Origin of the sequence: Bacillus sp. EB106-08-02-XG196 (assembly GCF_013396335.1) — a bacterium.
In the GTDB taxonomy this organism is placed as follows: domain Bacteria; phylum Bacillota; class Bacilli; order Bacillales; family Cytobacillaceae; genus Neobacillus.
Genome location: NZ_JABWSY010000002.1, coordinates 345,587 through 391,515, shown reverse-complemented (window position 1 = coordinate 391,515; position 45,929 = coordinate 345,587). Strand labels below are relative to the sequence as shown.

The following is a 45,929-nucleotide window of genomic DNA, read 5'->3' as shown; positions in this document are numbered from 1 at the left end:
TGACCGAACAGGCAGTAAAAATAGGATTTGAGTCACTCCAGCCTACTTTGAGTGACCGAACAGGCAGTAAAAATAGGATTTGAGTCACTCCAGCCTACTTTGAGTGACCGAACAGGCAGTAAAAATAGGAGTTGGGTCACTCCGCCAACCTGGAGTGACTGAACAGCAAGCAAAAAAAGACTTTTTTATTAAGTTTCTTTGTATCTCATCCTAAAGTTGTAGATAAAGTTCAAGCTTTTTTCTGAGGGAGGAATTACCAAAATCCTTTAAGCTAAAGACATCAAGTTAAACACTTAAAGGAGCGATTCATAATGAAAAATAAAGTGGTTATGATTACAGGTGCATCAAAAGGGCTGGGTAGAGCATTATCATTAGCATTTGCAAAAGAAGGTGCACGACTTGCAATCTGTGCTCGATCATCTAAAAAATTAATTGAAGTGAAAAATGAAGCAGAGGAACTGGGTGCTGAGGTGCTCGCTGTTACAGCAGATATTTCACTATCAAGAGATGTGGAAAGATTTGTGGCGATGGCAGAGGAGGCATTTGGTCAAATTGACATTCTCATAAACAATGCTTCGATTCTCGGTCCAAGTCCAATGCCGCTCTTGCTTGACTATCCTGAAGAGGATTTTGCGGAAGTCTTGCGGGTCAATTCTATTTCGCCATTCCTGGTAACAAGAAGAGTTATTCCGGGAATGCTGCAGCGCAATCAAGGCTCCATCATCAATGTTACCTCTGAAGCAGGCAATGTTGGCTATGCTGGCTGGGGTGCATACGGGATATCTAAATTTGCTGTTGAAGGTCTTACTGAAACCTGGGCAGATGAACTTAGTGAAACGAACGTCCGGGTAAACATGGTCGACCCGGGGGAAATGGATACAGAAATGCACCAATTAGCGGTTCCTGACTGTGATTATCCATTAGCAAAGCCTGAGGATGTCGTTAACGTGTTCTTGTATTTATCTTCCGAAAAGTCAGTGGGAACCACAGGGCAGCGATTTGAGGCTCAAGAGTTTACAGGGGAGGGATTATAATGGCAGCAACGGCATTTGATTTCTATTTACCTTCTGAGTTAAATGCTTCTCATCCCCCTGAAAGACGTGGAATAAGAAGAGATCATGTGAAGATGATGGTTTTAGATAAGAAAACTGGAAAAGTCAGGCATGACCGATTTTTCAAACTTGCTGATTATCTAAAGCCAGGTGACCTAGTTGTTATGAACAACAGTAGAACAGTACCAGCAATCCTTAAGGCCGGATTGTTTAGAAATGCAAAACGAATCCAAGCAGATATTGAAATCCGGCTTGCCAGACGCATCAATGAAGAGACGTGGAATGTGTTAATCGTGACAGACAACGTTGGATTAGGTGATATCCTGCATTTTTCGCCAGAACTGACCGCAGTTGTTATTGAAATAAAAAAAGAATCACCATTAAAGACAATCCTTTTCTCGAAAAAAGGAACAGATCTTTTTAATAGTATTTATGCGCTCGGGGAACCAGTTCGCTACGAATATATCCATAACAAATGGGGGCTGGATTATTATCAAACAGTATTTGCAAGCCAGCCCGGGTCCGTTGAAATGCCGTCTGCCGGAAGAGCATTTAGCTGGGAGCTTTTGTTCAACCTTCAGCGGAAGGGAATAGAGCTTGATTTTATTCAGCTTCATACGGGGCTTAGCTATTTATTGGAAGACGATTATGAACCATCACCAACTGAAAATTTCGAAGAATATCATCTGTCTGAAGAAACGATTGAAAAAATCGACAACACAAAAGCTGCAGGTGGAAGGGTAATTGCCGTAGGAACAACGGTAGTGAGAGCACTAGAGTCTGCAGAAGTGACTGGCAAGTTAAATGGTGTGACCAATCTTTATATTAATCAAAATTTCCCGCTGAAAATGGTCGATGGAATTATAACAGGTTTCCATGAACCAAAAGCAAGTCACCTTGATATGCTTACAGCATTCGTATCCCAGGAGCTATTATGGAGTGCCTATGAAGAAGCGATTGATCAACAGTATCTATGGCATGAGTTTGGGGATATGAATTTAATATTATAATGGGGGTTGGCCATGCGTTTTCACCATTTCGCAATTGAAGTAAAAGACATGGAGACATCAATAGCTTTCTATCAAAAGTATCTCTGTCTTCAGGAAGAAGGTAGACTCCAATTCAATAAAGAGGATATTGTCTTTTTAGCAAATAATAATTTCAGGCTAGAACTGATTTCAGGAGAACAACAAAACGTCTCCCAGGGTATTCATATATGTTTTGAAGTCGACAGTGTTCAAGATCTAATGAAGACCTTTATAGATGATGGGATTTTTGTTTCAGAAGGTCCCTACAAGCTGAAAAATGGCTGGAAAACTGTTTTTTATGAAGGCCCTGACAAAGAGGTAATTGAATTTTTACAGATTAAGGAGAAAGCTGACTATTAATTTATCAGCTTTTTTCCCGGTTTCCTGCTTGCCACGAAGCTTGTGATACGACTATGATTTAATCAATAGATACAGAGATTTTGTGCGGAGGAGAGGGCATGTCTAGAAATGAAGAAATCGGCATTTTAAAGGAAATTGCTGAACTTTTGAACGAAGGTGTAGATTCCAAGACTGTTTTATCAGGGGTATTACGAAAACTTTTGCACCTAACCGGACTGCAAACAGGCTGGATTTTTCTAATAGATGAAAAAGGGCAGCATCAACTGGCTGCTAAAGAGGCTTTACCTGAACCATTGGCACAACAAGATCACCTAAGAATGTGTAAGGGTGATTGCTGGTGTGTCAGTCGATACAACAACGGTAAATTGAACAAGGCGGTTAATATTATCGAATGTCAGCGAATTGAGAATGTTATCCTCGAAAATGCTGGTGACACGGGCGGTCTGACCCATCATGCTACTGTACCGTTAAGGGCAGGGAATGAGCGATTTGGATTATTAAATGTCGGTTCACCTAATAAAACGCATTTTCAAAAAGATGAACTAGCACTTCTTGAGGCTGTTGCCTTTCAAATAGGAACCTCTCTTAAAAGAATAAAGTTAACGCAAAGAGAGCAGGAGACTGCACTCATTTCAGAGCGAAATCGACTCGCACGGGATTTGCATGATTCCGTTAATCAATTACTTTTCTCTTTAAGTTTGACAGCAAGAGCAGGCAGAGAAATGACTGAAAACGAAGAGGTTAAACAAACTTTTGCCTATATTCAAGATCTCTCTCAGGAAGCACTTGGGGAAATGAGAGCGCTCATTTGGCAGTTAAAACCGCAGGGACTCGAAAATGGAATTATTTGTGCCTTAAGAAGCTATGCTGAGATGCTCGGGTTAACCATTGATGCCAAGCTAACGGGAATCTCAAGCTTTCCTGAAAAAATAGAAGAAGCTCTGTGGAGAATTGGACAGGAAGCGCTTGGTAATTGTAAAAAGCATTCACAGGCAACACATGTTTCCTTAGTTTTAAATAGAAGCAGTGATTCTGTAACAATGAAAATTCAAGATCAAGGCTGTGGTTTCTATTATGATGAGAAACTCGAACTGCCATCTTTTGGATTGAAAAATATGAAAGCCCGAACAGAGTCTTTAAAAGGGACATTCCTTTTAAGCAGCGAACCGGGAAGCGGAACAGAGATTCAAATACAGATTCCAATTTAGGGGGAGTAACAATGGGGATTCGTATATTAATCGCAGATGACCATCATGTGGTAAGACGAGGGTTGGCATTTTTTCTAAAAACTCAACGAGATATTGAAATTATTGGTGAAGCGGGCAATGGTAAAGAAGCAGTTGAACTAGCCCGAAAATTAAATCCTGACCTAATACTCATGGATCTGGTTATGCCGGTGATGGATGGAATACAAGCAACAAAGATCATTAAAACTGAAATGCCGGAAATAAAGATTATGATGCTGACAAGTTTTTCTGACCAGGATCATGTCATCCCAGCGTTAGAAGCAGGTGCGTCTGGCTACCAGTTGAAAGATATCGAACCTGATGAGTTGATACTCTGTATTAAAAAAATCATCGATGGTGAAAATCAGCTTCATCCAAAAGCTACGTCTCATCTACTGGTCAATTTATCAAATAAAGACAAGAAAGATGATAACAAGTTAATTTCTGAGTTAACGAAAAGAGAATTGGATGTTCTCAAAGAAATTGCAAGAGGAAAAAGTAATAAGGAAATTGCTGCCTCGCTGTTTATAACGGAGAAAACCGTGAAAACTCACGTTTCAAATCTTTTATCCAAACTTGAATTGGCAGATCGAACTCAAGCGGCCCTTTTTGCGGTAAAGAATCAACTCGTAGAGTAATAAATTACAGAATATTTTTATTCTTTCCTTCATAGACTTCTTTTTCTATTCCTTTAAATTTATGTGATAGAATGGAGAATACATGAAACGCTGAGGGAGAGAAAGCGATTGTACGATTTTATTAAAGGAACCGTTGAGTTTGTTGGTCCTGAGTATATTGTGATTGAGAATAATGGGATAGGCTACCAAATATCAACGCCGAATCCGTTTATTTATTCTGGTAAAATGAATACTAATGTTACTGTCTATACATATCACTACGTTCGTGAGGATCTAATGGCGTTATATGGTTTCGAATCTAGAGAAGAAAAAAAGCTGTTTACGAAATTGTTGAATGTTTCTGGGATTGGCCCAAAAGGTGCGCTGGCCATCTTGGCTTCCGGTGAAGTACAGCAAGTCGTTTCAGCAATTGAAAATGAAGATGAGAGCTTCCTGATGAAGTTCCCAGGGGTCGGCAAAAAAACAGCAAGACAAATGATCCTTGATTTAAAAGGGAAATTACAGGATATTGTTCCAGATTATTTTCCGAATTTATTTAATGCTGATAAATTCGCAACACAACAATCAACTAATACTGCTTTTGAAGAGGCAGTCCTTGCCTTGAAGGCACTGGGCTATTCTGACAAAGAAGTGAAAAGGATCTCACCAGAGTTAAGAAAAGAACAGCTGTCAACCGACCAATATATTAAAAAAGCCCTGCAGCGGCTTTTAAAATAAGGTGATTATTCATGGATGAGAGAATTATTTCTAGTGAAGCAGACCAGAGCGAAATCTCCTTAGAGCAAAGCCTCAGGCCGCAAACGTTAAAGCAATACATTGGTCAAGATCAAGTGAAAAAAAGTCTTGAGATTTTCATTGAGGCTGCAAGACTCCGCAAGGAAACATTGGACCATGTTCTGCTATACGGGCCACCTGGATTAGGAAAGACGACACTTGCTGTCATTATTGCTAATGAAATGGGTGTTAATATCCGGACAACCTCAGGTCCTGCTATTGAAAGACCTGGCGATTTAGCCGCGATTCTTACTGCACTTGAACCAGGTGATGTATTGTTTATTGATGAAATACATCGCCTGCCAAGACAGATTGAAGAGGTGCTATATCCGGCTATGGAGGATTTTTGTCTGGATATTGTCATTGGAAAAGGACCAAGTGCACGTTCAGTTCGACTGGACCTTCCACCTTTTACGCTTGTCGGTGCTACAACGAGGGCAGGCTCTTTATCCGCACCGCTTCGCGATCGATTTGGAGTTTTGAGCAGACTCGAGTATTATAAGGAAGACCAATTAAAAAATATTGTCTTACGAACAGCAGATTTATTTGAAACGGCAATTGACGAACAGTCTGCTGCCGAGATAGCCAGAAGAGCAAGGGGAACCCCTAGGATAGCCAACCGTTTACTTCGCAGGGTAAGAGACTTTGCGCAGGTAAAAGGAAATGGTGAAATAGATATCGACTTAGCTAGGAAGTCTTTAGAGCTTTTGCAGGTAGACAAACTCGGCCTTGACCATATTGACCATAAGCTCCTTAAAGGGATTATTGAAAGATTCAGGGGCGGACCTGTGGGCCTTGATACGATCGCAGCATCTATAGGTGAAGAATCTGAAACGATTGAAGATGTTTATGAACCGTATTTACTGCAAATTGGCTTTTTACAAAGAACACCAAGAGGAAGAATGGTAACAGATTTAGTCTATCGCCATTTCGGCATGGAGCCGCCAAAACAGTAATTTTTGATAAGTAGGGATGTATTTTATGAAGGTAGATTTATTTGATTTTCATTTGCCTGAAGAGCTGATTGCACAAGTTCCGCTTCAAAACCGGACGGATAGCAGGTTAATGGTAGTGAATAAGCAAACAGGCGAATTAAAGCATGAAATTTTTAAAAATATTAGTGAATACTTGCGTGAAGGGGATTGCCTTGTCTTAAACGATACAAAGGTACTTCCTGCACGCCTTTTTGGTGTGAAAAAGGATACTGGGGCCAAAATTGAAGTATTACTGCTGAAGCAGCTTGAAGGTGATCACTGGGAAACACTTGTGAAGCCAGCAAAACGTATTAAAGAAGGTACAGAAATTGATTTTGGTGATGGATTACTTACCGCGGTTTGCACAGGAACCTCTGAGCATGGCGGGCGGGTATTGGAGTTTCATTACGAAGGTATCTTTTACGAGATTCTGAATCAATTAGGAGAAATGCCGTTACCGCCTTATATTAAAGAACAGCTTGATGACAGAGACCGGTATCAAACGGTGTTTGCCCGTGAGCCTGGTTCGGCCGCTGCTCCAACAGCAGGGCTCCATTTTACTGAAGAGCTGCTGAATGAAGTGAGAGAAAAAGGTGTTCATGTTGCTTTTATTACGCTTCATGTTGGACTTGGAACGTTCAGACCTGTCAGTGTTGATGATGTTTTAGAGCATGATATGCACTCAGAGTTTTATATGATTACCGAAGGAACAGCACGTTTGCTCAATGAAGTGCGTGAAAATGGCGGCAGAATTATTACAGTCGGTACCACATCAACCCGGACACTTGAGACCATCGCTTCCGACAACAATGGTACCTTTATTGAAAGCAGCGGATGGACAAATATTTTTATCTATCCTGGGTACCCATTTAAGGCTATTGACGGGATGATTACGAATTTCCACTTGCCAAAATCAACGTTGATCATGCTTGTTAGTGCGTTAGCGGGAAGAGAAAATATATTGCATGCCTATACTACTGCTGTAAATAAACGATATCGCTTTTTCAGTTTTGGCGACGCAATGCTCATCATCTAACGTTAAGGAAGGAGAAATATATTTGACTGCGATTCGATATGAATTTATCAAAACATGTAAGCAAACGGGTGCCCGTTTAGGAAGGGTACATACACCGCATGGTTCTTTTGACACGCCTGCATTTATGCCGGTAGGAACTCTTGCTACCGTAAAAACGATGTCTCCAGAGGATCTAAAGGAAATGGGTGCGGGTATTATTTTAAGTAATACCTATCACTTATGGCTTCGTCCTGGAAATGAAATTATTAAGGAAGCTGGCGGTCTTCATAAATTTATGAACTGGGACCGGGCTATTTTAACTGATTCTGGTGGCTTTCAGGTTTTCAGTTTGAGTGAATTTCGAAAAATTGAAGAAGAAGGCGTTCATTTCCGTAATCATATGAGCGGTGAAAAATTATTTTTATCACCTGAAAAGGCAATGGAAATTCAAAATGATCTTGGTTCCGATATTATGATGGCATTTGATGAATGTCCGCCATTCCCAGCTACATATGAATATATGCAAAAATCAGTCGAGAGAACTTCTCGTTGGGCAGAGCGCTGTTTGAATGCCCATCAACGGCCAAATGATCAAGGTCTTTTTGGAATTGTCCAAGGGGGAGAGTATGAGGAGCTTCGTAAACAAAGTGCGAAAGACCTTGTTTCTCTTGATTTTCCAGGATATGCAGTAGGCGGTTTGTCTGTTGGTGAGCCCAAGGATATTATGAATCGTGTACTTGAATTCACTACACCGCTTTTACCTGATGACAAACCTCGATACCTAATGGGAGTTGGTTCACCGGATTCCTTGATTGATGGGGCTATTCGTGGAATTGATATGTTTGATTGCGTTCTGCCAACTCGGATTGCCAGAAATGGTACATTGATGACGAGTACAGGTCGTTTAGTTGTAAAAAATGCCAAATTTGCAAAAGATTTCGGGCCGCTTGATCCAGATTGTGATTGCTACACATGCCGGAATTACAGCCGCGCCTACATTCGTCACTTAATAAAATGTGACGAAACATTCGGAATACGATTAACATCTTATCATAATCTATATTTTCTGTTAAGATTGATGGAGAAGGTCAGACAAGCTATCCGAGAGGACCGGCTTGGTGATTTCCGAGAAGAGTTTTTTGAACGTTATGGTTTTAATAAACCGAACGCGAAAAATTTCTAATAGATGCTAGAGTGAAAGGAGGGAAACAACATGCAAGGACTAGGTTCAATCATTCCATTAATATTAATGTTTGTATTATTTTATTTCCTACTAATTCGTCCACAGCAAAAACGTACTAAAGCAGTTGCTCAAATGCAAAACGAATTAAAAAAAGGTGATAAGATTGTCACGATTGGCGGTTTACATGGTTTTGTTGATTCAATCGATGAAAGCAAAGTCGTGATTAAATGTGGAGACGGCAGCCGTCTAACATATGACCGAAATGCGATTCGTGAAGTAACGGAATCTGCAAAAACTACAGCAACAGCAGATGTTTCTTTAGAAAAGTAAGATAGAAAAAAAGGAAGCCAAAATAACTTGGCTTCCTTTTTCTATGCTGTTCTCGAGTTGTTTGTGGCTATATTTACCCCAAGGATTCCACCCATCATCGCAATTAATGTATAGCAAACATGGTAGATAACCTGTTCAACATCAAACAGGCGATCAAATCCTAAATATTGGAACAAAAAGACAATAATGCTGTAAGTTAAGCCTGTTACCCCTCCGATTAGCCAGCCTTTTTGCTTTCGCTTTCCGCCAGAGAGAAATCCTCCTCCGAATAGTGCTATAAAGGAAACTGCAGTTACAATGTATTGAAGTGAGATTTCCCGAACTGATGTAAATCTAAGAATTAATGAAAAAATGAGGCTGCTGACAAGCACAAATAAGAAGATAAATATTAACCCGTACAAAATAGCTGTACCAAAGCTTTTTGATTCGATTTGACTCTCCCCCTTCATGTTACCTTTCTTGGAATCAAGAAAACAGATTCTTACCTAGTACAAGCATATTCGCCTTATTAAAAAGTAGAATAAATATTTTTACAGTTTTTATGTTGATGGGAAATTATTCCTTAAATGATTAAGTTGAAATTGCTAACAATATATGAGAATGCAAAAAAGGGGCGAATGTAGTGGACCATTACTTAACAATTATATTTCGAACCATATTTTTTTACATACTTATCCTAGTTATTTTTCGCTTAATGGGTAAAAGGGAAATTGGGGAGTTAAGTATTCTCGACCTAGTCGTTTTTATCATGATTGGTGAGTTAGCTATTGTCGCAATTGATAATCCGAATAAATCAGTGATTCATACTTCGATTCCAATGGTTTTATTAATGCTTATACAAATTGTATTGGCAACACTTTCTTTAAAAAGTAAAAGATTTCGTGATCTTGTCGACGGGAAGCCAACAATTATTATTAATCGTGGGAAAATTGATGAAGAGGCAATGAGGAAACAACGCTACAACTTTGATGATTTGCTAACACAGCTAAGGGAAAAGGACATCAGGAGTATCGCAGACGTTGAGTTTGCCATTTTGGAATCCTCTGGCAGTCTCTCTGTTATCGAAAGAATGAATAATAGTGACGGAAATCCTAGGGATGGGGACATTACCATTCCATTAATCATTGATGGCAATATTGAAGAAGAAAATTTAATCCGCATTAATAAAACCAATCTATGGCTTCGCCAGGAATTAAAGAAAATGGGATATCGAGATGTTAGAAAAATATCCTTTTGTAGTTTTGAAAATGGCAAGTTCTTTGTGGATATTATGGACGAGGAGTAAGAAGACACGCTATCTGCGTGTCTTTTCCATTCTCTATCAAATCGGAATTAAATTACGTATGATGGGTATTCTTCTGAGTTCTTCTTTTTTAATGAGGCCCGCGAATATTAATAGGAAAATATAGATGAAGCTCATTCCAAAAGCCGCTGACAATACTCTTATTGCTAAATGCTCACCAAGAAGAATGTGATTAAATAACCAATAGCCAATCCAAGCTGAGATGCCCATGATGATGGCTCCTTTTAGGTAATCTCGAATGTGAAAGCTAAAAGAAATTTTCTTTAGGACAGTGGCAAAATGAAGCATTGTTACTAACACGAAACCCACAATAATGCCCAATGCCACTCCTGTTATTCCGAAGGCAGGCTGTGAAGCAAGTAAGAAGATAACAGCTGTTTTGATAACAGCCCCAATTAAACTATTGATCATTGCTGCTCTAGCCAGGTTCAGTGCTTGTAATACTGCCTGAAGCGGACCCTGATAATAATAAAATAAAAAGAATGGTGCCATTATGCGAATAAAGTAAGAGCCTTTTGTTGATCCGTACATGAGCTCCATCAATGGGTCTGCCAGCACATATAGGACAATAACGGACAAACCGCCGCTTAAAAAGGCAAATCGTAATGCTTGCTGCAGCCGATGTTCAATTAATTGATGATTATTTTGTGAATTGGCTTCACTAATGGCTGGGACAAGAGATGTTGCCAATGCATAAGTTATAAACGATGGCAGCATTAATAATGGCATGGCAAAACCAGTTAAAGAACCGTATTGTTTTGTAGCGGCGATGGTGGCAACCCCTGCAATCGCTAAACTATTAACGACAACTATGGGTTCGAAAAACCATGCGACGGAACCAATCATTCTGCTCCCCATGGTAGGCAAGGCAATTTCCATTAGCTCTTTGAAGGTTTTCTTTCCAGAATGGACGAATTGGAAAAAATTCTTTCTTAGCTTAAATCGTTTTTTTAATTTAAAGGCAGTTAATAAATAGATCAATGACGCCACTTCACCAATGATTGCAGCTACCATGGCCGCGGCGGCAGCATATTCAATTCCGTAGGGCAGAAAGGCTCTAGTCATAACGGCAATTAGTGTAATTCTCACAAGCTGCTCTAAAATCTGCGAAATAGCGGAAGGGCGCATGTTTTGTCTACCCTGGAAATAACCTCTTAAAACAGAGGAGATGGCGATAACAGGTACAACGGGTGCAATCGCGATTAAAGGATAAAACGTTCTTGTGTCCGTAAAGAGAGTGGTAGACAGAATAGGTGCTAACAAAATGAGAGCTGGAGTAAAGATAAGCGAAAGCGAGATGGTTATGGCCAGAGAAACCACGAGGATTTTTTTAATTTCTTTATGATCTCCTCTAGCTTCCGCTTCAGCAATATTTTTTGAAATGGCGACAGGCAGTCCCATTTGTGTTAAGGTCACAACAAGGATAAAGGTGGGAAAAGCCATCATATAGAGGCCGACCCCTTCTTCACCAATACTTCGAGCTATGACAATTCTGTTAATAAATCCAAGTACTCTCGTAATTAATCCTGCTATTAATAGGATAAAGGTCCCTTTTAAAAACTTCGACATACTACTTCCCACCTTCTCAAAAAAGAAGAATTCATATACAATTAATCTATATGCATAAGGGTGGACAAAGCATGACAAGGTGTTTTTTATTTTAAAGACAAAGATAGAGACTTAAATGTCCAAAGGGGGCAACATCATTGGAGAAAAACCACGCTTACAATCATTTTCGGACTCAGGTTGAACCAGCATTAATCAGCAAGCTGGAGGAATTTCGCCTCCTGGGTTACAAAGAAGTTTCAAAAAGTGGACTTTGGGATTTTCTAACAAAAAAGAAATGGAAGAAGGTTAACGAGGAAATAAGAATTTATGAAATTATTGATGATATCCTTTCGGTTAAGGTAAGTGATTACATCAGCTTTACGACTATTGAAACGTATAAAAACCATGATTTTAATCTAGAAGATGAAAATGAAATGAAGGAATTATTAAAATAAAACACAACCTAATTTTTTAATGGACTTATCTAGAATAAATTGACAGTAATTATAAACTATTTCATAATGAAAGCAATGATTTTTTATTATTTTTACAAAAGGCTGTGACTGGCAGTGCTATGGATTTAGGCCCTAAGGAGGAACATTACATAATGGTTAAGCGCAGTAGAATTATCGCTTTCCTGCTAGTTGTTATACTAATAGGAAGCACAATGGGGGTTACCTCCACAGGTATATTAAAAGACATTAAACTTGGTTTGGACCTGCAAGGTGGATTTGAAGTCTTGTATGAGGTAGAACCTGCCAAAAAAGGTCAGGAAATTAACAAAGAAATTATGGCTAGTACTGCAGAAGCACTGGATAAGCGGATAAATGTTCTTGGTGTAAGTGAGCCAAATATCCAAATTGAAGGTGAAAATCGAATTCGTGTTCAGCTTGCTGGGGTAACCGATCAAAATGAAGCGCGGGAGATTCTATCTACTCAAGCGAATCTTACTTTCCGTGACGCCAATGACCGCGTGATGATGGACGGGGCAGATTTAGCGGAGAATGGTGCGAGCCAGACTTTTGATGAGAACGGGGCACCGAGTGTTTCATTGAAATTAAAGAGTGCTGATACATTCAAAAAAGTTACCGAAGAAATCGTAAAAATGACACCGAATAATTATCTAGTTATATGGCTTGATTTTGAAGAAGGAAAAGATTCATTCAAAACAGAAATCACAAAAGAAGATCCTAAATTCTTATCCGCTCCAACCGTAAGAGAAATTTTCAATCAAAATACAGTTTCAATCGTAGGCAGCTTTACAGCAGAGGAAGCACAAGAGCTGGCTTCACTTTTGAATGCTGGAGCACTGCCTGTAAAGCTTAAAGAAGTATATTCAACATCTGTTGGAGCTAAATTTGGTGAGCAGGCATTAAATGAAACAGTCCTTGCAGGTATAATTGGTATTGCACTTGTCTATTTATTTATGTTAGTTTACTATCGTTTCCCAGGATTCATTGCTACAGTGACATTGTCAATCTACATCTATCTTGTTTTATTAGTGTTTGACTGGATGAATGCAGTACTAACCCTACCAGGTATCGCTGCACTTATACTAGGGGTTGGTATGGCAGTTGACGCCAATATCATCACCTACGAACGAATCAGGGAAGAAATTAAGGTAGGCAAATCAATAAAATCTGCTTTCCAAGCTGGAAGCAAAAGTTCATTTTCTTCGATTATTGACGCTAACTTAACCACGATCCTAACGGCTGCCGTGCTATTCTTTTATGGGACAAGCTCCGTTAAAGGGTTTGCAACAACATTAATTGTCAGTATTTTAATGAGTTTTGTTACCGCTGTATTTGGTTCTCGTATCTTCTTAGGTATGTGGGTAAACAGTGGATTCCTTAATAAAAAGCCAGGCTGGTTTGGTGTCAAGCAATCAGATATAAAGGATATTGCCGAGAACTATGACACATTAGATTTGCCAACTAGATGGGACAGATTTGATTTCGTAAAGGTTAGAAAACTGTTCTTCATGGTCTCGGGTGCTCTATTAGGAATAGGGTTGATTATTCTTCTAGTATTCCGTTTGAATCTATCTATTGATTTTTCTAGTGGTACACGGATAGAAGTATTGTCAGAAAAGCCTTTGACAACTCAACAGGTAGAGGATGCTCTTGAAGACATGAATATTAAAACAGATGACATCCTTATTTCTGGTGAGAATAAAGAAATTGCTTCGGCTAGACTTAAAGGTGTGTTATCGAAAGACGAAATTGCATCGTTAAAAGAAGAATTTAATAAGGAATTTGGTGCAGAGCCAAATGTTAGTACCGTTTCACCGACAGTTGGGAAGGAAATAGCTAAAAATGCTGTGATAGCTTTAATCATTGCCTCAATTGGGATCATTATTTATGTAACGATTCGATTTGAAATGGCGATGGCCATTGCTGCGATTGTTTCCTTGATGCATGATGCATTCTTTATGATTGTGTTTTTCAGTATTACTAGACTGGAAGTAGACTTAACCTTCATCGCTGCTGTGTTAACCATTGTCGGGTACTCAATCAATGATACAATTGTTACCTTTGACCGTATGCGCGAGAACTTGATAAAGAAAAAGCGTCTTAAAACCTTTGAGGATATAGCCGAGGTTGTAAATGTAAGCTTACGCCAAACATTAACACGTTCTTTTAACACCGTTCTTACTGTCATGGTAACGATTATCGCTCTCATATTCTTTGGAAGCGAATCGATCCGCAATTTCTCAATTGCGATGTTTGTCGGATTAATTTCCGGTGTATACTCATCTGTCTTTATTGCTACTAATCTTTGGGTTGTTTTAAAAGCAAAAGAACTGAAAAAGAAAGGTACCATCAAGACGGTAAAAGAAAAGCGAAAGTACTCTGATGAGCCACAAGTTTAACAAATGTTAAAACCGCAGACATTCTGCGGTTTTTTCTATTCTAGATTTAACATTGAAAGGACATGTTTACTCCTGTATAATAGATAAGTCTGAGGGGTGAACGCATGTTAAAGTCAAAAACTAGATGGATTGTTCGTAAATCTGATCAACAACTAGTAAAAACTCTCGAAAACGAATTGAAAATTACGCCACTTGTTGCGTCGCTGCTAATCAACCGCGGAATCAATACCGTTGATTCTGCACGGTATTTTTTATATGGAAAAGAGCAATTTCATGACCCCTATCTATTAAAAGGCATGGATACAGCCGTTAACAGAATTCGGCAGGCAATAGAAAATCAAGAACCTATATTAATATTTGGAGATTACGATGCGGATGGTGTGAGCAGTACAACTGTATTAATGCTTACGCTTAAGGATCTGGGGGCTAATGTCCAATTTTATATTCCCAATCGTTTTACGGAAGGATATGGTCCGAATGAACCAGCCTTTAGGAGTGCAGCTGAATCTGGAATAAAGTTAATTATTACTGTAGATACAGGTATTTCTGCTATACACGAAGCCGGTATTGCGAAGGAACTTGCTGTCGACTTAATTATCACGGATCACCATGAGCCTGGTCCCGTTTTACCGGAAGCATTGGCGATTATTCATCCTAAACTTCCGGATAGTATTTATCCTTTCCGCGAACTTGCTGGGGTAGGTGTGGCCTTTAAATTAGCTCATGCCCTATATGGGGAACTTCCAGAGCATTTGCTCGAAATTGCTGTTATTGGTACCATCGCTGATTTGGTTTCATTAAAAGACGAAAATCGTCTCATCGCCAAAAAAGGTTTAGAAAAACTTAAAATCACAAAAAATAAAGGTCTGAAAGCTATTTTAAAAGTAGCAGGTGTAGACCAACAAAACATTAATGAAGAAACGATTGGCTTTACGCTAGCGCCAAGAATTAATGCTGTAGGCAGATTAGAAAATGCAGACATGGCTGTTAACCTTTTGCTTACAGAGGATCCTTTTGAAGCGGAAGCTCTAGCACAAGAAATGGACGAATTAAATAAGACAAGGCAGTCAATTGTCAATTCGATTACACTTGAAGCGATTGAAGAGGTTGAAAGAAACTATCCGATTGATTCGAATTCAGTACTTGTAATTGGTAAAGAAGGCTGGAATGCTGGTGTGATTGGCATCGTAGCTTCTAGATTAGTTGAAAAGTTTTACCGCCCGACAATTGTCCTTAGTTTCGATCCTGAAAAAGGCTTGGCAAAGGGTTCAGCTCGAAGTATTGCAGGTTTTGATTTATTTAAAAATCTATCAACATGCCGTGATATTCTTCCACATTTTGGCGGACATCCTATGGCTGCTGGAATGACGCTAAAGCTAGAAGATGTTTCAAATCTTCGTCAAAGATTAAATCTTTTGGCTGATGAGCAGTTGACAAAAGAAGATTTTGTTCCAATTACGTTACTCGATCATCAAATAAATGTGGAAGAAATTAGCTTATCCTCATTAGATGAATTAAATCTTCTTGCTCCATTTGGAATGGACAACCCGAAGCCGAAGGTTTTAATCAATAATGTCCAAGTATCCACGATGAGAAAGATTGGTTCTGAACAAAATCATTTGAAGGTAATGGTAAATGATAATGGTGCTAACTTAGATGGGATTGGGTTTGGGCTCGGCCAGCTGGCTGACCATATTTCACCAGCCTCAAAAATTTCGATTATTGGTGAATTAGCCATCAATGAGTGGAATAATATCCGTAAACCACAAATTTTTATCCACGATGTTGCCGTTGAATCGTGGCAATTATTCGATCATCGCGGGGTCAAACGGATTCACTCGCTGGTGAATACCATCCCTAAGGAAAAGCGGACATTTATTATTTTTAACAAAGAACAGCTTGATAAAATGGATTCAGCTCTAACAAGTGAGGCAATACTGATTCAAAATGAAACCGATGCGAAAGCCTTTGATTCTCATCAAGCCAATGTGGTTCTCGTTGACCTTCCTCCATCAAAGGACATACTTTGTCACTTATTTAATGGAAAACAGCCTGCTCGGATTTATGCCTATTTCCATAAAGAATCGAGTGATTTCTTTAGTACGCTGCCAACAAGAGAGCATTTTAAATGGTTTTATGCTTTGCTTTTAAAGAAAGGTCCGATTGATTTAGGTCGGCATGGAGATGAAATTGCCAAGCACCGGGGATGGTCGACAGAAACGATAACCTTTATGTCAAAGGTGTTTTCTGAACTAGATTTTGTTACAATAAACAATGGATTTATTACTTTGAATAAACAATCACAAAAGCGTGACCTAACTGACTCGATTACCTACCAAACGAAACAGTCTCAATATGCACTTGAAAGAGATTTATTATTTTCATCTTTTCAGCAATTGAAAAGTTGGTTTGACGAGGTTATTGAGGAATCAGTTATAATTGAGGAGGCAGTTAAGTAATGGACTTAAAGCAATTTATCGCAATCGTACCGGATTACCCGAAACCAGGAATTACATTCAAAGATATCACTCCATTAATGAACAATGGAGAAGCATATAAGTACGCTACTGACCAAATTGTTGAATATGCGAAAGACAAACAAATTGATTTAATCGTTGGTCCAGAGGCTAGAGGGTTTATTATTGGCTGTCCTGTATCCTATGCTCTGGGTATTGGCTTTGCACCTGTTCGTAAGGATGGTAAACTTCCGCGTGATACAGTGAAAGTCAGCTATGGATTGGAATACGGAAGTGATGTTCTAACCATTCATAAGGACGCGATTCAGCCAGGCCAGCGTGTTCTGATTACGGATGATCTTTTAGCAACAGGTGGAACGATTGATGCGACCATTCAATTGGTTGAACAGCTTGGCGGTGTGGTTGCTGGAATTGCTTTTCTTGTAGAATTATCCTACCTCGAAGGCCGTAAGAAGCTTGAAGGCTATGACATCATGACATTGATGAATTATTAATAGTAATGAGGGCACTCGTAACTGAGTGCTCTCTTGTTATAAGAGGAGAACTATTTTTTTATTATATTTCGACACTTTTTTCGCAAAATACAGTAAAATAGGTATCAAACCCTTTACAACTGTACTATTTTTTTCGATAATAGTAACATTCATTAGTAACTAGTCTAGAGAGTAATACATTTAATAATAAAAATATAAGATGAAAAATAAGGTGATTTTATGGCGAACGACCAAGTGCTAACCGCCGAACAAGTCATCGACAAGACCAGGGTCTATTTAAACGAGGAGCATTGTGAATTTGTAAAAAGAGCGTACGAATTCGCAAAACATTCTCATCGTGAACAATATAGAAAGTCGGGAGAGCCTTACATTATCCATCCCATTCAGGTTGCTGGTATTCTTGCGGACCTAGAGATGGATCCTGCAACGGTTGCCGCTGGTTTTCTTCATGACGTTGTTGAAGACACAGATGTCACCTTAATGGACATCGAGACTGAATTTAATGACGAAGTGGCCATGCTTGTCGACGGGGTTACGAAATTAGGAAAAATTAAATATAAATCACACGAGGAACAGCAGGCCGAAAACCACAGGAAAATGTTTGTGGCCATGGCTCAGGATATCCGCGTTATTTTGATAAAGCTTGCTGATCGTTTGCATAATATGAGGACGCTTAAGCACCTTCCTGTTGAGAAACAGCGCCGGATTTCAAATGAAACACTTGAAATCTTTGCACCTTTGGCCCATCGTCTTGGTATTTCAAAGATTAAGTGGGAGTTGGAAGATACTGCTTTAAGATATTTAAATCCACAGCAATATTACCGTATTGTTAACTTGATGAAGAAGAAACGTGCGGAACGAGAGCAATACTTAGTCGATGTTATGGATGAGGTTCGCAGCAGAATGAAAGAAGTGTCCATTAATGCGGAGCTTTCTGGCAGACCAAAACATATTTATAGTATTTATCGTAAAATGGTTCAGCAGAATAAACAATTTAGTGAGATATACGATTTGCTGGCTGTACGAATTGTTGTCAATAGTATTAAGGACTGCTATGCCGTACTTGGTATCATTCATACATGCTGGAAGCCTATGCCTGGACGATTTAAGGACTATATTGCAATGCCGAAGCCAAATATGTATCAATCTCTTCATACAACGGTCATTGGCCCTAAGGGTGACCCGCTTGAGGTTCAAATTCGGACGTCTGAAATGCACAGGATTGCTGAATTTGGTATTGCCGCCCACTGGGCGTATAAAGAAGGGAAGGCACTTAGTGATACCACTTCCTATGAGCAAAAGCTGACTTGGTTTAGAGAAATCCTAGAATTCCAAAATGATACAGCTAATGCTGAAGAATTTATGGAGTCGCTAAAAATTGATTTATTCTCCGATATGGTGTTTGTGTTTACTCCAAAAGGTGATGTAATTGAATTACCGTCTGGTTCTGTTCCGATTGATTTTGCTTATCGAATTCACTCTGAAATTGGAAATAAGACGATTGGGGCAAAAGTAAACGGTAAAATGGTTACGCTGGATTATCGGCTTAAGACAGGTGACATTATCGAAATTCTTACCTCTAAGCATTCTTATGGACCAAGCCAAGACTGGTTAAAGCTCGCGCAAACTTCTCAAGCCAAGAACAAAATACGTGCCTTTTTTAAGAAGCAGCGCCGGGATGAAAATGTTATTAAAGGAAGAGAACTTGTAGAAAAAGAAATTCGCTCGATGGAATTTGATTTAAAAGAAATCTTAACTGCCGATAATTTGAAGAAGGTAGCAGAAAAGTTTAACTTTGCCAATGATGACGATATGTATGCGGCAGTCGGCTATAATGGTGTAACCGCATTGCAGGTGGCTAACCGATTAACTGAAAAATGGCGGAAAAAGCGAGATCAGGAGCAATCAGCAACCATTACAAATGCGATTTCAGATATGAAGGCTTTCCCTTCAACGAAAAAGAGGGAATCTGGTGTTCGTGTTGCTGGAATCGATAATATGTTAATCCGCTTATCAAGATGCTGCAATCCTGTTCCAGGTGACGAAATTGTCGGCTTTATTACCAAGGGCCGCGGTGTTTCTGTTCATCGTGCAGATTGTACAAATATTGACTCTAATGATGCGCAAACCAGATTAATACCTGTTGAGTGGGAGTCCTCCTTAAATGACCGGAAAGAGTATAATGTTGATATTGAAATTAGTGGTTATGACCGCCGTGGTCTATTGAATGAGGTTCTGCAGGCGGTAAACGAGACAAAAACCAATATTTCAGCTGTTTCTGGCCGATCAGACCGCAATAAAATGGCGACAATTATTATGTCTATTGCCATTCATAATGTCAGCCATTTGCAAAAGGTCGTAGATCGAATCAAACAGATACCAGATATCTATTCCGTTCGCCGGATTATGAATTAAGGAGTATATGAAATGCGAGTAGTTGTACAGCGCAGTAAAAATGCTAAGGTAACTGTAAACGGAGCGATTACAGGTCAGATTTCTAAAGGACTAGTCCTCCTTGTAGGTGTGACACATCAAGATAAAGAAGAGGACGCTGCCTTCTTAGCGGAAAAAGTCGTAAATCTACGGATTTTTGAAGATGATGCTGGAAAGATGAATTTATCTTTATTAGAGGTCGGCGGCGAGATCCTTTCTGTATCTCAATTCACTTTATATGGGGATTGCCGTAAAGGAAGAAGACCGAATTTCATGGAAGCAGCAAGACCGGAACAGGCAAATCAGCTCTATGAAGTATTCAATGGTTTATTACGTGAAAAAGGTATCAAGGTTGAAACCGGGATCTTTGGAGCGATGATGGATGTAGAATTGATTAATGATGGGCCTGTTACTCTAATTGTTGAGAGTAAAGGTTAAAAAATGCTTGGCACTTTAATAGCTGCCAAGCATTTTTTTATTGTTCCTTGAAATATCTTGCCAATCCGTTATAAATACCTGTGGATGCACTTTCTTGGAATTGACCTGAGGTAAGCGTCATTTCCTCTGCTGAATTACTTAGGTAACCCAGCTCCATAAGGACTGCATGTCTTTGATTTTCACGAACGACATGATAATCACCCGAGCGGACCCCGCGACTTTTTAATCTTGTCTCCGCATTGGTTGAGTTATAAACATATTCTGCGAGTTTCTTTTGGTAGGAATGATAGTAGTAGCCTGTCATCCCACGGACGCTTCGATCTAGGTTACTATCATAATGTAAACTGAGAAAGGCATCCGCCTGATGGATACTCGCGAGTCTTACCCTTGATGGCAGAGGAAGATACGAATCGTTGCTTCTTGTCAGAAATACATTTGCGCCAGCCGCTTTTAACTTATCAGATAAAAGTTGGGCAGTCCTTAGTGTTAATTCTTTTTCAAGTGTGCCATTCGATCCTGTCGCCCCATTGTCAATCCCGCCGTGCCCGGGGTCAATAACGATGGTTTTGTATTTTAGATAACCTTCGGCCCCCTGTTTATCAATACTAGGACCTGTGCCATTGGTAGTTACAACCCAGCCAGCAATATATCCATTCTTACCATTCGACAATTTAATTTCATACCAATCATTTTCGACACTTACTATGTGAAAGGAATCTCCTTCATTTGCTCGTTGTAGAACGGTTGATTGAACGGTAGAATCCTTTCTGATATTGGTGCCATTATGTAGGATTGTTACTTTACTATCTTTGGCAATTTGGCTCGATTTTGCTTTATCCTTATTAAAATACCAGCCTGCTGCCCAGCCTGTTTTTCCTGACTTGTATTCAATTTTGACCCAATTATTTACCTCATCTAGAATGGCAAACTCTTGTCCCTTAGAAACGGAGCCAACAATCTTCGAATTTAGAGAAGAATCGTCACGGACACTAAGAGAGCTGGCCGTTACCGTCCCAATAATTCCATTAGGTTTAGATGGCTGACTTTTCTCTCCAATTTGAACAAAATCACTACTTACCCATGCACTTTGGCCATCGTACTTAATTTCCAGCCAATTATTCTTTTTTGAGTAAATACTTAAAGTAGTCCCCTTTGATAGTTTGCCAATAACATTTCCTTTGGTAGAAGGCTCTATTCGAATATTCAATGTATCCGTAACAATACCTTTATCGATGGATTTATTATTATTATTTTCTTTAGAATTAGTGCTATTACCTTTTAAATCCATGTATTCTCTTGCAACCCAGCCTTCTCCAAATGATGCAGAGATTTTTAACCAATTTTCATTCTCATCAAGAACACTGACAGCTTGTCCTTTATTTAAATAACCAATGATACGGAAGCTAGTTCCAGGACCGGAACGCACTCGTAATTGATTGGTATTGGCCTCAGCACTCCCTTTTTTTGAATTACTAGATCTGCTAGTGCTTGTTCTATCTGAGGATTTAGTTACTACCCAGTTGGCAACCCAGCCTGTTTTCACAGTAGAAAGCTGAATTTGGATCCAACCATCTTTTTCTTTAATAATCGTAAATTTTTCGCCCTTTGCTACTTGCTTCACAAGCTGGTAGCTTAAGCCGGGGCCATTACGGACGTTAACCGTACTCTCAGCAATGGTAACTGTACCGTTTGCTGCCACACCTATGTCCTGCGGGAGGAATACAGCAAAAACTAACGTGAAACATACTAACACTAGTATAAATCTCTTTATCATCCTCTCTCTCCCTTCACAATATCTATAATTTTATCGTAAAATAGGGTGAAAATCATTCCTTATTTGCTAAATTTCGCCTTTTTCCGAAAATCTTGTCTACCATGTAAGTTTTTAAAATGATTGGAAATAATAGAGACTATAGTGAAGATAAAGAGGTGATTAAGGAATGAGATCGAGCGATAAGTCTAATAGTATCCAATCAATGGACAGCAGGCTTTTTGGAGTGGATTTTCATGACTTTATTCAAAAAGAACACAATAATACTACGTTTGAGCTTGCATCCGAATTTGGACTAACGATCGGTGATGTTAGAAAGCTGAAAAAACATTTGGAAAGATCCTAAATCCTTCTTGACATTGGATTCAATGCTCCGTAATATTAAATAAATAATAAACATGGCGAAAACCAATGATGGAGCATAGTAATTAAGGTAAAACATGACAAGAGAGGAAATGCCCTGGGCTGAAAGCATTTCTACATGATTCTTAATGAAGGAACACTCCGTAGGCTTCTCTCTGAAAAAGGATACTAGAGTCGGATATATCCGATGCTAGTTGGAATCATTCCAACCCTATTAGGAGCAGAACGTGAGCAGGCGTTAACTGTAAAAGAGGAAGTGCATAAGAAAGTTTATGCCTTCAACTAGGGTGGCACCGCGGGATATAACTCTCGTCCCTTGTATTTATTTATACAAGGGACGGGAGTTTTTTGTTTTTATTAAGGTTTTACATAAATTAGAAACGATAAGGAGGAATCTGCTATGTCAATTAGCATTCCAAGAGGCACACAGGATATTCTGCCTGGAGAGGTAGAAAAGTGGCAGCTGATTGAAGCAAAAGCGAGAGAGCTTTGCGAGAAATATCAATATCAAGAAATCCGGACTCCAATCTTTGAACATACAGATCTATTTGCAAGAGGTGTTGGCGATACCACCGATATTGTACAGAAAGAAATGTACTCTTTTGATGATCGCGGCGGCCGCAGCCTTACGTTAAGACCAGAAGGAACAGCCGCAGTGGTAAGGTCTTTTGTTGAGAAAAAAATGTTTGGTTATCCAAATCAGCCCGTTAAGCTTTATTATATGGGACCGATGTTTCGATATGAACGCCCGCAGGCAGGACGCTTCCGTCAGTTTGTTCAATTTGGTATCGAAGCATTAGGCAGTAACGACCCGGCAATAGATGCGGAAGTTATTTCACTTGCAATGAATTTATATAAGGAAATGGGCTTGAAAAAGCTAAAACTTGTGATCAATAGTCTTGGAGATAAGGAGAGCAGAACCGCTCACCGCAATGCGTTAGTCAATCACTTTCAGCCAAGAATCGGAGAGTTTTGCCACGATTGTCAAAATCGTCTGGAGAAAAATCCCTTGCGGATTCTCGATTGCAAACAGGATCACAATCATGAATTAATGAAATCGGCACCGTCGATTATTGATTATCTAAATGATGAATCGAAGGCATATTTTGAAAAGCTGCAGAAGTATTTAACACAATTAGATATTGCGTTTGTAGTGGATCCGAACCTGGTTCGCGGTTTAGATTACTATAATCACACTGCTTTTGAAATTATGAGTGACGCAGAGGGCTTTGGAGCCATTACCACATTATGCGGCGGCGGTCGTTATAACGGATTGGCCGAGGAAATGGGCGGACCAGAAACCCCTGGAATTGGTTTTGCCATGAGTATTGAACGCTTCCTTGCAGCATTAACTGCTGAAGGAATAGAGCTTGAAATCAATCAAGGTATTGATTGTTATATCGCCTCCCTTGGTGAAGAAGCAAAGGATTATACAGTAGGACTTCTACAGAAGTTAAGGCTAGCTGGAGTTTCAGCCGAGAGAGATTATTTAAATCGAAAAATCAAAGCGCAATTTAAAGCAGCTGACCGTTTGAACGCAAAATATGTTGCCGTCCTCGGTGACGATGAGCTTACTAATAATAAAATTAACCTGAAAAATATGGCTACAGGCGAGCAAGAAGAAATTGAGTTAACACGATTTGTGGAATATTTTCAAGAACTTAAGAGATAAGAGGAGAGGATCTTCATGTATGGGAGAACGTATTTTTGTGGCGATGTACCAGAGTCAGCCATTGGTGAAAAAATAACGCTTAAAGGCTGGGTCTCAAAACGCCGGGACCTAGGAGGATTAATTTTTATCGATTTACGCGATCGTACAGGTATTGTCCAGGTTGTGTTCAATCCGGATTTATCGAAAGAAGCACTGCAAACTGCGGAAAAGATTCGCAGTGAGTATGTTCTAGATATACAAGGAACGGTAATTGCCCGTGAGGATGGAACGATAAATCCAAATTTAAAAACTGGCAAAATTGAAGTTCAAGCTGAAATGGTAACGATTATTAACGAAGCGAAAACACCTCCGTTTTCCATTACAGATAAAAGTGACGCATCAGAAGATATTCGTCTTAAATACCGCTATTTAGATTTCCGTCGTCCGGTGATTTTTGAAACATTAAAAATGCGTCATCAAGTAACAAAGCAAATTAGAGACTTCCTTGACTCTGAAGGATTCTTAGATATTGAAACACCCATTTTAACAAAAAGTACTCCTGAGGGAGCACGCGATTATCTCGTGCCTAGCCGTGTTCATCCTGGTGAGTTCTATGCACTTCCACAATCACCACAGTTATTCAAACAGCTATTAATGCTTGGCGGGATTGAGCGCTATTACCAAATCGCTCGCTGTTTCCGTGATGAAGACTTACGTGCGGACCGCCAGCCAGAGTTTACACAAATTGATATTGAAACAAGTTTCCTTGGCCAAGAGGATATCTTGGGCTTAATGGAAAAAATGATGACTGGGCTGATGAAGGAAGTAAAAGGTCTTGAAATTCCATCACCATTTCCTCGGATGACCTATGATGAAGCGATGGGCCGCTTTGGTTCAGATAAACCAGATACTCGTTTTGGACTTGAGCTGGTTGACCTTTCCGAGGTTGTTAAAGATTCAGGCTTTAAAGTATTTGCAGCTGCCGTTGCAAATGGCGGTCAAGTAAAAGCCATTAATGTGAAGGGTGCTGCTGAGAGATATTCCCGTAAGGATATTGATGCCCTAACAGAATTTGTGGGAGTTTATGGGGCAAAAGGTCTTGCTTGGCTGAAGGTAGATGCAGAAGGACTAAAAGGTCCAATTGCAAAGTTCTTTGCAGATGAGGATTCCAAGGCTCTAAGGTCTGTATTAAATGCGAATGAGGGAGATTTGCTTCTGTTCGTAGCTGATAAGAAAAATGTGGTTGCAGACGCTTTGGGCGCACTCCGCACAAAGCTTGGAAAAGAGCTAGGGTTAATCGACCAAAGTAAGTTTAACTTTTTATGGATTACAGATTGGCCGCTTCTTGAGTATGGTGAAGAAGAAGGGCGTTACTATGCTGCTCATCATCCTTTCACGATGCCGGTAAGAGAAGACCTTCCATACTTAGATACAGATCCTGCAAGAGTTCGTGCAATGGCCTATGACCTTGTCTTGAATGGGTATGAGCTTGGCGGTGGATCCTTACGAATTTTTGAACGTTCAGTTCAGGAGAAGATGTTTAAGGTACTTGGATTTACTCCTGAAGAAGCTCAAGAGCAATTTGGTTTCTTGTTAAATGCGTTCGAATATGGTACTCCTCCACATGGCGGGATTGCTCTTGGTTTGGACCGTTTGGTTATGCTGCTTTCAGGCAGTACGAACCTTCGTGACACTATTGCTTTTCCAAAAACGGCAAGCGCCAGCGACTTGTTGACCGATGCACCGGGGGAAGTTTCGGAAGCCCAGTTAAAAGAACTTCATTTGTCACTAAATGTTACCAGTAAAAATGAATAAAACGCTTTCATAATCCCTTGAATGGTTTTTTAATCTATGGTATTATAAAGTCAATCAAATAAGTGTCCTGAAATGTTCGTTGTATTACCTAACTTTTGACCAACATTATTTCTTCGGGAGTCTGAAGTCTTCAAGCTGCGTAAAAGCCTCAACCTATACGGTTAAAGGGACTTACATAAACTTGGAACAAGACACCCACCTGCGAGAGTGGCGGGATCAAAAGAAGGAACAACCGCGACGGCACCATTGGGACCCTTATAAAAATAGTCTCCTGCATAAGCAGGGGGCTATTTTTATTTCATGATTTTTTAATTCCTATAGAAATACTTGAATTTATAGAGGAGTATGTTATATTTTTTTAGGGTAAAAGATATAGAGAAGTCTAATTTAATTTCTGGAGGATCCACATGCTGCATCAATTTTCTCGTAATGAACTTGCCATTGGCAAAGAAGGCCTAGATATCATGAAGAACAGTACAGTGGCTGTACTAGGCATTGGCGGTGTCGGCTCGTTTGCTGCTGAAGCTCTTGCCCGTTCTGGAGTTGGAAAGCTGATACTAGTTGATAAAGATACAGTTGATATTACCAACGTTAACCGTCAACTTATCGCCTTGCTATCAACGATTGGTCAAGAGAAGGCTGAACTTATGAAGGAGCGTATTAAAGATATTAATCCTGATTGTGAAGTTATCGCATTAAAAATGTTTTATACAGAAGAGACGTATGAAGAATTTTTTAACCATGGGTTGGATTTCGTGGTCGATGCTTCTGACACCATTATTTATAAAATTCATCTCATGAAAGAGTGTCTAAAAAGAAATATTCCAATCATCTCGAGCATGGGTGCGGCAAACAAAATGGACCCTACACGCTTCAAAATAGCGGATATTTCAAAAACACATACAGATCCAATTGCTAAAGTAATTCGCACGAAGCTCCGCAAGGAAAGAATCCACAAAGGCATTCCAGTAGTTTTTTCTGATGAAAGCCCAATTGTTATTCGTGAGGATGTCAAAAAAGAGGTTGGTAATGAGAATGCTCCGATTCGAAAGGCACAAATGCCGCCATCCTCAAATGCCTTCGTTCCATCTGCTTGCGGATTGATCATGGCAAGCTATGTGGTTCGAGAGTTGTTATCCGGCATCAAAATTACAAGAGTATCTGACGAAAAATAGTAGGAAGCCCCGAATGGTAAAAGGTCGGGGCTATTTTTTTTTATAAAAATGTTAAATTTATCTATTATACGTTAAACTTGATAAAGAGAGGGGGAAGTCTGTTGGAATCAATTGTAATATTAAAAGATGTTACCAAAGTAATTAAAGGACGAACGATAATAGATAATATCAGTTTCGAAGTGAATAAAGGGGAAGTCTTCGGATTTCTTGGTCCCAATGGAGCGGGTAAAACAACCACGATTCGAATGATAGTCGGCTTAATGGACATTACCTCAGGGGATATCACAATCGATGGTTATAGTATCAAATCAAAGTTTGAAGATGCGGTTAGACATGTCGGCGCCATCGTTGAAAATCCGGAAATGTACAAATTTCTAAGCGGCTACCAAAACCTCATTCATTATGCGCGGATGGTAAAAGGGATATCCAAGGAAAAGATTAATGAAACGGTAAAACTTGTGGGCTTATCAGATCGAATCCACGATAAAGTGAAGACCTACTCACTGGGTATGCGGCAACGATTGGGTTTGGCTCAATGTCTTTTGCATGATCCTAAAGTTTTGATTTTGGATGAGCCGACAAACGGACTGGATCCCGCAGGTATAAGAGAAATTCGTGATTACATACGCCGCCTTGCAAGGGAGAGAAATATGGCGGTGATCGTATCAAGCCATATCCTTTCAGAAATGGAAATGATGTGTGACCGAATTGGAATTATTCAAAATGGTACTCTTATTGATGTTCAATTGATACAGGAATTTGTACACGGGACTAGTGCAAGTTTTGAGTTTGAGGTTATTCCTAGTGAAAAAGCACTAACCTTTCTGAATACGAACTTCCCTACTATCCCAGTAACTCATTCACGGGACGGTATTACCCTGGAATTAGCTAAAAATGAAGTGCCTGCAATGGTAAAGGCATTCGTAGAAGAGGATATTCAAGTGTTTGGGATTAGAGAAGTTTCGAAAACATTAGAGGACCGCTTCCTTGAAGTGACGGCAGATAAGGGGGCTGTGATTCATGATTAATTTAATTCGTAACGAATTAATGAAGATTTTTAGAAGACCCGGAACCTATGTGATGATTGGGATATTAGTAGTGATTGTCTCTATCACTGGTGTTTTTATGAAGTATAATTTGGTTGAAGAAGAACCTAATGTTACGGAAGATTGGAAACCAGTATTACAACAGGAAAATGAAGCACTGAAAAGCCAACTCGAATCTAGTCCAATAAAATTGGAGCAAGATTTCTATAAGAAGCAAATTGCTATTAATGAATATAGGATTGAGCATGATATTCCTTTTAGAGAAAAGTATAATGTCTGGTCTTTTGTAAAAGACAGTTCAGAGCTTATTCTATTAGCTGGTTTGTTTACGATTGTAGTATCAGCAGGAATTGTTGCAAGTGAATTTAATTGGGGAACGATTAAGCTGCTGTTAATCCGGCCAATCAATCGAAGTAAAATATTACTGTCGAAATATCTAACTGTATTGTTATTTGCTTTGTTGATGATAGGAATCTTATTTGGTTTTTCAGCCATTCTTGGAGCTATTCTTTTCGGATTCCCAGAACAAACATTGCCGTATTTGAATTATTTCAATGGAAAAGTAACACAGCAGCACATTATTGTTTACTTAATCATTTACTATGGATTAGGCTCAATCGATATGATTATGCTGACAACAATGGCCTTCATGATTTCATCGGTCTTCCGAAACAGCTCACTCGCAATTGGATTATCATTATTTTTAATGTTTACCGGCAGTCAATTCACCGCTCTGATTTCAATGAAGTTTGATTGGGCAAAATACATTCTATTTGCCAATACCAATCTAATGCAGTATATCGAGGGAACCCCGCTTCTAGAGGGGATGACAATGTCATTCTCGATTATCGTACTTATTATCTACTTTGTGATTTTTCAATTTTTGGCTTTCTTTGTATTCAATAAAAGAGATGTTGCTGCTTAAACAACAAAACCTCTGGGAACCCCAGAGGTTATTTTTTGTCTAGCTGCGGCGCCTAGGGATTCGAGTCATAAGTCAGTCGCTTCGGAAGGCAAAAAGCACGCCTTCTGTCAGCGCCTGTCTTATGCTTGTCGTCCCTGTACAAGGCGCCTCCGCTTTTCTATTTTCGGATAAGTTTTTCATAAACTATTGCAAGTGCCTGCTCAAATTTGCCGGTTTTCTTGGGTTGATAATATTGTTTATTCTTTAATTTGTTCGGCAGATATTGCTGCGGAACCCAGCCAGATTCATAATCATGTGGATATAAGTAGCCAATTCCTCTTCCCAGCTCTTTTGCACCTTTATAGTGAGCGTCACGTAAATGATCTGGCACTTCCCCAATATTCCCTTTTTGGATATCAGCAAGGGCTTCACTAATTGCGATCACAGCTGAATTGGATTTAGGCGACAAACATAATTCAATAACAGCGTTGGCCAGGGGTATTCTAGCCTCAGGAAAACCAATTCTCTCCGAAGTTTCAATTGCAGCTAATGTGCGTGCACCTGCCTGTGGACTGGCTAGACCAACATCTTCGTAAGCAATTACAAGTAATCTTCTGCTAATACTCTGCAGGTCCCCGGTCTCAATTAGTCTTCCAAGGTAATGCAAGGCTGCATTTACATCACTTCCGCGAATTGATTTCTGGAAAGCTGAAAGGACATCATAGTGCCCATCCCCATCTTTATCCGAGCCATAGCTTTTCTTTTGCATGCATTCTTCTGCACTTTTTAAATCGATATGGATGGTTTCCTTATTATCCTTGTCTGTTGATAGAACAGCTAGTTCTAGAGCATTTAGGGAACTGCGGACGTCCCCATTGGAGACGTGAGCAAAATGAGATAATGCTTCTTCCGTAATATCTACCTGCAGCTTCCCGAAACCGCGTTCTTCGTCCTCAATTGCCCGAATTAAGGCGAGTTTTACTTCTTCTGGAGTTAGCGGTTTGAGTTCGAAAATTTGACACCTGCTCCGAATCGCAGGGTTTATAGCGTGATAAGGGTTACTCGTAGTTGCACCAATAAGTGTTATCATGCCATTTTCTAAAAAAGGCAGCAAGAAATCCTGTTTTCCTTTATCAAGTCTGTGGACTTCATCCAATAGCAGGATGACTTTTCCAGACATTTTTGCCTCTGCTGCGACTATTTCCATGTCCTTTTTATTGTTGGTGACAGCGTTAAGGGTACGGAAGGCATATTTGGTACTGCCAGCAATCGCACTGGCTATGGAAGTTTTACCTATCCCTGGCGGTCCATATAAAATCATCGATGTCAGCTGTTTTGCCTTCACCATTCTGGCAATAATTTTATCGTCTGCCACTAGGTGCTGCTGTCCAACGACTTCTTCAATTGTTCTAGGGCGCATTCGAAATGCTAGCGGCTTTTGCTGCATAATCCATCTCTCCAACTATATAAATGAGTTCCCTTTAACTCTACCATTTTCGGGGTGGAAAAGCATAATAAAGTACAATATGATATAATTGCTAATGCCCATCAAATTACTGTGTATTTAACAATGAATAAAAAAATAGAGGTGTTATAAATGAGAATTTCAACAAAAGGACGATATGGATTGACAATAATGATAGAACTAGCAAAAAATCAAGGTGAGGGACCAACCTCTCTTAAATCAATTGCTCAGGCGAACCAATTATCTGAACATTATCTAGAACAGCTTATCGCTCCACTAAGAAATGCAGGATTAGTAAAAAGTATTCGCGGTGCTTATGGTGGTTATATTCTTGCTGATGTTCCTTCTAAAATTACCGCAGGTGATGTCATTCGTGTACTTGAAGGACCCATTACACTTGTGGAAGGAATCGAGGATGAGGAGCCGGCGCAGCGTGAGCTTTGGATCCGCATTCGTGATGCCATTAAATCTGTTCTCGATAATACTACCCTTGATGATTTAGCAAGTCATAGTAACGATACAGAGACAGACGGTTATATGTTTTACATTTAATGTTAAAAGTAGAATAGAGAATTATATTGATTGAAGGTGGAATGATGGAAAGAATCTATCTCGACCATGCTGCTACCACTCCGATGCACCCAAGGGTAATTGAAAAGATGATGGAAGTTATGAGCAATAACTTTGGTAATCCATCAAGTATTCATTCATTCGGAAGAGAAGCACGACATTATATAGACTTGGCACGAGAAACCTTGGCTAAGAGTATTGGTGCAAAGGAAAATGAGATTATTTTTACAAGCGGCGGGACGGAAGCTGATAATATGGCTTTATTTGGTGTTGCTGAGAGCTATCAGCATAAAGGGAAGCATATTATCACGACTCAAATCGAACACCATGCAGTACTGCATGCTTGCCAGCGATTAGAAAAAATGGGCTTTGAGGTAACCTATCTGCCGGTTGGTGAAACGGGGATTATCTCGCTTGATGACCTTATGAAGGCATTAAGGGAAGATACCATATTGGTTTCAATTATGTATGGAAATAATGAAATTGGCAGTATTCAACCTATTAAGGAAATCGGTCAGCTTCTCCACTCACATCAAGCATTTCTCCACAGTGATGCAGTCCAGGCATATGGGATCGAAGAAATCGATGTGGATGAACTCAATGTAGATTTATTATCTGTTTCCGCTCACAAGATAAATGGTCCGAAGGGAACGGGGTTTCTTTTTGTACAAGACAAGGTAAAGTTGGTTCCTCGTGCCTATGGCGGTGAGCAGGAACGAAAAAGACGAGCTGGTACGGAGAATGTTGCAGCCATTGTCGGTTTTCAAGAAGCAGCAATAGTCGCAGCACAAGAACGCTCTGTGAAACGGGAAAGGTATCAGGGATTTAAGAAAACCTTTATAGAACACTTGACTGAGCATCATGTAAAGTTTTCCATAAACGGATTGCTTGAAACTTCCATGCCTCATGTATTAAACTTAAGCTTTCCAGGAACGAACGTGGAGGCGATGCTGGTGAATCTTGATTTAGCTGGGATAGCTGTATCAAGTGGTTCTGCCTGCACTGCGGGTTCCATTGAACCTTCACATGTCCTGGTTGCCATGTTTGGTAAAGAGTCAGATGTGTTGATTAATTCAATCCGTTTCAGCTTTGGTTTTAACACAACAGAAGAGCAAATCATCAAGGCAGCTGAAGAAACGGCAAGAATTGTGTCACGTCTGAAAAAATAAATGAGTGATGTTTTTAAGGTAAGAGAGGTGAGAACAATGGAAAAAAGAGAACCAAAGGATATTCGAGTGGTGGTCGGGATGTCGGGTGGCGTTGACTCCTCTGTCGCAGCACTGCTGTTAAAGCAGCAAGGCTATGATGTCATCGGAATCTTTATGAAAAACTGGGATGATACCGACGATACTGGATTCTGCACGGCAACGGAGGATTACAACGATGTCATTCGTGTCTGCAACCAAATCGGTATTCCTTATTACGCAGTAAACTTTGAGAAACAATACTGGGATAAGGTATTTACCTATTTCCTAGAAGAATATAAGGCGGGGAGAACGCCAAACCCTGACGTTATGTGTAATAAAGAAATTAAATTCAAGGCCTTCCTTGAGCATGCAGTGAACTTAGGTGCTGATTATCTTGCAACGGGACATTATGCTCAAGTTGAATATCGAGACGGAGAATACAAAATGCTCCGCGGTAAAGACGAAAATAAGGACCAAACGTATTTCTTAAACCAATTGAATCAAGAGCAGCTAAGTAAAGTTATGTTTCCAATAGGTAATTTAGATAAGCCGATAGTTCGTGAAATTGCGAAAGAAGCAAATCTAGCAACCGCGACGAAAAAAGATAGCACGGGAATCTGCTTTATCGGAGAACGTAACTTTAAAGAGTTTCTTGGGCAATACCTTCCAGCTCAGCCGGGTAACATGGAAACAATGGATGGAGAGGTTAAGGGGAAGCATGAAGGTTTAATGTATCATACCATTGGTCAGCGCCACGGTTTAGGAATCGGCGGTTCAGGTGAACCATGGTTTGCGATTGGCAAGGATTTAAAAAGAAATATCCTCTACGTCGGACAAGGATTTCATAATGAAAAGTTGTATTCTGACTCGATTACCGCTGATAATGTAAGCTGGGTATCTAATCGGGAAAAGCCTGCAGAGTTTAGATGTACGGCTAAATTCAGGTACCGTCAGGAAGACAGTAAAGTGACGGTACAGCTTATGGACGATAATAAAGTCAAAGTGATTTTTGATGAACCCATCCGTGCGGTAACCCCTGGGCAGGCTGTTGTTTTTTATAATGGTGATGAATGTCTGGGCGGCGGTACGATTGATTTAGTTTATAAAGATGGACAACGTTTAACATATGTAGGATAAAATAACCCTGATTCCAGCTGGAATCGGGTTTTTTTGATGATGAAAACTAGGTGATTTTTGAATGGTTTTGAGTTTTGGACTTTTTTTATGGGGTTATGGACTATTTTTGTTGTGTTTTGGACTTTTTTCAAAGGGTTTTGGACCTTTTTTAATGCCTTTTGGACTATTTTCAAGGGGTTTTGTATTATTTTCCAATAATTGCCAATTAAATACCACGAGGGGTATCACCACGAATATCCCTAAACATACGGAAAAAATATGGTATACTCTTAAATTAGAACGGAGTGATAATAACATGGATAAAAACCAATTAGGTGTTCAATACATGCAAGAAGGCAAATGGGAAGAGGCAGCAAGGATTTTTAATGAGGTCATCGAAGAAAACCCGCAAGATCCAATTGCCTACATAAATTTTGGTAATGTGCTTTCCGCTGTTGGCGATGATGAGAAGGCATTGAAATTTTACGAAAAGGCTATTCAATTAGATGAAAATACTGCAGCCGCGTACTATAGTGCGGGTACAATATATTTTAGTAACGACAAATTTGAACAAGCTAAAAAGATGTTTGAAACCGCAATGAAAAAAGGGCTTAATACCAGCGATAATTATTTCATGCTCGGTCTAACCCTTGTGCAGCTTGATCAGGGGAAATTCGCACTACCTTACCTCCAAAGAAGTGTCGAACTAAATGAAGAGGACGCAGAAGCAAGATTCCAATATGGTTTATGCCTTGCGCAGCTAGAATTAATTGATGAGGCTATTGTCCAACTCGAAAAATGCATCGAACTAGATGCTGAACATACGGATGCTTATTATAATTTAGGTGTGTCTTATGCATTTAAAGAGAAAGCAGACAAAGCACTAGCCATGTTTGATAAAGCCCTTGAGATTCAGCCAGATCATCTATTAGCAGGACACGCGAAAAAACTGATTGCATCAGCAAGATAAATCCATAAAAAATAGAAAGGAGGGAGCACCCAATGGATAAGCAAAGCTCACTTGATTTATTTGCCGAGCAAGGAAAGTTTGTAAAAGGAAAACATCTTGTGACGATTTTTCATAACGAGCAAAATCTTTACACCGTATTAAGAATTCGTGTGGAAGAAACGAATCATGAATATGAGGACAAGGAAGCGGTAATTACCGGCTATTTTCCAAAGATTCATGAGCAGGAAACCTATATTTTCTTTGGTGAGTTTAAGGACCATCCGAAGTTTGGCATGCAATTCCAAACAAAGCATTTTCGAAAAGATATTCCGCAAACCAAGCAAGGTGTGGCGGCATATTTATCAAGTGAGATGTTCAAAGGGATTGGGAAGAAAACAGCAGAAAACATCGTTGAAACATTAGGAGATAACGCTATTTCAAAAATTCTAAATCAGCCCTCATTGCTTGATTCTGTCCCAAAGCTTCCTCCTGATAAGGCAAAAATGCTATACGATACGTTGATGGAGCACCAGGGTCTCGAGCAAGTGATGGTCGCTTTAAATCAATATGGATTTGGACCGCAGCTTTCGATGAGAATGTATCAAACCTATAAGGATGAAACCCTCGATATTATCCAAAAAAACCCCTATAAGCTTGTAGAGGATATTGAGGGAATTGGCTTTGGACGGGCAGACGAACTAGGCTATCAATTAGGCATTTCAGGGAATCATCCGGACAGAATAAAAGCCGCCTGTCTATATTCGCTGGAAAACGAAAGTATGCAGAATGGGCATGTCTATGTACATGTAGAGGACTTGCTGATACAGGTTAAAAATCTACTCGAAGAAAATAAACGGGATCAAATTGAATACTCCGATATTTCAACAGAGATTTTGAAACTCGAAGAAGAGGGAAAATTAGTTGGTGAGGAAAAGCGTGTCTATTTGCCTTCGTTGTATTTTGCTGAAAAAGGACTCGTAACAAATATAAAAAAAATCCTTGAACAAACACAATACAAGGAGCAATTTCCTGAATCGGAATTCTTGCTGGCGTTGGGAAATCTTGAGGAAAGGCTAAAGGTACAGTATGCACCCACGCAAAGAGAAGCGATTCAAACGGCCTTAATGTCTCCGATGTTAATTTTAACAGGGGGGCCTGGAACAGGTAAAACCACTGTTATTAAGGGAATTGTTGAGCTTTATGCGGAATTGCATGGCTGTTCATTAGAGCCAAAAGACTATCATAAAAAGGGCGAACCGTTTCCATTTTTACTAGCAGCCCCAACAGGAAGGGCAGCAAAAAGAATGAGTGAATCCACCGGTCTGCCGGCTGTGACGATTCATCGTTTACTTGGTTTTAATGGAACAGAAGGAATGGATCGTGACGACGTTCCTGAACTTGAAGGGAAAATTTTGATTGTTGATGAGACCTCGATGCTTGATATTTGGTTAGCAAATCAATTGTTTAAAGCATTGCCGACTACGATTCAGGTCATTCTCGTTGGGGATGAAGATCAGCTTCCATCAGTTGGACCTGGTCAAGTACTCAAGGATTTATTGAGGTCTGAGGTTGTCCCAACCGTTAGATTAACAGATATTTATCGACAGGCCGAAGGATCCTCAATTATTGAATTGGCTCATGATATCAAGAAGGGCTACTTACCAGCAAATGTTACCGTGAAGCAGCCCGACCGTTCCTTTATCAAGTGTTCAACGGCTCAGATTCCTCAAGTGATTGAAAAGGTTGCTCTTAATGCTAAAAGTAAGGGTTATTCAGCCAAGGATATCCAAATCCTGGCACCCATGTACAGAGGTCCTGCGGGGATTGACCGATTAAATGTCTTATTACAAGAAATATTTAATCCAAACCCAGATGGTACTCGGAAGGAAATTGCATTTGGGGAAGTGAAATACCGCATCGGTGATAAGGTCCTCCAGCTTGTAAATCAGCCAGAAAGTAATGTTTTTAATGGAGATATTGGAGAAATTATATCCATTATCTATGCAAAAGAAAATACGGAAAAACAAGATATGGTCTACGTTTCCTTTGAGGGAAATGAAGTCGAGTATACACGACAGGACTTGAATCAAATTACTCATGCTTATTGCTGTTCGGTACATAAATCACAGGGAAGTGAATTCCCGATTGTGATTCTTCCCATCACAAGAAGCTATTTTCGAATGTTACGCAGGAATCTCATCTATACAGCGATAACACGGAGTAAACAGTCTTTAATCCTTTGTGGTGAAGAGGAAGCACTAAGGATGGGTGTGGAAAGGGCAGATGAGCTAAGCAGACAAACCACATTATCCCAAAAGCTTCAGGAGATAATCTCAGTTAATGATTCCCCTGAAGTTGAAGAAACGGAAGAGGAACCAGGCTTAACAGCTGAGGAAAGATTTATGCAGGTTAACCCAATGATTGGCATGGAAAACCTTACACCTTATGATTTCATGGTAAATGACTAAAGCTATAAATGTTCACAGGAGGTGGGACACTCTGCGAACATTTTCTTTATTAAAGGGACAGCCAGTCTTTGAATACAATACTGGAGCAAAAATTGGTGAAGTTACTGATTTGTGTATCACAAACGAAGGGGTTGTAAAAGGCCTTATGGTCAAGAAGGGCGCTTTCTTCAAACAAACCTATTTTCTGGACATTCAAAATATAACATCTTTTGGCTGGGATGGGGTCATGATTGAAGATGATGGCAGCCTTGAAAGACTAAAAACAACTCCAGAATATACCCTTAACCATCAACACTCTCTAAACGGAAAAATGATGATTTCAAAAAGCGGAGAGTCACTAGGATTGTTACAGGATGTATATTTTCATGAAGAATTGGGCACAATCGTAGGGTACGAAATTACGGATGGTTTCTTTTCGGATATCACAGACGGGAAACAGATTATACATTCCGAGAAGCCCCCTGCGATCGGAAAGGATGCCATCATCGTAGACGTTAATCATACGTGAGGTGTTCTTTCCATGTTCAAATGTCCCAATTGTCAGAGCAAGGATATCGGCAAAATCGGAATAAACCAATATTATTGCTGGAGTTGTTTTATTGAATTGTCTCTTGCTAAAGGTATTATCAATACCCATCAAGTCGAAGAAGATGGTACACTCAGCTCCTTAGATGACTTGTTTGAAGAAGAAGAGCGTCGCTACACCATATAAAGTGGGAACACTTATGTACTGAAGGCAGACAGGAAGCACAAAACAAAAGAGCACTGTCAAACTACAGAAGAGGTGAGACGTATGAATAAAGTGATAACTTCCGTTGTTGCATTTGGAGTTGGAATGGCAGCCTACAATGTTGCACAGCGAAACAACATGATGTCTGGCCGTCAAATGAAACGAATGTCCAGAAAGGTAAAACGAGCTTTATTCTAAAATGAATCCCCCTCATTTGTGAGGGGGATTTTTGCCTTATGTATAAATCCAGTATTTGTCTCTAAGAATAATGGTAATAAGGAGGCATAGTATCGGTGGAAATTCGTGTTAAATGGTTTTATCGGATCGGTTTCTTGCTTCTTTTACTCATTGCCCTTTACGTGTTTTTAAAAATTCGATTTGTCTGGCTGCCAATTGTAAGAGTGGCCTTAGTGATTATCCTGCCTTTCTTTATTGGGGGATTTATTACCTATTTGCTTCACCCCATTGTTGAGAAGCTCCATGAAAAAGGTTTACATCGCGGACTTGCGGTTTTTCTGATTTATTTTCTATTTTTTGGCGGTATTGGATTAGCGCTCTACAAAGGAATTCCTATATTTATTTCACAGGTAAGAGATCTTGCAGATAGTGCTCCTATCCTAGCAGAGCAATACCGAAACTGGATAAAGGACCTTCAGCTGCATACACGTGAATGGCCGGATGGTCTTCAGGAGCAATTAAACCAAGGGATAATTGGTTTTGAAAAAAGACTAAATTCTCTGTTGAACGTTATCGTAGATTCCATGCTGAACTTCTTGAATTTTGCTTTTGCCATCATGATTATCCCTTTTATTGCTTTTTATATGCTAAAGGATTTCACACTCATTAAAAGAGCGGTCTGGTATATTACACCTAAAAGATGGCGGAGGAAGGGAACGCGTTTTCTAAAGGATATCGATGAATCACTTGGAAGCTACATTAGAGGGCAGCTTCTTGTTTGTCTCATTATCGGCAGTCTTTCCTCGATTTTATTTTGGATTTTCCATCTAAAATATCCGCTGCTTTTAGGTATGATTATTGGGGTCACAAATGTTATCCCCTATTTTGGTCCCGTTATTGGGGCTGTTCCTGCTGTGATTATCGCTGCCACGGGCTCAGTTAAATTAGTGCTAATAACAATCGTAATCGTTTTTGGCCTGCAATTCTTAGAAGGAAATATATTGTCTCCCTATATCGTCGGAAAAAGTCTGCATATGCACCCATTGATGATTATGATGGCTTTAACGGCAGGAGGAGAAATAGGCGGAATCCTTGGAATGATAGTAGCTGTACCTGTTCTTGTTGTCCTTAAAGTAAGTATAATTCATGCCAAAAATCATTTCATGCATGAAAAAGTAAAGGAACCTGCGACATCAGATTGACAAACGTTTTTTGTGTAGCTATAATCCCTTTATAGAATATTATGGATTAACATGTTGAAGGACCTTATTATGTTGTAGTCCATCTTTAAGAGAGGAGCTTCCTTGGCTGTGAGAAGCTCTAGATGAAGGATAACAGAAGCTAGTCTGGAGTGCAGCTAACCACTGCCGTTGTTGCCGCGTTAAGGCATTATTTGAGAGATGAACACCTAAAGATTTTGTGTTCATAATCAGGGTGGTACCGCGAGTTAGCTCTCGTCCCTGTTAGGGATGAGGGCTTTTTTGTGTTCTTTTTTAACTTATATTGGCTAACCTAAGGGAGGGTAAAAAATATGAAATACTTGACTGGTTCAGAAATTCGTAAAATGTATTTAGATTTTTTCCAGGAGAAAGGGCATACTGTTGAACCCAGTGCGTCGCTTGTTCCTCATGAAGATCCAACATTATTATGGATTAATAGTGGTGTTGCCACATTAAAAAAATACTTCGATGGCCGTGTTATTCCAGCAAATCCAAGGATTACAAATGCTCAAAAATCTATCCGCACCAACGACATCGAAAACGTTGGGAAAACTGCACGTCATCATACTTTTTTCGAAATGCTTGGTAACTTTTCCATTGGCGAATATTTCAAAGAAGAAGCTATTGAGTGGGCATGGGAGTTTTTAACAGATAAAAAATGGATTGGCTGGGATCCGGAACTTCTTTCTGTTACGATTCATCCAGAGGACCATGAAGCATTTGAACTTTGGAATAAAAAAATTGGTATACCTGAGGAGCGAATCATTCGTCTTGAAGGGAACTTCTGGGATATTGGTGAAGGTCCAAGTGGCCCGAATACCGAGATCTTTTATGACCGCGGTCCAGAGTATGGAGATGACCCAACAGATCCCGAATTATATCCAGGCGGCGAGAATGAACGCTATCTTGAGGTTTGGAATCTGGTATTTTCTCAGTTTAATCATAATCCGGACGGTACGTATACTCCGCTGCCAAAGAAAAACATTGATACAGGCATGGGCCTAGAAAGAATGGCTTCTGTTGTCCAAAATGTACCAACTAACTTTGATACTGATTTGTTTATCCCCATTATCAGAGCAACCGAAGAGATTTCTGGTGTGAAATATGGCGAGGATAAAGAAAAGGATACTGCGTTTAAAGTAGTTGCCGACCACATTCGTACAGTTGCCTTTGCTGTAGGTGATGGGGCATTGCCATCAAATGAGGGACGAGGATATGTATTACGACGCTTACTTCGCCGAGCAGTTCGATATGCAAAACAAATTAATATCAATCGTCCTTTTATGTATGAACTTGTACCAGTAGTAGGGGAAATCATGGATGATTTCTACCCAGAGGTAAAAGACAAGACTGATTTTATTCAGAAAGTGATTAAAAATGAAGAAGAACGCTTCCATGAAACCTTGCATGAAGGCTTATCTATACTTGGCAATGTAATCAAAAAAGAAAAGGAAAAAGGAAGCGATTTGGTTTCTGGAAGTGATATTTTCCGACTCTATGACACCTATGGTTTTCCAGTTGAATTAACCGAAGAGTATGCAGAAGAAGAGGGAATGAAAGTAGACCACGCTGGTTTTGAAACAGAAATGGAATTACAGCGAGAGCGTGCTCGTGCTGCTCGCCAGGATGTCGATAGTATGCAGGTTCAAGGCGGTGTACTTGGAGACATTAAGGTAGAAAGTGAATTTATTGGATATGACCAGCTTCAAACAAGCTCTACGGTTGTGGCAATCATTAAAAATGGTGAATTGATTGAAGAAGCATTCAGTGGGGACGAGGTTCAATTAATTCTTGATGTAACACCATTCTATGCAGAAAGCGGCGGGCAGATTGCAGACCGTGGAATGATTTATGCAGAAGGTGTTGCTGTCGCTGTTAAGGACGTACAAAAAGCGCCAAATGGTCAAAATCTTCATAAAGCTGTGGTAGAGTCAGGTATATTAAAGACTGATGCAAAAGTGACAGCAAGCGTAAATCAAGATAATCGCGTGCAAATTATCAAAAATCATACGGCTACCCACTTGCTTCATCAAGCATTAAAGGATGTACTTGGAACGCATGTAAACCAAGCAGGTTCACTAGTAGAACCAGACCGTCTCCGTTTTGATTTCTCACACTTTGGTCAAGTGAAACCAGAGGAACTAGAGGAAATTGAGAAAATCGTTAACGAGCAAATTTGGAAAAATATCGAAGTAAATATTAGTCTCAAACCGATTGCTGAAGCAAAAGAAATGGGTGCAATGGCTCTTTTCGGTGAAAAGTATGGTGATATCGTACGTGTTGTTAAAGTGGGCGATTATAGCTTAGAGCTTTGCGGCGGCTGTCATGTACCGAACACATCTGTAATAGGGCTATTTAAAATCGTTTCTGAAGGCGGAATTGGTGCAGGTACAAGGAGAATTGAAGCCGTTACAGGTGAGTCGGCATACCAATTGATGAATGATCAAGTGAGTTTATTAAAGGATGCAGCTGATAAGTTGAAAACCAATCCTAAAGAAGTCGTTAATCGAATTGAAGTCTTAATGGCTGAAATCAAACAGCTTCAGCGTGAAAATGAATCACTTTCTGCTAAATTAGGAAATATCGAAGCTGGCAGCCTTGTATCGAAAGCAAAGGTCATTGATGGTGTAACGGTATTGGCTGCAAAGGTTCAAGCATCTGATATGAACAACTTGCGTAATATGGCAGATGATTTGAAGCAAAAAGTCGGATCAGCTGTAATCCTTCTTGGAAGTGTAAATGAAGGAAAAGTTAATTTAATCGCTGCTGTCACAAAGGATTTAATTGACAAGGGATACCATGCGGGTAAATTAATCAAAGAAGTTGCCACACGCTGCGGCGGGGGAGGCGGCGGCCGACCTGATATGGCGCAAGCTGGCGGAAAAGATCCAGAAAAACTAGACTCTGCCCTGCAATTCGTAGACGAATGGGTGAAATCAATTTGATAATGAGACAAAGTAGTGTAAAATGAAGGTAACTAAACTAATTTATGGCAGAGCCAAGGTACAAGTTAGTTATCTCCTCTACTAAAAATGCGAGGTGCAAGTGATGAGCTCATTTGATAAAACGATGAGATTTAATTTTCCTGAAGAGCCTTTTGAACATGACGTTAATGATGTTCTTCTTCAAGTTTATGAGGCCTTACAGGAAAAGGGGTATAACCCAATTAATCAAATCGTCGGATATTTACTTTCCGGGGATCCTGCCTACATTCCCCGTCATCGGGATGCTAGGAATATCATTCGTAAACTTGAACGGGATGAGATTATTGAGGAATTGGTTAAATCCTATTTAAATCAACGACGTGAGGGTTAAGAAATGCGGATTATGGGATTAGATGTAGGCTCTAAGACAGTTGGGATTGCTATTAGTGATGAGCTTGGCTGGACTGCACAGGGCCTCAAAACCCTCAAAATCGACGAGGAAAAAAATAAGTTTGGTTTTGAAGAAATTGGTCAATTAATAAAAGAGTATGGAATCAGTCAAGTTGTTATTGGGCTGCCAAAGAATATGAATGGTTCCATTGGACCTCGTGGTGAAGCCAGTAAGCGATACGCAGAGGAAATTGAAAATCAATTTTCAGTTTCAACCATTTTATGGGACGAGCGTTTAACGACAATGGCAGCAGAACGGGTTTTACTTGAAGCGGATGTCAGCCGTAAAAAGCGTAAAAAAGTTATTGATAAAATGGCAGCCATGATGATCTTACAAGGCTATCTTGATAGCAAAAATTAATGAGGTGAAGATATGGAACACGGAGAAAATCAAATTACAATTGTAGATGAAAAAGGAAACGAACAACTATGTGAAGTACTTTTTACATTTGAATCAGAGGATTTTGGCAAGTCATATGTCTTGTTTCAACAAGTAGGCGGAGCGGAAGACGATGAAGAGGGTCCCGAGATTCATGCCTATGCCTTCAATCCTAATGATGAAGATGGCGAAGGTGAATTAATTCCCATTGAAACCGAAGAAGAATGGGACATGGTAGAAGAAATGCTTAATACCTTCTACGACGAACAAGAAGACGAAGAATAATACTTTAGAAAGCGGTCCTGATGAGGGATCGCTTTTTTTTGATGTATAGTGAAAGCGTTTCATAACTTCATCAAAAATTGACATTTTTCGCATAGTATGCTGAAATAATATCTGATACGCTATTCCTTATTGAGAAAAAAAGAGTTTGAAAGATATATGTTTCACTGGCTATATGGGAGGGGCAATTAGATGTCAACAGAAGAGACAAACTCGAAAAAAGAGGTAATTCGAAAGAAAATGCTTGAGCACCAAAGCGAAGCAAGAATCGTTCGTAGAATTGTTTTAATTATTTCAATCTTAGCTGTTTTTATCCTCGTCTTCATCGGTGGAGGAGGTTATCTCTACATCAAGTCGGCACTGCAGCCGGTTGACAAAGATAGTAAAGTACAAAAAACGGTAGAAATCCCAATAGGATCATCGGTAACGGGAATATCAGAGAAATTAGAAGCAAATGGAATCATTAAAAACGCTAAAGTCTTTAAATACTATGTTAAATTTAAAAATGAAGCAGGTTTTATGGCCGGAGAATATGAACTGAGTCCGTCAATGGAGATACCAGAAATTATTAATCGCCTCAAAACCGGGAAAATATTGCAAAAGGCTGCTTTCCAGCTAACGATACCAGAAGGTAAACAGTTAAAGGAAATCGCCCAAATTATTGCGAAAACAGTAAATTTACCGGAAGAAGAAGTGTTTAATCAAATAAACGATCGAACCTTCATCCAAAAAATGATGGGGAAATATCCTGATTTATTAACAACAGATATACTGAACCCTAATATTAAATATCCGCTTGAGGGCTATTTGTTTCCGGCAACTTATCCATTCTACAAGCCAAATCCAACTGTAGAAGAAATAGTCGTTACGATGCTCGACCAGACTAAAAAAGTGATATCACCGTATTTAGCAGAACTTAGTGAAGAAGAATTTACGGCACACCAGTTGTTGACCATGTCTTCCTTAATTGAAGAAGAGGCAACGCAAAAAGCTGATCGTAAAGATATCTCGAGTGTGTTTTATAATAGAATCGAACAAGAGATGCCTTTGCAAACAGATCCAACAGTTCTTTACGCGCAAGGTAAACACAAGGAAAGAGTCTTATACGAGGATTTAGAAGTAGATTCACCTTATAATACTTATAAACATAAGGGACTTCCACCTGGTCCTATTGCAAATGCAGGTAAAGATTCAATTGAAGCAGCTATTAACCCATCTGAAACGAAGTATTTATATTTCCTTGCTACACCAGGAGGGGATGTTATTTTTACCAATACTTTAGATGAACATAATGCTGCAAAAGCAGAGCATATTACCAATAATAATTAATTAAGACACTAGGGGGGAATGGTTTTCTTTCCTCCTTGTTTGTGTTAAAATAGTTCAAGTGTTTTATGAGCAGATAATAGCGTTTCTTAGAACGCTATTTTTTCATGTCTAAAGAGCAGTAATGTGGCAAGAATGCTTTAAAGAGGCAGGTGATGGCAGTTTGTTAAATGATAAACTGCATTCTTATATTGAGGAACTGATTCCAGGACGTGAACTATTGTTTATCGAAATGGAAAATTATGCATTAGAAAATAAGGTACCAATTATGGAGCTTGTAGGAATTGAAGCTTTACTTCAACTTTTAAGAATTCAAAACTCTAAAAAAGTTCTTGAGGTAGGTACTGCAATTGGTTATTCTGCCTTACGAATGGCCGTGGCTCTGCCAAATGCGTGCATTGTTACGATAGAAAGAGATTTAGAAAGAATACAGGCTGCAGAAGATTATATAGGTCGTTCGCAGCATGGAAAACAGATTATATTGATTAAAGGTGATGCCCTTGAGGTTGAGGAGCGTGTCCGTGAACAAGCCCCATACGACACCATTTTTGTGGATGCTGCAAAAGGTCAATATCAAAAATTTTTTGAGATGTATTCCAAATACTTAAAAGATGATGGCATCATCATCACAGATAATGTTTTATTTAAAGGCCTTGTTACACAATCAGAGATTGAATCAAAAAGGATTCGTAATCTTGTCAGGAAAATAGATAACTTCAATCACTGGCTGATGAATCACCCTGATTATCATACAGTCATTCTCCCTGTTGGTGATGGGATTGCTATTAGTAAAAAGAAGAGGTGACTAAAGATGAAAAGAACGGAATTATTAGTTACTCCACTGTCAGTTAACGATATATTGCCACTGGCTGAAGCTGGTGCCGATGCGTTTGTTGTTGGAGAACAAAGATATGGACTACGGTTAGCAGGTGAATTTAACCGAGAACAGGTAAAGCAGGCAATAGAATTAGCACATTCTAAAGAGAAAAAAGTCTATGTTGCCATGAATGCTATTTTTCATAACGAAAAAATGGATGAATTAAGTGATTATATTAAATTTGCAGCTGAAGCAAATGCTGATGCTATTATTTTCGGTGATCCTGCTGTCTTAATGACTGCACGTGAAGCAGCCCCTGAGATGAAGCTGCATTGGAGTACGGAAACTCTTGGAACAAATTGGTTTTCATGTAACTATTGGGGTGAAAAAGGGGCAAAAAGAGCAGTCCTAGCACGTGAAATTAATATGGACTCCATTGTAGAAATCAAAGAAAACGCTGAGATTGAAATAGAAGTACAGGTACATGGCATGAGCTGTATGTTTCAATCAAAACGTTCACTTCTTGGTAATTATTATGAGTACCAAGGAAAAGTAATGGAAATCGAAAACCGTAAAATGGAAAAAAACATGTTCATACATGATAAAGAAAGAGAAAATAAATATCCGATTTTCGAGGACGAGAATGGAACTCACATTATGAGTCCTAATGATATTTGTATCATAGATGAGCTGCAGGAATTGCTTGAAGCCGGTGTAGATTCCTTTAAAATTGATGGAATCTTAAAGTCTTCCGACTATCTTATTTCAGTAACAAAGGCATATCGTGAAGCGATTGACTTATTTTTTGAGGACCCAGATCAATACGACGATAAAAAAGACGAGCTTTTAGAAGCTATTGAGGCTGTGCAGCCAGCTAATCGAAAACTAGATACTGGATTCTTTTTCAAGGAGACAGTCTACTAAAAAGGAGGAGTTCATTCGTGAATACAGTTAAGGATAGTATTTCTGAAATCATCGATGGAAAACGTGTGATTGTGA

The 45,929-nt window shown here is 39.5% G+C and carries 44 protein-coding genes, 1 other RNA gene and 2 other annotated features (1 of these 47 cut by a window edge); of the genes, 41 read left to right on the top strand and 4 right to left on the bottom strand.

Translation table 11 applies throughout. The features are described from left to right. Nucleotides 1-311 precede the first annotated feature (311 nt). The 10 genes from MLOOGBEN_RS05555 to yajC all read left to right on the top strand — a co-directional run bounded on the left by MLOOGBEN_RS05555 (nucleotide 312) and on the right by yajC (nucleotide 8,580). A complete protein-coding gene (locus MLOOGBEN_RS05555; protein WP_179157254.1) occupies nucleotides 312-1,034 on the top strand; it encodes an SDR family NAD(P)-dependent oxidoreductase in 723 nt (240 codons plus the stop codon). Next, nucleotides 1,034-2,062: an S-adenosylmethionine:tRNA ribosyltransferase-isomerase gene (locus tag MLOOGBEN_RS05550; protein ID WP_179157253.1), complete on the top strand. Its 1,029-nt coding sequence runs from the start codon at nucleotides 1,034-1,036 to the stop codon at nucleotides 2,060-2,062. The genes MLOOGBEN_RS05555 and MLOOGBEN_RS05550 overlap by 1 nt, the downstream gene beginning before the upstream one ends. A 12-nt stretch (nucleotides 2,063-2,074) precedes the next feature. Further along, nucleotides 2,075-2,440, top strand: a complete 366-nt coding sequence (locus MLOOGBEN_RS05545) for a VOC family protein (RefSeq protein ID WP_179157252.1) — start codon at nucleotides 2,075-2,077, stop codon at nucleotides 2,438-2,440. Between the two features lie 98 nt (nucleotides 2,441-2,538). Further along, entirely contained in the window at nucleotides 2,539-3,648 is a 1,110-nt protein-coding gene (locus MLOOGBEN_RS05540; RefSeq protein WP_179157251.1) for a GAF domain-containing sensor histidine kinase, read from the top strand. A gap of 11 nt (nucleotides 3,649-3,659) precedes the next feature. Then, on the top strand, nucleotides 3,660-4,304 hold the full coding sequence (locus tag MLOOGBEN_RS05535) for a response regulator (protein WP_179157250.1): 645 nt from the start codon (nucleotides 3,660-3,662) through the stop codon (nucleotides 4,302-4,304). A gap of 108 nt (nucleotides 4,305-4,412) precedes the next feature. After that, the gene (gene ruvA / locus MLOOGBEN_RS05530; protein WP_179157249.1) at nucleotides 4,413-5,021 is read left to right on the top strand and encodes a Holliday junction branch migration protein RuvA; all 609 of its coding nucleotides are present in this window, start codon (nucleotides 4,413-4,415) and stop codon (nucleotides 5,019-5,021) included. 11 nt (nucleotides 5,022-5,032) lie between these two features. After that, on the top strand, nucleotides 5,033-6,034 hold the full coding sequence (ruvB, locus tag MLOOGBEN_RS05525) for a Holliday junction branch migration DNA helicase RuvB (protein WP_179157248.1): 1,002 nt from the start codon (nucleotides 5,033-5,035) through the stop codon (nucleotides 6,032-6,034). A gap of 25 nt (nucleotides 6,035-6,059) precedes the next feature. Further along, nucleotides 6,060-7,088 (top strand): tRNA preQ1(34) S-adenosylmethionine ribosyltransferase-isomerase QueA, encoded by a 1,029-nt coding sequence (gene queA / locus MLOOGBEN_RS05520; RefSeq protein ID WP_179157247.1) that lies wholly within the window; start codon nucleotides 6,060-6,062, stop codon nucleotides 7,086-7,088. Between the two features lie 22 nt (nucleotides 7,089-7,110). Next, entirely contained in the window at nucleotides 7,111-8,250 is a 1,140-nt protein-coding gene (tgt, locus tag MLOOGBEN_RS05515) for a tRNA guanosine(34) transglycosylase Tgt (protein WP_179157246.1), read from the top strand. A gap of 30 nt (nucleotides 8,251-8,280) precedes the next feature. Further along, complete coding sequence (gene yajC / locus MLOOGBEN_RS05510) at nucleotides 8,281-8,580, top strand: preprotein translocase subunit YajC (protein ID WP_179157245.1); 300 nt, start codon at nucleotides 8,281-8,283, stop codon at nucleotides 8,578-8,580. Nucleotides 8,581-8,621: 41 nt separating this feature from the next. Here yajC and MLOOGBEN_RS05505 read toward each other — a convergent pair whose 3' ends face one another. Next, entirely contained in the window at nucleotides 8,622-9,029 is a 408-nt protein-coding gene (locus tag MLOOGBEN_RS05505) for a TIGR04086 family membrane protein (protein ID WP_179157244.1), read from the bottom strand. Between the two features lie 173 nt (nucleotides 9,030-9,202). On the opposite strand from MLOOGBEN_RS05505, the gene MLOOGBEN_RS05500 reads away from it, so the two are divergent. Next, the gene (locus tag MLOOGBEN_RS05500; protein WP_179157243.1) at nucleotides 9,203-9,865 is read left to right on the top strand and encodes a DUF421 domain-containing protein; all 663 of its coding nucleotides are present in this window, start codon (nucleotides 9,203-9,205) and stop codon (nucleotides 9,863-9,865) included. A gap of 36 nt (nucleotides 9,866-9,901) precedes the next feature. Here MLOOGBEN_RS05500 and spoVB read toward each other — a convergent pair whose 3' ends face one another. Next, a complete protein-coding gene (gene spoVB / locus MLOOGBEN_RS05495) occupies nucleotides 9,902-11,452 on the bottom strand; it encodes a stage V sporulation protein B (RefSeq protein ID WP_179157242.1) in 1,551 nt (516 codons plus the stop codon). A gap of 137 nt (nucleotides 11,453-11,589) precedes the next feature. Between spoVB and MLOOGBEN_RS05490 the strand changes: the two genes are divergently transcribed. The 6 genes from MLOOGBEN_RS05490 (at nucleotide 11,590) to dtd (ending at nucleotide 20,145) form a co-directional block, all read left to right on the top strand. Beyond that, nucleotides 11,590-11,886: a post-transcriptional regulator gene (locus tag MLOOGBEN_RS05490; protein ID WP_179157241.1), complete on the top strand. Its 297-nt coding sequence runs from the start codon at nucleotides 11,590-11,592 to the stop codon at nucleotides 11,884-11,886. Between the two features lie 152 nt (nucleotides 11,887-12,038). Continuing rightward, nucleotides 12,039-14,303: a protein translocase subunit SecDF gene (secDF, locus tag MLOOGBEN_RS05485; RefSeq protein WP_179157240.1), complete on the top strand. Its 2,265-nt coding sequence runs from the start codon at nucleotides 12,039-12,041 to the stop codon at nucleotides 14,301-14,303. A 104-nt stretch (nucleotides 14,304-14,407) separates the two neighbouring features. After that, nucleotides 14,408-16,762 (top strand): single-stranded-DNA-specific exonuclease RecJ, encoded by a 2,355-nt coding sequence (gene recJ / locus MLOOGBEN_RS05480; protein WP_179157239.1) that lies wholly within the window; start codon nucleotides 14,408-14,410, stop codon nucleotides 16,760-16,762. Further along, on the top strand, nucleotides 16,762-17,274 hold the full coding sequence (locus MLOOGBEN_RS05475) for an adenine phosphoribosyltransferase (RefSeq protein WP_179157238.1): 513 nt from the start codon (nucleotides 16,762-16,764) through the stop codon (nucleotides 17,272-17,274). The genes recJ and MLOOGBEN_RS05475 overlap by 1 nt, the downstream gene beginning before the upstream one ends. 219 nt (nucleotides 17,275-17,493) lie before the next feature. Continuing rightward, on the top strand, nucleotides 17,494-19,689 hold the full coding sequence (locus MLOOGBEN_RS05470) for a RelA/SpoT family protein (protein WP_179157237.1): 2,196 nt from the start codon (nucleotides 17,494-17,496) through the stop codon (nucleotides 19,687-19,689). A gap of 12 nt (nucleotides 19,690-19,701) precedes the next feature. After that, nucleotides 19,702-20,145: a D-aminoacyl-tRNA deacylase gene (gene dtd / locus MLOOGBEN_RS05465; RefSeq protein ID WP_179157236.1), complete on the top strand. Its 444-nt coding sequence runs from the start codon at nucleotides 19,702-19,704 to the stop codon at nucleotides 20,143-20,145. Nucleotides 20,146-20,182: 37 nt separating this feature from the next. Here the strand turns inward: dtd and MLOOGBEN_RS05460 are convergent, their stop codons facing one another. Continuing rightward, nucleotides 20,183-21,919, bottom strand: coding sequence for an N-acetylmuramoyl-L-alanine amidase family protein (locus MLOOGBEN_RS05460; RefSeq protein ID WP_179157235.1), 1,737 nt, complete (start codon nucleotides 21,917-21,919; stop codon nucleotides 20,183-20,185). Nucleotides 21,920-22,085: 166 nt separating this feature from the next. Between MLOOGBEN_RS05460 and MLOOGBEN_RS05455 the strand changes: the two genes are divergently transcribed. The 7 genes from MLOOGBEN_RS05455 (at nucleotide 22,086) to MLOOGBEN_RS05425 (ending at nucleotide 28,891) form a co-directional block, all read left to right on the top strand. Next, nucleotides 22,086-22,262, top strand: a complete 177-nt coding sequence (locus MLOOGBEN_RS05455; protein ID WP_179157234.1) for a hypothetical protein — start codon at nucleotides 22,086-22,088, stop codon at nucleotides 22,260-22,262. Between the two features lie 56 nt (nucleotides 22,263-22,318). After that, nucleotides 22,319-22,599 (top strand) — a binding site (T-box leader). Between the two features lie 80 nt (nucleotides 22,600-22,679). Beyond that, the gene (hisS, locus tag MLOOGBEN_RS05450) at nucleotides 22,680-23,951 is read left to right on the top strand and encodes a histidine--tRNA ligase (protein WP_179157233.1); all 1,272 of its coding nucleotides are present in this window, start codon (nucleotides 22,680-22,682) and stop codon (nucleotides 23,949-23,951) included. A gap of 15 nt (nucleotides 23,952-23,966) precedes the next feature. Next, nucleotides 23,967-25,745, top strand: coding sequence for an aspartate--tRNA ligase (gene aspS / locus MLOOGBEN_RS05445; protein WP_179157232.1), 1,779 nt, complete (start codon nucleotides 23,967-23,969; stop codon nucleotides 25,743-25,745). Nucleotides 25,746-25,806: 61 nt separating this feature from the next. Beyond that, nucleotides 25,807-26,002: non-coding RNA, 6S RNA (ssrS, locus tag MLOOGBEN_RS05440), on the top strand. A gap of 150 nt (nucleotides 26,003-26,152) precedes the next feature. After that, entirely contained in the window at nucleotides 26,153-26,920 is a 768-nt protein-coding gene (locus MLOOGBEN_RS05435) for a tRNA threonylcarbamoyladenosine dehydratase (RefSeq protein WP_179157231.1), read from the top strand. Nucleotides 26,921-27,021: 101 nt separating this feature from the next. Beyond that, nucleotides 27,022-27,948 (top strand): ABC transporter ATP-binding protein, encoded by a 927-nt coding sequence (locus MLOOGBEN_RS05430; protein ID WP_179157230.1) that lies wholly within the window; start codon nucleotides 27,022-27,024, stop codon nucleotides 27,946-27,948. Beyond that, complete coding sequence (locus tag MLOOGBEN_RS05425) at nucleotides 27,941-28,891, top strand: ABC transporter permease (RefSeq protein WP_179157229.1); 951 nt, start codon at nucleotides 27,941-27,943, stop codon at nucleotides 28,889-28,891. The genes MLOOGBEN_RS05430 and MLOOGBEN_RS05425 overlap by 8 nt, the downstream gene beginning before the upstream one ends. Nucleotides 28,892-29,048: 157 nt before the next feature. Here MLOOGBEN_RS05425 and MLOOGBEN_RS05420 read toward each other — a convergent pair whose 3' ends face one another. Beyond that, nucleotides 29,049-30,317 (bottom strand): replication-associated recombination protein A, encoded by a 1,269-nt coding sequence (locus tag MLOOGBEN_RS05420; RefSeq protein WP_179157228.1) that lies wholly within the window; start codon nucleotides 30,315-30,317, stop codon nucleotides 29,049-29,051. A 150-nt stretch (nucleotides 30,318-30,467) separates the two neighbouring features. On the opposite strand from MLOOGBEN_RS05420, the gene cymR reads away from it, so the two are divergent. The 17 genes from cymR to MLOOGBEN_RS05335 form a co-directional block, all read left to right on the top strand. After that, nucleotides 30,468-30,887, top strand: a complete 420-nt coding sequence (cymR, locus tag MLOOGBEN_RS05415; RefSeq protein ID WP_179157227.1) for a cysteine metabolism transcriptional regulator CymR — start codon at nucleotides 30,468-30,470, stop codon at nucleotides 30,885-30,887. A 44-nt stretch (nucleotides 30,888-30,931) separates the two neighbouring features. Continuing rightward, on the top strand, nucleotides 30,932-32,074 hold the full coding sequence (locus MLOOGBEN_RS05410; RefSeq protein WP_179157226.1) for a cysteine desulfurase family protein: 1,143 nt from the start codon (nucleotides 30,932-30,934) through the stop codon (nucleotides 32,072-32,074). 36 nt (nucleotides 32,075-32,110) lie between these two features. Beyond that, nucleotides 32,111-33,229, top strand: a complete 1,119-nt coding sequence (gene mnmA / locus MLOOGBEN_RS05405; protein WP_179157225.1) for a tRNA 2-thiouridine(34) synthase MnmA — start codon at nucleotides 32,111-32,113, stop codon at nucleotides 33,227-33,229. A 295-nt stretch (nucleotides 33,230-33,524) separates the two neighbouring features. Beyond that, entirely contained in the window at nucleotides 33,525-34,178 is a 654-nt protein-coding gene (locus MLOOGBEN_RS05400) for a tetratricopeptide repeat protein (RefSeq protein ID WP_179157224.1), read from the top strand. A 32-nt stretch (nucleotides 34,179-34,210) separates the two neighbouring features. Continuing rightward, entirely contained in the window at nucleotides 34,211-36,625 is a 2,415-nt protein-coding gene (gene recD2 / locus MLOOGBEN_RS05395) for an SF1B family DNA helicase RecD2 (RefSeq protein WP_179157223.1), read from the top strand. Beyond that, nucleotides 36,618-37,133 carry a PRC-barrel domain-containing protein gene (locus MLOOGBEN_RS05390; protein WP_306430724.1) on the top strand — a complete coding sequence of 172 codons (516 nt, stop codon included), beginning with the start codon at nucleotides 36,618-36,620 and terminating at the stop codon, nucleotides 37,131-37,133. Before recD2 ends, MLOOGBEN_RS05390 begins: the two co-directional genes overlap by 8 nt. 12 nt (nucleotides 37,134-37,145) lie before the next feature. After that, complete coding sequence (locus tag MLOOGBEN_RS05385; RefSeq protein WP_045517826.1) at nucleotides 37,146-37,337, top strand: hypothetical protein; 192 nt, start codon at nucleotides 37,146-37,148, stop codon at nucleotides 37,335-37,337. 81 nt (nucleotides 37,338-37,418) lie between these two features. Next, entirely contained in the window at nucleotides 37,419-37,553 is a 135-nt protein-coding gene (locus MLOOGBEN_RS05380) for a YrzQ family protein (protein WP_179157222.1), read from the top strand. A 95-nt stretch (nucleotides 37,554-37,648) separates the two neighbouring features. After that, the gene (locus MLOOGBEN_RS05375; RefSeq protein WP_179157221.1) at nucleotides 37,649-38,734 is read left to right on the top strand and encodes an AI-2E family transporter; all 1,086 of its coding nucleotides are present in this window, start codon (nucleotides 37,649-37,651) and stop codon (nucleotides 38,732-38,734) included. 45 nt (nucleotides 38,735-38,779) lie between these two features. Next, nucleotides 38,780-38,997: a binding site (T-box leader), on the top strand. A gap of 66 nt (nucleotides 38,998-39,063) precedes the next feature. After that, the gene (alaS, locus tag MLOOGBEN_RS05370) at nucleotides 39,064-41,697 is read left to right on the top strand and encodes an alanine--tRNA ligase (protein WP_179157220.1); all 2,634 of its coding nucleotides are present in this window, start codon (nucleotides 39,064-39,066) and stop codon (nucleotides 41,695-41,697) included. Between the two features lie 103 nt (nucleotides 41,698-41,800). Next, nucleotides 41,801-42,067 (top strand): IreB family regulatory phosphoprotein, encoded by a 267-nt coding sequence (locus MLOOGBEN_RS05365; protein ID WP_095250076.1) that lies wholly within the window; start codon nucleotides 41,801-41,803, stop codon nucleotides 42,065-42,067. A 3-nt stretch (nucleotides 42,068-42,070) separates the two neighbouring features. Beyond that, nucleotides 42,071-42,487: a Holliday junction resolvase RuvX gene (gene ruvX / locus MLOOGBEN_RS05360; protein WP_179157219.1), complete on the top strand. Its 417-nt coding sequence runs from the start codon at nucleotides 42,071-42,073 to the stop codon at nucleotides 42,485-42,487. 12 nt (nucleotides 42,488-42,499) lie between these two features. Then, the gene (locus tag MLOOGBEN_RS05355; protein WP_179157218.1) at nucleotides 42,500-42,790 is read left to right on the top strand and encodes a DUF1292 domain-containing protein; all 291 of its coding nucleotides are present in this window, start codon (nucleotides 42,500-42,502) and stop codon (nucleotides 42,788-42,790) included. A 189-nt stretch (nucleotides 42,791-42,979) separates the two neighbouring features. Then, nucleotides 42,980-44,116 carry an endolytic transglycosylase MltG gene (mltG, locus tag MLOOGBEN_RS05350; protein ID WP_179157217.1) on the top strand — a complete coding sequence of 379 codons (1,137 nt, stop codon included), beginning with the start codon at nucleotides 42,980-42,982 and terminating at the stop codon, nucleotides 44,114-44,116. 121 nt (nucleotides 44,117-44,237) lie between these two features. Then, nucleotides 44,238-44,918, top strand: coding sequence for an O-methyltransferase (locus MLOOGBEN_RS05345; RefSeq protein WP_256988891.1), 681 nt, complete (start codon nucleotides 44,238-44,240; stop codon nucleotides 44,916-44,918). Nucleotides 44,919-44,924: 6 nt separating this feature from the next. Further along, the gene (locus tag MLOOGBEN_RS05340) at nucleotides 44,925-45,854 is read left to right on the top strand and encodes a peptidase U32 family protein (protein ID WP_179157216.1); all 930 of its coding nucleotides are present in this window, start codon (nucleotides 44,925-44,927) and stop codon (nucleotides 45,852-45,854) included. A gap of 17 nt (nucleotides 45,855-45,871) precedes the next feature. Continuing rightward, nucleotides 45,872-45,929, top strand: the beginning of a protein-coding gene (locus MLOOGBEN_RS05335) for a peptidase U32 family protein (RefSeq protein ID WP_179157215.1). Its footprint extends 1,214 nt past the window's final position; only the first 58 of its 1,272 coding nucleotides appear in the window; its start codon is at nucleotides 45,872-45,874; the stop codon falls past the right edge of the window.

Bases quoted from the DNA above. Each gene is read 5' to 3' on its own strand.
- MLOOGBEN_RS05555 (WP_179157254.1), top strand. From the start codon at position 312: ATGAAAAATAAAGTGGTTATGATTACAGGTGCATCAAAAGGGCTGGGT.
- MLOOGBEN_RS05550 (WP_179157253.1), top strand. From the start codon at position 1,034: ATGGCAGCAACGGCATTTGATTTCTATTTACCTTCTGAGTTAAATGCT.
- MLOOGBEN_RS05545 (WP_179157252.1), top strand. From the start codon at position 2,075: ATGCGTTTTCACCATTTCGCAATTGAAGTAAAAGACATGGAGACATCA.
- MLOOGBEN_RS05540 (WP_179157251.1), top strand. From the start codon at position 2,539: ATGTCTAGAAATGAAGAAATCGGCATTTTAAAGGAAATTGCTGAACTT.
- MLOOGBEN_RS05535 (WP_179157250.1), top strand. From the start codon at position 3,660: ATGGGGATTCGTATATTAATCGCAGATGACCATCATGTGGTAAGACGA.
- ruvB (WP_179157248.1), top strand. From the start codon at position 5,033: ATGGATGAGAGAATTATTTCTAGTGAAGCAGACCAGAGCGAAATCTCC.
- queA (WP_179157247.1), top strand. From the start codon at position 6,060: ATGAAGGTAGATTTATTTGATTTTCATTTGCCTGAAGAGCTGATTGCA.
- yajC (WP_179157245.1), top strand. From the start codon at position 8,281: ATGCAAGGACTAGGTTCAATCATTCCATTAATATTAATGTTTGTATTA.
- MLOOGBEN_RS05505 (WP_179157244.1), bottom strand. From the start codon at position 9,029: ATGAAGGGGGAGAGTCAAATCGAATCAAAAAGCTTTGGTACAGCTATT.
- spoVB (WP_179157242.1), bottom strand. From the start codon at position 11,452: ATGTCGAAGTTTTTAAAAGGGACCTTTATCCTATTAATAGCAGGATTA.
- secDF (WP_179157240.1), top strand. From the start codon at position 12,039: ATGGTTAAGCGCAGTAGAATTATCGCTTTCCTGCTAGTTGTTATACTA.
- recJ (WP_179157239.1), top strand. From the start codon at position 14,408: ATGTTAAAGTCAAAAACTAGATGGATTGTTCGTAAATCTGATCAACAA.
- MLOOGBEN_RS05475 (WP_179157238.1), top strand. From the start codon at position 16,762: ATGGACTTAAAGCAATTTATCGCAATCGTACCGGATTACCCGAAACCA.
- MLOOGBEN_RS05470 (WP_179157237.1), top strand. From the start codon at position 17,494: ATGGCGAACGACCAAGTGCTAACCGCCGAACAAGTCATCGACAAGACC.
- dtd (WP_179157236.1), top strand. From the start codon at position 19,702: ATGCGAGTAGTTGTACAGCGCAGTAAAAATGCTAAGGTAACTGTAAAC.
- MLOOGBEN_RS05460 (WP_179157235.1), bottom strand. From the start codon at position 21,919: ATGATAAAGAGATTTATACTAGTGTTAGTATGTTTCACGTTAGTTTTT.
- MLOOGBEN_RS05455 (WP_179157234.1), top strand. From the start codon at position 22,086: ATGAGATCGAGCGATAAGTCTAATAGTATCCAATCAATGGACAGCAGG.
- hisS (WP_179157233.1), top strand. From the start codon at position 22,680: ATGTCAATTAGCATTCCAAGAGGCACACAGGATATTCTGCCTGGAGAG.
- aspS (WP_179157232.1), top strand. From the start codon at position 23,967: ATGTATGGGAGAACGTATTTTTGTGGCGATGTACCAGAGTCAGCCATT.
- MLOOGBEN_RS05435 (WP_179157231.1), top strand. From the start codon at position 26,153: ATGCTGCATCAATTTTCTCGTAATGAACTTGCCATTGGCAAAGAAGGC.
- MLOOGBEN_RS05425 (WP_179157229.1), top strand. From the start codon at position 27,941: ATGATTAATTTAATTCGTAACGAATTAATGAAGATTTTTAGAAGACCC.
- MLOOGBEN_RS05420 (WP_179157228.1), bottom strand. From the start codon at position 30,317: ATGCAGCAAAAGCCGCTAGCATTTCGAATGCGCCCTAGAACAATTGAA.
- cymR (WP_179157227.1), top strand. From the start codon at position 30,468: ATGAGAATTTCAACAAAAGGACGATATGGATTGACAATAATGATAGAA.
- MLOOGBEN_RS05410 (WP_179157226.1), top strand. From the start codon at position 30,932: ATGGAAAGAATCTATCTCGACCATGCTGCTACCACTCCGATGCACCCA.
- mnmA (WP_179157225.1), top strand. From the start codon at position 32,111: ATGGAAAAAAGAGAACCAAAGGATATTCGAGTGGTGGTCGGGATGTCG.
- MLOOGBEN_RS05400 (WP_179157224.1), top strand. From the start codon at position 33,525: ATGGATAAAAACCAATTAGGTGTTCAATACATGCAAGAAGGCAAATGG.
- recD2 (WP_179157223.1), top strand. From the start codon at position 34,211: ATGGATAAGCAAAGCTCACTTGATTTATTTGCCGAGCAAGGAAAGTTT.
- MLOOGBEN_RS05390 (WP_306430724.1), top strand. From the start codon at position 36,618: ATGACTAAAGCTATAAATGTTCACAGGAGGTGGGACACTCTGCGAACA.
- MLOOGBEN_RS05385 (WP_045517826.1), top strand. From the start codon at position 37,146: ATGTTCAAATGTCCCAATTGTCAGAGCAAGGATATCGGCAAAATCGGA.
- MLOOGBEN_RS05380 (WP_179157222.1), top strand. From the start codon at position 37,419: ATGAATAAAGTGATAACTTCCGTTGTTGCATTTGGAGTTGGAATGGCA.
- alaS (WP_179157220.1), top strand. From the start codon at position 39,064: ATGAAATACTTGACTGGTTCAGAAATTCGTAAAATGTATTTAGATTTT.
- MLOOGBEN_RS05365 (WP_095250076.1), top strand. From the start codon at position 41,801: ATGAGCTCATTTGATAAAACGATGAGATTTAATTTTCCTGAAGAGCCT.
- ruvX (WP_179157219.1), top strand. From the start codon at position 42,071: ATGCGGATTATGGGATTAGATGTAGGCTCTAAGACAGTTGGGATTGCT.
- MLOOGBEN_RS05355 (WP_179157218.1), top strand. From the start codon at position 42,500: ATGGAACACGGAGAAAATCAAATTACAATTGTAGATGAAAAAGGAAAC.
- mltG (WP_179157217.1), top strand. From the start codon at position 42,980: ATGTCAACAGAAGAGACAAACTCGAAAAAAGAGGTAATTCGAAAGAAA.
- MLOOGBEN_RS05345 (WP_256988891.1), top strand. From the start codon at position 44,238: ATGTGGCAAGAATGCTTTAAAGAGGCAGGTGATGGCAGTTTGTTAAAT.
- MLOOGBEN_RS05340 (WP_179157216.1), top strand. From the start codon at position 44,925: ATGAAAAGAACGGAATTATTAGTTACTCCACTGTCAGTTAACGATATA.